Raw genomic sequence first — 57,034 nt, 5'->3', positions numbered from 1 at the left:
CGCCCAGCCAGCCGTGCCCTGGGCGGCCTGCGCGGCGAGCGCCAGGAGCAGCGGCATGTCCCCGCCGACACTGGCCGCCGTCCCCGGCCGCAGACGGCCCTGCGGCAGCACGGTGCTCAGCGGCGATCTCGAGGTCTCACCGGTGCCGTGCTCACGTCTGTCGTCCATCACCGATGCGCCCATACCCACGATAATCGAACTTGCGTGCGACTATTACAAGCCGATCATCTCGGATGCCATCCGGTTGTGGCTGGGCGGCTGTCCTGGTCATCGGAGTTTGGCCTTGTGCCACCTGACTTTGGGCCGGGTCCCAGCCTGCAAGTGAGCAGCGTCAACGCATTCGCCGAGGTCGCTCGAGCGCCGCTTCGGTCAGCGCGGCAACCTCGTCCATGAGCCGTCGAGAGGACGTCTGCCGCACCACCGCGTCGACTGACGGCGACAACCAGTTCGCGCCCGGCAGATGAGGAGGCGGCGGGAGGCGCACGACGTCGTCGTGCGGAACAAGCAGGGCCGACAACGAAAGCCCCCTCTGCGCGAGCAGCATGCGCGCCTCCACATCGGCCAGGAAGCAGAAGAACTGCAGTGACGCCGCGATGTGGGTCGGCCCCACCTTGGTGACCTGCACCATTGCTGCTCTCATGTCGGAGGCGGACCGGTTCCAGTCTTCGCGAACCCCTTCGCCGGGCCAGGTGCCGTCCGCCGTGCGGATGGAGTTGATCAGTTCCACCGTGTTCAGCATGGCCAGAATGGCTTGCTGGTAGGCCGTGTGCGCTCGTTCGTACTTCCGATCCCTGTCGCGCGCTCGTCGGGCAAGGACGGCGGTGAGGACTACGCCTGGAATGCCTCCGATGAGGCCACCACCGAGGGCGGTCCACAGGCTCATCACTTCAGGGCTCATAGCTGGACAGCCTGGAGCAGCCGAGACCGTCTGAAGGGAGGAATCCCAGGATCCACCGGCTGGAGGGGCCGAGACGTTCGCCGCCGCGCCCGCGGTGCCCTCGCAGCGCAGGACCTGCAAGGACGCCAGGACGTCGTGCCACCGGACGGACCTGTGCTCTCCCCCTACCGGGCGGGTCTGCCAGCGGCGTACCGTCACGAGGTATGACCAGCGGCAACCGGCAACGACGCGACGGCTCCCCCAAGAGGGTCCAGCTGACCAGCGGTGATCATGGCGGCCCCAAGGACAAGAAGCGCAAGCGGCCGCGCGTCACGCAGCCGGACCGCGGGCAGAGGAAAGCCGCCGCCAGCCGGGCGTGGAAGGACCTGTTCGACCGACTCGGCGAAGTGAAGCAGCGGGAGCAGGCCCGCCAGCGGGCCAGCCGCGGCGCACTCGGGACGCACGGCGACATCAACCCCGAAGCGAGATGAACGGCGGCGGGCAGGCGCGGCAGGCTGATGTTCGTCGTGGCCGAGGTCCTGCCCCGAAAATTCGCAGCGCCATCGTCGCGGGGGTGGACACACTGACCGGATGACCGACGACTGGCAGCGGGGCTATCCGATCGACCTGCGGACCCCGCAGCAACGGGAGAAAGCGTTCAAGGACCATGTCTCGCCCGACTTCGAGCAGGTGGTGGGCCGAGTCCTGGCGCGTTTCACCGGCGCTCGCGTGTACCTCCAGGACGACAACAAGAAGCAGAAGATGCCCGACGTCCGGATCGACTACGGCGACGGCCGCACCGGGTACGCCGAGATCTGGATGGCCCTGGATCGCCACCATGCCGAAGTCGCCGGGGTCCTCAGCCGACACCCGGACCTGGCCGCGCCGCACCTCGCCCGGAATTGGACCGTCAATGTCACCGGCGGCTTCCGCTTGAAACAGGAAGGCACGAGGTACACCGAGTGGCTCCCTGATCTCCTGGCCCGCTTCGAGACGGCCGGCCACCTCTACGAGTACGTCCCGCGCCCCGACAACCTCTCGGTTCACCCCGGCGATCTCGCCGACGAGGCGCGGGCCATGGGCATCCGCGGCCTCTCGTCCCGCCCGGCCGACGACGGCGACGGCGGGAGGGTCCAGTTCATCCTGTGGGAGATCGGAGGCCCGGCCGACGTGACGTGGGCGCCGTTCCACGACTGGCTCGACGACCACCTCAACGCCGATTCCGCACACATGCGAGGCAACAAGGACAAACTCGCCCGTGCCGGCGGCAACGAGCGCCACGCCGTTGTCGGAGTGACGATGACCAGCCCCTGGGCGGCCTTCCACGCCCTCCATTTCGATGCCGACACCTTGCCGCCGCTCCCGCCGAAACTCCCCGAAGAGTTCACGCACCTCTGGCTGATCGGCGCCCAGGCATCCGACCGCTGCCTCGCCTGGTACCCGGATCGAGGATGGTTCGAGCCGCACCGGGAGTGGGCGACAGACTGACGCCCGTCACGTGATGCGCTCGGCGCACCACCACGGTTCGTCAGCAGGCCAAGGCCGTCCCGTCACCGGGCACTGCCCGCCTCGTTGGGACCTGTGTGACAACCACGGCAATGACCGACGCACTCGAACGCGACGCCTACGCGCTCCTGTCGGCCTTCGACGACGGCAACTGGCGCCCGACCGAAGCCGAGTTCGAGCTCTCCGGGACCCTGGCCCGGACGCACTGGAGCGGCTCCGCGTTCAGGACCGCGCTGCGAGACATCCCCGCACCGGTCCGGGCCGGCCGACTCATCGAGGTCCTCGATCCGGCGACACCGGTCCTCGAGTTGACCGACACCTCGGCCGCGCAGCCGGCCCTGCTCGCGCTGCGTCGGCTGATCGACGCCCTCGCCACCGCCTAGATGATCTAGTCCAAGGGGACGAGGCTAAGGCCGGTGAACGCGAGACCCTCCTCGGCCTCCTGGCAGCCGAATGCGAGCTTCTGCGAGAGCGCCCCGACAGACTCTCATCGGCGATAAGAACTACTTCGGCCATGGTTTCGAACGCGAACTGTCCGAGCATGGAGTCCAGTTGCATAGAGTGCTTTCGCGAGAGCGCCCGCGCGGGTCATCACGAAACGATCTTGGACACCCTCGTTCCGTCTCCGGGGGCGCCCTTTGGACCACGCCACCAGGAGGAACCCGTGTCGTACCCGCAGCTGCTCACCCCCGCGGAGAAGCTCGCCGACGCGAAGAGGCTATTGAGCCTCCCGCGTATCGTCGTGATCTGCGGATCCACCCGTTTCATGACCGAGATGAACGAGGCCGATCTGCGGGAGACCAAGGCCGGAAGGATTGTCGTCAAACCGGGCTTTGACATGAAGTCGCCGCACGAACTTTGGTCCGATCCTGTCGAGGCCGAGGCGCTGAAGGTTCGACTCGGCGATCTGCACCGGGCGATGATCCGGCTCGCTGATGAGGTGCTCGTGGTCGGCGACTACATCGGGGACAGCACCCGGGCCGAAATCGCCTACGCCCGGTCGCTGGGCAAGCCCGTGCGGTTCACGCACCCCGAAGTCGACCCTGACGCCTGACAGCCCGCTGCCGCCTCGACAACCAGGGCCAGCAGCCCGCCGCCTGACCGTCTCGCGGTGGCTTCGGCCGCCGTCCGCTCCACACCCTCTGCAGACATCTCTTGGAATTGATCTTCTAGGCGCCCATCCGCAGGTCCTCGCCAACCAGGGCCAGCGGGTGGCTGATTGACCGGCTGCCGACAACGGGGAGGGACATGCTGGCCGCCACGGCGTAAGCACTTGGGTAGCGGGCACCCCAGTGTGCTTGACCATGGTGCTGGTCAGCGGGTTCGGCATAGGCCGTTGCGTCCCGGTCTACGGCACGCTACTTCGAGACCTGGGCCGGAGTCTGCCCAACGCCTACTGGAAAAGCAGGCCGCACCGCGCCTCAGGCGATGGGATCCTGCGGGGATGGGGCATCACTCCTTCCTGGTCGTCGGCGAAGGCCAATTCCTCTACACCCGCGATCACTACAACGAGGAACTGGCAGCGCTCTTCACCGAGAGCGACCGTGAGCTGGTAGTCGCCGACGCTGACGACGACTCGCGAGATGACGACTGGGACGGGAAGGAGATCACGTTCGGTTACTACAGCACCGCGAGGGCTCTGCGGCAGCGCCTGAGCATGCAGGGCTTCACCTCGCATCGCGCTCTCACCGAGCTGGCGGAGGGCGTCGAGCGATGGCGGAAGACCTACGACGATCAGAGCGGGCTCCGCGAACAGGAAGCCCGGGGCGAGCAGGTGTACCAGGCCCTCGCCCGGCCCCCACGCGGGCCCGCCGAACTGCTCGCGGCCATCAGCGAGACGATCGGACCGCACCGGCCACAGACGTCGTTCGCTACCGGGCGGGAGTACGTCTCGTACCTGATGGAATTGAGCGAGACCGCCGCAGATGTTGAAGAGCTGCGCTGGTTCGTCGAGGACCGCAGCCTCGTACGACTGCTCGTCGACCAGGCCCCGGATCACATGCGGGTCGGGCTGGACGTGAGTGGGCTGACCGGATGCTGCGTCGGCCTGGACACGGACCAGCCCATCGCCGGCCCGACTCGTGAGCGGCAGCTCGCGGCCCTGCCCGACAACGCCCCGCTGATCGTGCTCACGGAGGGAAGCACCGACTCCAGGGTTCTCACCGAGGCGATGCACGTCACCCACCCGCACCTCGTCGACTTCGTCCGCATCATCGACTACACAGGCACGGAATCAAAGCCCCAGGGCAGCGTCGGCGCGCTCGCGAACATGGTGAACGCGTTCATCGCGGCAGGGGTAGCCCACCGTTTCGTGGCCATCGCCGACAACGACGCCGGCGGGCACGCGGCGTTCGCCAAGCTGAAGAAACAGAAGCTGCCGGCAGGATGTCGGGTGCTGCATTACCCGGACCTTCCCCTGCTGGCCCGCTACCCCACCTTCGAAGTGGCATCCTCCGCCGTAACGCTGACCGACGTGAACGGTGCCGCCGGCTCCCTGGAGATGTACCTCGGCAGGGACGTCCTGACGATCGACGGCGTGCTGGCGCCGGTCCACATGGGTGACTTCATCGGCGCCGTGCAGCGCCGCCAGGGGGCGCTGTCGCCTTCGCACAAGGTCCTGGTGCTGAAGGCGTTCGAGAAAAAGGTGAAGGCTGCTCGGTCGGGGCAGCGTGACACGGGCGACTGGAGTGGTGTGCACGCCATCTTCGAGAAGATCGTCCACGCCTTTGACTGAGGGGATGCAGGAGCGGCTCGTCAGGAGGCCGCCTTCGCGACGGACCGGATGAGCTGTTCCCGGTTCATCTTGGACCGGCCCGCGATGTCCAGGCTGGTGGCCTGCTGATACAGCTCGCCCTTGGTCAGCTGCTCGAGCCGCGCTGCTGCCGCGCCTGGCGTCTTCTTCCGTCTGTCGTTTTTCGGCTTGCCGGGCGCGGGCCGCCGGGTGCGGGCTGGGGCGGCGGAGGTGCGCTTGTGGCCCTTGGACTGTTCGACGCTGCGCTGGAGGGCCTCCATAAGGTCGATGACCTCAGTGGCCTCGGGCGCGGCCTGTTCGGTGACGATCTCCTTGCCCTTGGCCTTCGCGTCGACCAGTTCCTTCACTCGTTCCTCGTGCGTGTCGTGGTAGTCCTTGGGGTTCCAGTCGGTGGTGAGGGCGCCGATCAGCTGTCGGGCGGTCTCCAGTTCCTTGCCCTGGGCACTCCCGTGCCGGGGCAGTGCCTCCAGCTCCTGGCCGGGGTCTCGGACCTCGTCGGCCCAGTGCAGCGTGTGCAGGACGAGCACCCGGTCCTGCGCCCGCAGGGCCAGGAGGTACTGCTTGCCGCGCATCACGAAGGTGGCGATGCCGGTCTTGTTCTCCTTCTCCAGTGCGGTGCGCAGCAGCTCGTAGATCTTGGTGTACTCCTTGCCCTTGGGGGCGAGGTAGTAGGTGCGGTCGAAGTAGACGGGCTGGACGTCGTCGAGGTCGACGAAGCCGGTGATCTCGACGACCTGGGACCTGCCCGGGGCGATCTCGTCCAGTTCGTCCGGTTCGACGATCACATAGTCGCCGCCGCCCAGGTCGTAGCCCTTGACGATGTCGTCGTAGTCGACTTCCTTGCCCGTCCGCTCGTTCACCCGCTGGTAGCGGACACGGTCGGAGGTGCCGCGCTGCAGCTGGTGGAAGCGGACCGTGTGGTCTTGCGTCGCGGTGAACAGCTGTACGGGAAGGGTGACCAGGCCGAAGGTCAGCACCCCGCTCCAGATCGGTCGCGCCATCGCTCATCCCTGGCCTTTCTCCATGTCACACCGGGTGGTGCACCCGGTCGGCGAGCTTGCGGGCGTGGGCGGCCGCGTCCTCGGCCCGGCGGCGGGCCTCGCGCACGGCCCGGTCGGCGGCCTGTGTCTTGTCGCCGGCCTTCCGGGCGGTCTGCCGGGCTTGCTCCTGTGCGCGTTGGGCGTCCTCCAGCTGCCGGGACAGATCGGTGACCTGCTGCTCGGCCTGCTGCTGTTCTCCTTCCGCCCGGCGCTGCGATTCCTGAGCCGCGGCCAGTTCGCCTTCCCGTTCGTGCAGCTGCCCCTCGGCATCCGCGGCCTGCTGCCGGGCCCGCTCCAGGCGCTCCTGCTGTTCACGGCGCCGCTCGCGAACGGAATCCAGGTCGGCCACCTCACCCGGGGACCGGGCGGCGCGCCGGGCAGCGGGGGCCGAATCAGGCTGTTGGGAGGTGGCGGGGAAACCGACCGGGGCGCTCAGCGGCTTGGTCAGGCGTCCCCTGGCCCATTGTTCGGCCGCCGCGGGGTCGGCGAGCACCGCGTGCAGGGTGTTCTGGACTTCCTGCCGGACGTCGTCGCTGATGCGCTGCCCGGCCTGGGCCGCCAGCTCGCCGGCCTGACGGGCCAGGGCGAAGGTGAGCCGGTGCTGCTGGGCCGACAGCTCCCGCAGCTGTTCGCCGTCCATGTCCCGGTGCGCCGTGCGGAGCGCCTCGCCGAGCTGCAGCAGCCGCTCGGCTTCTTCCGGCCGTTCCCGTGCCAGCAGGTTGCCGGCCCACGCCGCCAGGGCAGGACGGCGCAGCCGGCGGATCTGTTCGGCCAGCTCACGGTTCCCGGCGGCGCGGGCGTCCTTCGCACGCTGATCGCGGGCCGCCGTGAAGTCACCCGGCGGCAGTGCGTACAGCTCATCGGCGACAGCGTCCAGATCCACCCTTCCCACCTGCCCACAATGGAAATTGTGTCACTATATGAGACGTTTTGCGCCTGTTCCTCACGCTCCACCACCCGAGCTCGCAGGGGAACCCTGCTGGGCGGTAGCCGCCCGCTTCCGGCGGTGCCCATCCGTGCCCGGGGCGCGCGACAGCCACGTATTCGGTCTTCTGGTCGAGGGCCATGCCCGTCCGCCGGCCGTGCCTTCGGCGGCGTGACCGCCGTACACCCTCGGTCGCTCGCCCTTCCGTGCCCAGGGTGACGCCGGACGCCGAGGTCGCGGCGGGCCCTCATGGCGGTGTCCGGGATCGGACCCTGTGACCGGGCAGGTGCCCTATCGTGCCCCGATGAGTAGGACATTACGGCTGGCCGTCGCGCAGAGCACGGTCCCGGAAGACCCCACCGACTCGCAGAACCTGCGGGCGAGCGGGAATGAGATCCGCCGGCTGATGCGCCAGGCGAGTACCGCCGGCGCGCGGCTGGTTCAGTTCCCGGAAGGCGCGATCACCTATCCCAGCAAGCACGTTCTCTCGTCCGGTCCGCACGGAACACTCGCCGCCTCGGACTGGAACCGGGTCGTCTGGGACGTCGTACGCGCCGAAGCACAGTCCATCGCCGATCTGGCGGGTGACCTCGGCCTGTGGGTGGCGTTCGGCGCACCGCATCCCCTGACGCCCCCGCACCGCCCGCACAACAGCCTGTACATCGTTTCGGACGAAGGGCGGCTCGTCGACCGCTACGACAAGCGGTACCTGTCGAACACCGAGGTCTCGTACATGTACACCCCCGGCACCACGCCTCTCGTCTTCGAGGTCGACGGCATCCGTTTCGGCGCCGCGCTGTGCATCGAGGTCAACTTCCCGGAGGTCTTCCAGGAGTACGAGCAGCTGGATGTGGACTGCCTGCTGGTCTCCGTGATGGTCGACGACGCCGCGCGGGCGGTCGTCGCGCAGGCGTACGCGACCCTCTACAGCTACTGGGTGGGCTATTCCGTGCCCGCTCAGTTCGGGGCGAGCGCCCCCGCCACGATCATCGCGCCCGGGGGACGACGGCTTGAGAGCTGTCCCGCTGACAGTCGGCCCGGCCTCGCGATCGCCGACATCGACCTGGACACGCAGGACTCCGACATCGATGTGGCCCGTCGCCTGGCCCGGCCGTGGCGTCGCCTGGCGCGCGGGGGCCTGTACGACGGCCACGTGGTCGTGGGGGACGGCAGAAGCGACACACGCACCGAATTCTGACGCGACGCGACCGGAAGCCCCGCAACCCCACCGTGGGCCGCTACGTCCGGCCGGCGCCCTGCCGCACCGGCGGGCGGGCGGTGCCCGGGGCAGGGCCTGGACATCGGGCTGGGAGAGCGAGAAGCGACGGGATCGCGTAGGAGTGAGAGGGTGCGCCTGTCCCCGCCCCTGGAGCCGATGCTGGCCCGCTCCGTCACCGCGCTGCCCCCGGCGGGCGGGCGGACGGCGCTGTTCGAGCCCAAGGTGGACGGGTACCGGACCATCGTCTTCGCCCGGCCGACGCCCCACCTCCAGTCCCGGCGCGGCGCCGACCTGACCGGAGCGTTCCCGGAGCTCGCCCGCGCCGCGGCCGCGCTCGGCACCGAAGCGGTCTTCGACGCCGAACTGGTGGTGGAGAACGCCGGCCGGCTCGACTTCGCGGCGCTTCAGCAACGGGCCCGCCGCCGGGGGGCCGCCGCAGAACACGCCGCCCGGGCGCAGCCGGCCCAACTGGTCGTGTTCGACCTCCTGGAGGTGGCCGACGCCCTCCTGATACAGGAACCCCTGCGCCGGCGCAGGGCCGCGCTCGAGGAACTCTTCGCGGCCCGCCGGCTGCCGGTGTCGTGGACACTGTGCCCGCAGACCGCCGACCCGGACGCCGCCCGTGCCTGGCTGGCCCCGGCCTGGGGGACTGTCGGGGTGGAAGGAGTGATGATCAAGGATCCGGGCGCGGCGTATGAACCGGGCCAGCGCGGGTGGTCGAAGCTGAAAGCCCGGACGACGACAGAGGCGATCATCGGTGCGGTCACCGGCACCCCGCGCTCGCCCACCAGCCTCCTTCTCGGCCGCCTCGATGCCGCGGGATGTCTCGCCATGATCGCCCGCTCCACGCTGCTGCCGCGCGCCGCGGCGGCCGAGCTGGGCGCCGTCCTGCGCCCGGCGGGGCCGGAGCACCCCTGGCAGGGACGCCGGTTCTCCGCCGGATGGGGCACTTCCGAGCCGCTGGTGTTCCAGACCGTCGTGCCCGAGCTCGTCGCCGAAGTCGTGGCCGACACCGCGGTGGACCGGGGACGCTACCGGCATCCGGTCCGCTACCTGCGCCTTCGCGGCGACATGGCCCCCGGCGACGTCCGCGGGTGAACAACACCCGGCGCCGCGAGCGGGAACGCCGATCCGTCGCTGATCGCCTCGCCGGACGCCGAGTAGGGTCGAAGCCGACGGACCACGCGAGGTGAGTCCGGGCCGCATCCAAGGAGTCCGCCCACGTGTCCGCCCTCAGCGTCGCCTTGGCCGGGGTCCTCGGCGCGCTCGCAGGCGCCGCGGCCCGACCGCTGGTGTTCGCCCGGTCGGTCCCCGCGCCCGCCTCCTTCCGTACGTCGTGCCCGCACTGCGAAACCGTCTTCCTCGGCCGTCCCTCCTCCCGGCGGCTGTCCCTGCTGCCGGCGTCGGGGCGCTGTCCGGCGTGCCGGGAGCATGTCGGGCCTCCCGTGCTCTCGGTGGAAGCGGCGACGGCCGTCGCGTTCGCCGCAGTGGCCGCGGGCGGTGCAGCTGGCTGGTACGCCGCCGCACAGTTCTGGCTCGCAGCGTGCGGCGTCGCCCTCGCCTTGATCGACCTGGCCGTCCAGCGTCTTCCCGACGTCCTCACCCTGCCCGCCTGCGCCGGAACTCTGCTGCTGCTCACGGCGGCCGCCCTCGCCGGCGAACCGGGAAGTCTCGGCCGCGCGGCAGCCTGTGCCGCAACCGTCACCGCCGTATTCCTCCTCCTGGCGCTGTTCGCCGGAATGGGCCTGGGCGACGTGAAGCTCGCACCGGCGACCGGCGCGCTGCTGGGCTGGCACAGCTGGACGAGCCTGTGGTGGGGCACCGTCGCGGGCTTCCTCCTCGGCGCCGTCTGCGCGGCCGCGCTGCTGGCCGCCGGCCGCGACCGCCGCGCGCAGCTCGCCTTCGGCCCGTTCCTCGTCATCGGCGCCCTCGCTGTCTCCGTCGCGGCCGGCTGAACACACCCCAGATACCGGAGAGCGCATTTCCGGCAATGACGCCTCCTGAGATTCCGCTTTCTGAAAGAAGAATTCAGGAAGGGCACCTCACGGAAGAAACTGGACCTGGCACCTCTGATCTTCCGGGCAGAAGATCGACTCTGAACAGAAGCAGACCACTGAAAGTCCTGCCTCGTGTTCCTCGCCCCAACACCGTCGCCAATTCACGGCGCTGCGGACCGGCCTGTGACAGGGCGGGGTGAGTGAAGTCGGCAGACGACACCAGGAAGAGATACATGAGCACCCTCACCCGCCGCGTCACCACCGTGGCCTCCGCCGGCGCACTGCTCCTCGGCGGCGCCGTCGCCACGGCGTCCACTGCCAGCGCGACGACGACCTCCAAGGCCTGCACGCATGCGGCGAAGCTGAACACCTACGTCGACGCGACGGTCAAGTTCCGCACCGGTCCCGGCGGCACGGCCAAGGGCCAGCTGGCGAAGAACACCCGCATCTACTACGCCTGCTACAAGGGCAACTGGGGCTACGTAAAAGCCCTTTCCGGCGTCCACAAGAACGAGACCGGCTGGGTGTCGCGCGACTACATCCCCATCCCCATGCAGCTCGACTGAGCCCTCCACCCGCCAGCCCAGACCGAAGGCCGGGCTCGCGCAACAGCGCACGGCCGCCTTCCCCCAGCTCCCGGCCGTCACCCCGTACGGCACGGGACGACGCCACGGCGGCCCGGCCCTTCTGACACCGGGCCGCCGTGAGCGGCGTCACCCACAGCGCCGGTTCACGCCGCTCGCGCCGCCCTTCCCCGGGCGCCTCCTCGGCTGACCCGCGCCGGCAGTCGGCCCATGCCAGGCCGGCTCTCCTCACCGGCCTCTTTGATGAAGGACTGCCATGTCCTCTTCCGCGCTCCGCCCGTCCCGGCTGTCCGAGGCCCTTGCCGCCGCACGCGCTCAGTCCCGCGCGACCCTCGCCGCCTACCTGCCGGCCGGATAGCCCACCCTCGACCAGAGCGTGGATGCCCTCCGCCTCCTTTCCGCCTCCGCGGACGTGATCGAGGTGGGCCTGCTGTTCTCGGATCACGCAGCACAGAGCGTCTGTCCGGGTGAGTCCGCGCAGCGCAGGAAGCCGTTCGCGAAGAGTGGGACATGTGCTGTTTCGTGAGAAGCTGCACGGGCGACTTCGGCATCATCACGGGACGCGCGGGAATGGCCTCCTGCAGCCTCGCGCCGCGAGAGAGAGTGAGCCGACCGAGCAGGGGCCCCGGTTCAGCGCGTCGCGGCGAGGCGACTTCGTTGATCGTGCCCACGCGGGCCCTGGTGCGCCGTACGGTCGTTTCTACGGATGGCGACCGGGTGGTGACACCGGGTCAGGCAGGGGAGGGGATCTGGGGGATGGTCAACGCCCGTACGTACCCGCTGTGGCGGGACCTCGCGATGAGCGAGGACCTCCCCAAGGAAGCCCTCAAGACGGTGATCGGCGCCCTGTGCGCCCCGGCGACGAATCGGGACGGCTTCGACGCCCAGGCGGACCGGTGGCGGGAGACTGCCCTCAAAGCCGCGCTGCCCGCGCTGCTGGCCCGGACCTCTGCCAAGCGGATGCGCGGCCAGCTCCTGGTGCACGCCGACGAGAAGACGCTGGCCGCCCTGGCCGCCGACGGCACCGTGACCACCGCCGACCTGCCCGCCATCCTGCGCCACCGCCGCGTCTGGCCCGGACTGATCTCCGCTCTCGCACGGCACCCCGACCAGGTCGAAGCAGCGATCGCCCTCCTGCCCCGCCTCCCAGACCACGAAGTGGAGCAGGTCGTCCGGGACTGGGATCCCGACCGCTACACCCGCACCAAAGAGACCCCGCCGGCCCCACCTGTTCCGCAGGAACTGTTCGACGCCGTCCTGGAAGCCTGCCTCACCCCGCTCGCCGCGTACCTGCTCCACCCGGAGCCCGAGGAGGGCTGGGAGGCCGTGTCCGCATTCTCGAAGGACTGGTCGCTGGAGCTGGGCGGCCGAGCTGGCTGGGCGATGCTGGCCCGGTGTCCCCAGCGGTGGGCGCAGCTCGCCGCGCACCCCGCGCTCGGGTCGGCTGTCCAACACCTCCTGCTGGACCAGGCCGAGACGCAGGCCCTCGAGGACGCCCGGCTCGACGCCGCCGACCCGGACAGCGAAGAACTCTCCGCTGACCCGGCTCCCGCTCTCAGCGAGGACCTGCTGCTCGCCTGCCTTCCGGCCTTGTGCCTGCCCGAACTGGCTGACCTGCCCAACCCGCGGGTGACCGCCCGCCGGACCCTGCACCACCTCGCGAACCGCGTCCGCAGCAACCCGCGCCTGGCCGACCTCGCCGCCGGCCAGTTGCACGCGGCCGCCGACGCTCTCGTCACCCGCGGCCAGCTGCTCACCTGGTCCGACAAGCAGAAGGGCGACCACGAGTTCGACGGCCGCGTCCTGCGCCTCGCCGATGACCTGGCCCTCCTCAGCGCCAACCCCGACCACCTCGCCGGGGCCTGCGCCCACCTCGGCCGGCTGGATCAGCCGGCCGTCGTCTCCCCCAAGCCGAGCCGGACCCTGATCCGCGTCCTCGACAACGCCGATCCAGACCACGACCGCCCGGCGCGGCTCCTGGAACGCCACTCAGAGCACCGCCGGGTCCAGGCCCTGGCCACCCTCGCCGCGAACCCGCACATCCCGCGCGCCGCCGTCGCGGACGTCCTGAACGGGCTGCACCCCGCCGAGCTGGCCTGGATCGCCGAGAAGGCCGGCGGCCCCGACTGGTTCCTGGCCACGGCGGCCGCCGTCCCGGTGCCCGAAGACGAGGACGACGGTGTGGTGCGGCTGGTGGACGACGACGAACTCGGCAAGCACCCCGACCCCGCGGCCGTCCTGCAGTCCTGGCTCGACTCCCCCGCCACTGGCGAGTTCCTCTCCCGCTCCGAGGTCTACCGCGCCGTCGTGAAATCCCGCTACCGCACCTTGGAGCACCTGCGCCAGATCCCCGCCGACGAGGTCCTCGCCCGCCACGAACCCGAAGTCGCCCTGAAGATCCTGCTGTACCACTGCGGGCGAAGCACGGGACGGTGGGAGGCCCTCGCCGCCGCCATGACCTTCGACTACGACGACGAGAAGATCACCTTCGGCCAGCTCCTCGACTCCCTGGACCCCACGCCCGCAGGGGCGCAGACATCCTGACCTGCCTGCTGCGCGATCCACGCGGTCTGCTCCAACTGCGGGAGGATCCTCGCGGCGGTGCTGCGCGCAGACCTGTTAGATCGGGGCCAACGCATCATCCGGGACGACGTCGGGCGTGGCGGGAAGGTCCCGGTCGGCGTCAGCATCGGCGGATCCACCCAGCGCAAGCAACGATGATCGGCTCCTTCGCCGACGCCGTCATCGTCGGCTCCGCCTCCATCCGCGCCCTCGACGCACACCCTGGGCCAGCAGGGATCGCCCAGGCCGGGCTCCTCGCCCCGCACCTTGCCGCCGCCCTCAAGCACCCACTGCCCTCCGCAGCATGACCGGCGGAGACCCCAGTCTCCGCCCAGCACATCCCTCCGCCCGACGGCGGCGCGCATCAGCGAACCTCCGCGCAGACCGGACCAGCTGACGGTCCGGCAGTACCTCACTCGCCGTCAGCGCTTTCTTCGCCGCATACCGACACACACCGGCCCGGGACGCCCGCGACTTCGATAACAGCACGTCAAAATTTTCGTTCGCCGCGCTGTAAAGCCTCTAAGGTCCCGCCCGGCACACCCACTCATCCGACCGCCAACGGACGAGCACCCACAGGAGCAGATCGCATGCTCACGATGCGACCAGCCACGCCCGAGGACCGCGGCGCCCTCGCGGCGATGATCCAGGCGCGCGCGGACTGGATGAAGGCGCGGAAGCTGCCGAATTGGCGCTGCTGGGGAGAGCACGTACACGAACTGGCCGCAACATGCTCCGGCCGCTACGGCGACATGTGGGTCCTCACCGAGAACAACGACCGCATACTTGGATGCACGACGATCCTGACCGTCGGCGCGCCCTGGGGCTGGACCGGAAGCGAGGCCGAGGATCCCGCCTACTACCTCACCGCCACCGTGACCGACCCAGCCGAACGCCACCGCAAGCTCGGCGCCCTCATCTCCGACTGGGCCGTTGACCACGCCGCACACCAGAACATCGCCTACGTCCGCCAGGACTGCACCTCTCCCGCCCTAGCCGCGTACTACCAAACGCAGCAGTTCACCCTCATCCGAAGAATCGATTCACCTGGCATCAGCACCATGTACGCGATGGAACGCAAGTCACAGAAAATCCCGGGACTGGCCGAGCGGCTCAGGGGCGAAGAATCCGGAGAAGTCATCGCGCGGAAAGTACCCACGCACCCGAAGACACAGAACACCGCGATGGAATGCGCGCGTTCCTGAAATCGCCACCCCGGCTTCAGTCGCGTGCCCAGCCAGCCCCGACCGTCTGCTCGCCCTACGTCAGCTGCGGCAGAGGAAAGCCCGGCACGTACTCTGTGGCCTGGCCGGCCGCGTCATTCGGCTCCAGAATCAGCGCGCCGCTCGCTCGGAACCAGTCCCTGCTTCCCGAGCTCCCAAACCCGGTGCGCTACGAAGCGCTTCCGATCACGGTCCAGCACCGCCCGCCCCCCGCCCGCGTGTTGACCATGTCCATCGGCAGCGCTCTACGGCTTCTGCGCGACGCCGACGTAGAGGGGAACCTGTTCGTCGGCGAACTCCTGATCGGGCTCTGGATGCCAGTTGGTGACGATCTGGACGCCAGGGTCGATCAGGTCGAGTCCCGCGAAGAATCGGGCGAATTCGTCTCGCGAACGTACTTGGGCGGGCACGCCGCTCTTGCGGTAGATCTCGACGGCCTTGTCCCAGCCAGCAGCATCGAAGTCTCCCGTCACGTGCGAGAGCATGAGGAAGCTACCGGAGGGGAGCGGGGCCAAGAGCTCGTTGACAAGATCGTAGGGCCCGTACTCGTCGGAGACGAAGTGCAGGAGTGCCACGAGTGAGAGGGCGACAGGCTCCTCGAAGTTGAGGATCTCCTTGGCCCCTTCGATGATCTTCTCGGGCTCGCGGACGTCCGCCTCGATGTACTTCGTCGCTCCCTCGGGCGTGCTCCGCAGGAGAGCCTCTGCGTGGCGGAGAACGATGGGGTCATTATCGGCATAGACCACGCGTGATTGCGGGTTGACTGCTTGGACGACCTGGTGGAGGTTAGGCTCAGTCGGGATACCGGTTCCGATGTCGAGGAACTGATTCACGCCGCGATCGGCCAGGAGCCGGGCGGCCCGGTTCATGAAGCTCCTGTTGGTGCGAGCGGCGATCCTGATAGCCGGCAGGAACGATATGACCCGCTCGGCGGCTTCCTCATCGACCGGGTAACTGTCCTTGCCGCCGAGGTAGTAGTCGTACATGCGGGCCGGGTGGGGCCGACTGGTGTCAATGGGCTTTAACGTCATCGTTATTCTGCGCGCCTTTCGCGTGTCGGATTGCAGCGTCGGGATTGCGGGCGATGCAGGCCTCAGGAGAGGAGGAAGTCGGCTTCTCCGGCCTTGGCCCCGATGATGAAGGCCGCGATCTCGCCCTGCTTGTAGATCAGTGCGGGCCCATCAGGGTCGGTCGACTGGCGTAGCGCCACACGCCCATCGCCGAGAGGCTTCGCCTCAACGCAGTTGCCAGCGTTGCTACCGCTCCAAGGCTTCACCCACTGTTCGGCTCCAAGCTCCGTGGCGGCGCGGAGAACGTGACTCATAGGTACAACTCCTTGCGAATATCACCAAGAAATGACTTGGTTTCATGCTTTGAGAATGCGTAAACGCTCATCTGGGACAGCGCTTCGCGGAATAGAGCGACTTCTTCCTTCTCCTCGCTGTATCCGGCGCGGCTCAGACTGTCGGTGCAGATGATATCGGGGAGCTCTGGAATCTCGAATCGAAAGATAGTGAAAGGCCCGAAGGCGCCCGGGTGGAGCCCAGCCTCGAAGGGACACACCTGCAGTGACACGTTCGGGAGGTCAGCCACGTCCAAGAGATGCTCGATCTGCTCGCGCATGACGACCGCGCTACCAGCAGGGCGCCGCAAGCTCGTCTCGTCCGTGATGACCCAGAGTTGGGGAGGCACCGGGTCCTTGCGAGTGAGGATTTCCTGGCGCTTGATGCGCAGGTCAACACTTCGTTCAAGAGCATCGGGCGACATACGAGGGAGTCCTCGCTCCATGACGGCACGTGCGTAGTCGGGCGTCTGGAGCAAGCCAGGGATGACTCCAGGCTCGTAGCCGCGGAGCTCGGTCGCAGCTGTCTCCAGCGATACGTGCACGCCAAACCAGCCCGGGAGGACGTCGCGGAAGGTCTGCCACCAGCCAGGCGTAGTCGCTTGGTCAAGGAGGGCGAGGAATTCTTGGATTTCGTCTTGGGGGACTCCGTAGACTTCGAGGAGCGTCTTGACGGTGGCGTACTTCAGAGAGGTCTCGGCCTTCTCCATCCTGGTGACCGTCGTCTGCGCGATCCGCAACTGCTTGGCAGCCTGCACGGCGGTGAAGCCGGCCGCCTCGCGCAGTGCGGCCAGACGCCGGCCTAGGACGATGGCCAGCACGGTTGGGGCCGACCTCGGTTCGCTCACGCCGGTTCCCTCTCCTCTTCGGCCAGCAGCGGTCGTTCGCTGAAGTGTGCCACGGCACCCGTGAGGCGAACAGACTGCAGCCCGAACTATGCAGGTTGCAGAGTGAGGCTTGCCAACACCACAGAGTAACGAGCATAGTTACGTGGTGACCCAGCTCACTTGCCGGATGCACGCTCCCCTGCCTTCACCCCCCAGGAAGGTCTGAGATGCTCGCCCGTCCCACGTTGCTCCGCGTTCTGCTGGAAGAACGCCGATGGGACAACTGGGTCGTGTTCTGCGAGCACTTTGAACAGGCAGCGCGTGAGCTGGCCCTGAAGAGCAACTCACCAAGAACCGCTGAGGTCACGGTAGGTCGCCGTACTTTCGACCGGTGGTTCGCCGGGGACTGGTGCAGGCGGCCACAGCACGATGCGGCCCGTGTACTGGAGCACCTCTTCGAGTTCTCCTGCGCGGACCTCTTCAGTCCGGCACCCGACATGTCCGCAGCAGCGGGCTCAGCCCCCTCAGCGCGCAACTTCCACTCCTGGCCGACCTGCGGTGCGGCTCCGACCGAACAGCCATCGAGCACGCCTTCGCCCCGTACTGCTGACTACGCATCCAGAGGATTCTTCATGCGTTCCACGAAGATCACCCGAGGACGCGAGTTCGTCCTCGCCATCGATCACGGTGAGGACTTCTTCGACTCCTTGGAGAAGTTCTGCGCCGAGAACGAGGTTCGCTCTGGCTACATCCCGACCTTCATCGGCGGATTCCGCCACGCCCGGTTGGTGGGAATGTGCGGGGCTATGGACAACCCGGAGGCTCCTCTCTGGGACGCGGTCGAGGTCCAGACCCTTGAGGCGCTCGGTGGCGGCACTCTCGCCTGGGACACCGAGCGCGACCGGCTGGCCCCCCACATCCACGTGTCGGCCGGCCTGAAGGAATCCTCGGCCGATGGGCGTACGAGTCATCTCCTCGCGGCCGAGGTGCAGTTCATCGCGGAGTTGCTTGTTGTCGAGATCGCCGCTCCAACTCTCACACGACCGCGGCTGGCAAGCCTCTACGACGTTCCGCTGCTGACGTTCGACCAGCAAGGCTGACTGCGGCTCGACAGAAAGGCGCGTGCGATGCAGGTCAAGACGATGACGCTCTTCCGTCAGCTCGTTCAGGAAAAGGGCTGGACCACCGTCCAGACCTTCGGCGCGCACTTCACCACAGCCGCACGGGAGCTGGCCGCCGAGACCGGCGAGCGACGACTCGCCGACGTCACCGTCTCCCGGCGCACCTTCGACCGATGGATGTCCGGCGACATCAAGAGCATGCCCCAGAAAGACACCCGCCGGATCCTCGAACACCTCTTCCAACAGCCCGTCGTCCGGCTGTTCGCCCCACCCCCGAACACCACGATCAACCCGGCTGCTGGAGCCGCATCGGCGCCGCCCCCGGTAATGAATCCGGACGGGATCGGGAATCTGTTGGCTATCACCGGCAGAACGGCCTCGGCCCTGCGGGGGCGACCTGTTCAGCCGCGCATCCTGGAGGAGCCGTGTCCCTCCGAAGACAGGACTGAGCCCGTGAACCGTCGCCAGTTCCTCGCCATCAGTAGTGTCGCCGCCCTATCCACGACTGCTCTCGTGGATCTGGCCTCGCCTGTGGAGCTCGGTGACCTTCCCAAGGCCATTGCCCCCAAGCACATCGACCAACTCGCAGATGCCGCTACCCGGCTATCGGCGTGGGACCACCGCGATGGCGGCGGCGGGTTCGTCCGGCGTGTCGCCGCCGCCGAGCTGGAGTGGGCAGCGGCCAGCCTGCAGTGTCCCTGCCCGGAGTTGTTGAGGGCGCCCCTGTTCTCCACGGTCGCATGGCTCGCCGTTGTGGTCGGCACAAGCGGATTTGACGCCTACCATCACACTGATGCCCGCCGCGCATTCGCTTTAGCGACTGCGTGCGCAGAAGAAGCGGGCGACTGGCATCTTCGTGCCAAGACCTACTCAATGAGGGCTCGCCAAGAGATCTGGACTGGTGACCCCGACCTCGGCCTGACGTACGCGGAGGTCGGGCTCGCGCGCTCGGACCGCCTCACAGCCACCGAGCAAGCCATGCTGCATGCCGCCCGCGCCCGCGCGTTCGCGAAGATGGGTGACGTGCAACAGACACTCCGCGCCATCGGCCTCGCCGACGAGTGCTTCGAACATGCCAGCCCTCAGAACGATCCTCTGTGGATGCGTTACTACGACGAGGCCCAGCACCAGGGCGACACCGGTCACGCCCTGTACGACCTTGCGCGGTCCGGTTTCGTACCGGAGCGCGCCGCGCGCCGGCTGCAGTACGCAGTTGATCACCACACTGAGGCATACGTGCGCTCCCGAGCGATCTCCCGGACCAAGCTCGCCTCCCTGACCATGCTGACCGGGGACCCAGAGGAGGCGACCCTGATCGGCCACGCCGCCCTCGACGAAGTCGGGCACCTTACCTCCCGGCGAGCGGCCGCGGACATGCACGAGCTCGTCCAGACGGCAGTACCCCATCTCAGGAGCTCCGATACCGAATCCTTGTGCGAACGAATCCTCGCTACGGTGCCGGCATGACCGTACTCGCACGGGCATCGGCAGCCGCAGGACTTCCCACCGCCCCGGCCGACCCCATCCGGATAGCTGAGAACGAGACGTGGAGACTGCCCGGCGGAGTGATCGCGCGGATCACGAAGCCTGGGCAGTTCGCTGCGGCGGCGCGCGAAGTGGCGATGGCGCGCTGGCTCGCCGAGAACGGCCTTCATGCCGTCCGGCCTCTGGAAGGAGTCGATCAGCCCGTCAGCGTGGACGGTCGCGCCGTCACCTTCTGGCACGAACTTCCGGCGCACCGCTTCGGCACGGTGCTTGACGTTGTCCGGCTACTCAAGAAGCTCCACAGCCTGCCTCTCCCCGACTTCCCTGTCGGCCACCTCGACCCGTTCGTGCGACTGACTGAGCGCATCGACGCAGCCGAGCTTCCCTCGGAGGGGGAGCGAGGCTGGCTGCACGAGCGTGTCCGAGAACTACGCTCCGCATGGAGTCTCCTGCCGGCGGGCCTGCCGCGCTGCGTCGTCCATGGAGACGCCTGGATCGGCAACACCGCGGTCTCGGAGGATGGCACCGCCTATCTCCTTGACCTCGAGCGCTGCTCTGTCGGCCCTCCCGAATGGGACCTGGTGTCGACTGCGGTGAAGATCAGCTCGGTCGGAGGAGTCAGCCGTCAGGAGTACCAGCAGTACACCGCGGCGTACGGGTTCGACGTCATGGAATGGCCCGGATTTCCGACCATGCGTGACATACGAGAGTTGCGTATGACGACGTACGCGCTCCAGCATGCCAACGACCACCCTCGGTTCGGACCGGAGGCTCGGCACCGCCTGGACTGCCTTCTCGGACGCAATGGCCCCCGCCCCTGGGTTTGGACCGCCGTGACCTGACCGATCCCGCCGCGACGATAAGCCCGTACTCAGAGCCTCTACGGCTGCGTACGGCCCGGGCCCGAGACGGACCGGAGAAACCAGTGAGGACACCTATGCGCGCCACGCACTTACGCCGAGACCGGGAGTCTGTCTTAGCCGTCGACCCCACCTCCGCCGATGGGTGTACGAGTCATCTCGTCAGGGCCACGGAGTTGCTTGTTGTCGAGATCGCCGCTCCATCTCTCACACGACCGCGGCTGGCAAGCCTCTACGACGTTCCGCTGCTGACGTTCGACCAGCAAGGCTGACTGCGGCTCGACAGAAAGGCGCGTGCGATGCAGGTCAAGACGATGACGCTCTTCCGTCAGCTCGTTCAGGAAAAGGGCTGGACCACCGTCCAGACCTTCGGCGCGCACTTCACCACAGCCGCACGGGAGCTGGCCGCCGAGACCGGCGAGCGACGACTCGCCGACGTCACCGTCTCCCGGCGCACCTTCGACCGATGGATGTCCGGCGACATCAAGAGCATGCCCCAGAAAGACACCCGCCGGATCCTCGAACACCTCTTCCAACAGCCCGTCGTCCGGCTGTTCGCCCCACCCCCAAAGGCCGACACCAGCCTCGCCACCGACCCTCAGCAGGAGACTTCTCGGTCACCCCTGTTGCCAGGCATCCCCGAAGACATCAACCAGGCCGTCGGCTCCCCCGACGCACTCGGCGCGCCGCCGGAAGCCGTGCGACTCCATTTGGAGGGCGCCACAGGCACGTCTCATGACGACCACGATCTGCGCGCTTTGTCCGTCCAGGCGGCCGTCGCATCGCTGGAGTTCGCCGAGTCCGTCATCCCCAGCAACGTTACCGACGACACCCTCGAACACCTCTCGTTCGAGATCTCGCGCATCGCCACAGACTACGTACATGCACCGCTCCTACCGCTTTTCGGCGACCTCCTCCATGTTCGCGACCAGGTCTTCACCCTCCTCACAGGGCGGCAGCGCCCCCAGCAGACTAGGGAACTGTTCCTTCTGGCGGGCACGACCTGCCTATTGCTGTCCCACGCCTCCCAGAACCTCGGAGACACCCGCTCCGCCATGGCTCAGGTACGCACCGCATGGACCTGCGCCGAGCAAGCCGATCACACCGGTCTCCGTGCCTGGACGCGGGGAACCAGCGCACTGATCAACGAGTGGTCCCCGCAGAGCCGCATGGCGCTCAAGCTCACCGAACACGCCGCCGCCCTCGCCCCCGCCGGCGAATCCCGCATCCGCATCGCTGCCATCGAAGCCCGCACCGCCGCCCGCCTCGGCGACCGCGCCCGCGCGCTCGCGGCCGTCGAGCGACTGCATCGCGCGCGCGAGGAGACACCCGAGAAGGACGAGGTCGAACAGTTCGGCGGCCTGCTCAGCTTCCCGGTCGCCAAGCAGGAGTACTACCTCGGCGGCACCTTTGCCCTCCTCGGCGAGCACGCCGATGCCGAGCGACACGCCACTGCAGCCGTCGAGCGGTACGTCACCGGCCTGCCCGAGGAACGCTCGTACGGCGACGAGGCCCTGGCCGTCATCGACATCGCCACCGCCAAGCTCGCCCAGGGAGACCTTGCCGGCGCGGCCGAGCGTCTGCGGCAGATCCTCGTCCTCCCACCGGAGCTGCGCATCCAGCAACTCGGCAAGGCCATGGACCGCGTCGCCGCGCTCCTGCAGCAGCCCGCCTTCGCCGGAAATCGCGACGTCCGCGAGCTTGCCGACCTCGCCAGGAGCTACCGCGTCATCGACGCCGGAAGCCGGATACCTTCGTTGTGATGACCACGACCTACGCAGCCCAAGAAGACGCCATCCGAGACGCGTGCCGCACCCTCGGGCTGTCCGCCCGCGGCCTAACTCCGCTGCGGCGCCACGCCACCTCTGTCTACCTTCTCCCCCAAGACGGCATCGTCGCCCGTGTCAGCCCCCGGGACCAGCGCGAGGCCGTGGCCAGATCCGTAGCTCTGACGCGCTGGCTCGCCGGCCAGGGCCTCGCCGTGCCCGAGACGATCAACGTCCCGCAACCGATCGAATGCCCGCCCTACACGATCACCCTCTGGACTCACTACCCCCAGCCAGACGGACCGCCCCCGTCGCCCGAGCATCTCGGCGCGCTCCTCCGCCAACTTCATGCCCTGCCGCAGCCCCCCGTCAAACTGCCTCCCTACCAGCCCCTTGCCACGCTTCAAAGGACCGTGCAACAGAGCACCGCGCTCTCCAGCAGCGACCGGAGCTGGCTTCAGGACGCCGTAGCCATGGCCCTCAACGCGTACAGCCACCTGGAATTCCCACTGGGCGAGGGGCTCGTGCACGGCGACGCCTACCCCGGCAACACGCTATGGAATGGGACCAGCGCACTGCTCGGTGACTGGGACGAGGCCGCCTTCGGCCCACGCGAGGTCGACCTCGCGAACACCTTCCAGGGCGTCCGCTTTGGACGCACCCAGCAGGAGCTCACGGCGTTCGCCCACGCTTACGGGTACGACCCAGCGCAGTGGTCGGGACTCTCCGTCCTCACCCGGATACGGGACCTGCACACCCTAGGCTCATTCATACGACGCACCGACAAAGGCGACGGAGTAGCCGTGGAGCAGCTCACCTTCCGCTTGAACACTCTCCGCAGCGGCGATCACATGGCGACATGGAGCGCTCATTGAGTGGGGGCGCCATGGTCCCGCCCCGGGCGTGGACCGTCGTAACCTGCCCGATCCCCACGAACTGTGCGGAGGGGCCCCGTACGCAGCGTCTCTACGGCCCGCGGTATGGGGCCGGGCTGCGGCACAGTGCGCCAGTGAGGAGACAGGCCCGTGACGCCGCAGCTGTTGGCCGACCCCCAGGCGTTTCCACCCGCGCCTCCGGCTGACCTCGACAATTCCCGGACGATCACCGAACACGACTGGAAGGCGTTCACCTCCATAGACTGGCTTGACGATCACTGGTCCCGGCCTGGATGGCCAATTGGTCGCCGCGCGTACTACTGGATGCTTACGTTCCCTGATGCCCCGGCCCTGCTCAACCAGACCCGGCACTGTCAGATGGAACTCGCGCATCTGGGCATGGACCCCGTGCCTGGCGACGGGCTCCACGTGACCATGCCCCGGATCGGAGACACCGCGAACGTCACGAAGGACCAAGTGCAACACCTCGCCGAGCTGTCCGAGCACCTGCCGTTGGAACAGTTCCGGCTTCTCGCACACCCCCTCGCCGGATCACGGGGCGCGGTGCGCTTCAGCCTCTCCCCCTGGACTCCGCTTGTCCGGCTGCATGCTGCCCTGCACGCCCTCGGCCGCCGAGCCGGCGTACCCGGCGGCGGAGCCACGACCGCCTTCCGACCTCACCTCGGCATTCAGTACAACAACCGTCGTCGCCCCGCCAGTCCTGTGATCGACAGCGTGGCGCGTCTGCGCGCGCTTGCGCCCGTGGATCTCGAGATCACCAGCGTGGACCTCGTCGAGCTTCGCCAGACCACCGGAACACCACGGGCCTACTGCTGGACTGTCGTGCGAACGGTTCCGCTCCGCCCCAGTAGCCGTCGGGAGCAGCGCACGCGATGAGGATGAAGGTGACGCTCTTCCGCCAGCTGGTTCAGGAGAGAGGCTGGACCACCGTCCAGACATTCGGCGCGCACTTCACCACAGCCGCACGGGAGCTGGCCGCCGAGACCGGCGAGCGACGGCTCGCCGACGTCACCGTCTCCCGGCGCACCTTCGACCGATGGATGTCCGGCGACATGAAGGGTATGCCCCAGAAGGACACCCGGCGGATCCTCGAACACGTCTTCCAACAGCCCATCGCATGGCTGTTCGCCCCACCTCCGGAAGCCGACACCGGCCCCGCTTCCGACGCTCAAGAGGAGATTTCTCGTTGGCCGCTGTGGCCAGAGCCGGATCGAGGAGGCTTCCGCGCAGAACAGCTCCTTCTCGCCAAGGAAGGCGCAGCGGTGGGCCGTCGCCGATTCCTCCTCGCAGGAGGAGCTGCCGCTCTCCCCCATCGTCCTGGCGGTGGCGAACCCGCCTCGATCCATGACCGCCACCATACGGGGGCACAAGTAGACGCCGTGCTGATCCATCTGCGGGAGATGTGGCACATGCTCGTACAGAGCGACAACCTGCTCGGCCCTCGCCACGCCCTTCACGGTGTTCATCAGAACCTGGCCGTACTCCAAGAACTACTCGACTCCACGGTCGCGCCCATGCGCGACGAGGTCCTACGCCTGGCCGCCTGCTATGCAGAATCCGCGGCCTGGCTTCACGAGGACTGCGCCGCCGACCAAGACGACGTTGCCCGAGCCCTGCACTGGACTCAGCAGGCTATGGAATGGTCCGTAGAGGTCGGAGACGACACCTTGACCGCCTGGACCCTCTTTCGGCGCGCACAGCAAGCTACCGCCGCTGGCAAGGCTGCCCAGAGCATCAGTCTCTCGCGCGCGGTTCAGCGCTACGACCGAGTCCTGACGCCGCAGATGCGTGCGGCAGCGCTTCAGCAGGAGGCGCACGGCTACGCCCTGCTCGGCGACGAGATCACGTGCCACCGACTCATCGATCAGGCCCACTCTTTCGCGGCGAGTCCCGAGAGCGCCGGTGACGGACGCAGTGGGCACGGCGACTTCGCGACCCCCGCCTATCTCGAAGGTCAGCGCGCCAACTGCTGGTTGTTGCTGAGCCGCCCCGACCGGGCGGTGCCGCTTCTGGCAGCCTCGCTTTCCGAACTACCGGAGATCTACCGGCGCGACCGCGGCCTCATCCATGCACGCCTCGCCGCCTCGTACGCGCGAACCGGGGAGATCGAGCACGCCGTCGAGCAGGCCCACCTGGCACTCGCTGTTGCCCGGGGAGCAGGGTCGGCTCGTACTCTGCGTGAGACGATCACCGCAGTCGACGCGATGGGGCCGGCGAACGGGAATGCTCGGGTCGCCGAGTTGGCCGAGGCCGTTGTCCACAGCGGGTGAAGGAGGGGTAATGCCGACATCGGCGGAGCTGAAAGCCATGCGCCGTGCCATCGCCATCTCTGCGAGCGGCCTCGGTGCCACCAGCCCGAACCCGCCCGTTGGATGCGTGATTCTTGACGCCGACGGTCGGACCGTCAGCGAGGGATACCACCTCTACAAGGGCTCGCCGCACGCCGAGGTCAACGCCCTCGCAGCCGCCGGAGGCCGGGCAGCAGGGGGTACGGCGGTGGTGACGCTCGAGCCGTGCAACCACGTCGGACTCACCCCCGCCTGCCACCAGGCCCTCCTAGACGCCCACGTCACCCGCGTCATGATCGCTGTGCTCGACCCCACGTCCCGAGGCGAGGGAGGTGCCGAGCGCCTGCGCCGCGGCGGCGTTGAAGTCGAGACCCACGTCCTGGAGGAGGAAGCACTCACCGTCCTCGGGCCATGGCTCGCTTCCCTGACATCTCATAGGCCGCTGCTGCACGTACTGCGCCAAACCGACGCCGCCGGCTTCCCTGACGCACCTTCGATAGAAGCCGTCGCGGAGATCGCGCGACAGCGTCAGGTCCATGATCTGCTGATCTCCGACGGTGCACCGGCCGAGGAAGGACGCCCGGGCAGCCACGGGGAGAGCGTCTTCCGCCTGCCGCCCGGTCCGCTGCCTGACGACCCCGACATCGCCATGGTCACGCTCGCCGCGACCGGGGCGCGCACAGTCCTCCTCGACGGCTACTCGAAACTCAGTGAGCGCCTCCTCGCTGCGGGTCTTGTGGACCGAGTCACCGTCTTCCAACCCGTACCCGAACCCTCGTGCGCGGTCGGACCCGATGCCGCTTCCCCGTTCCCCGACGGGTACTTCCTCTCCGGGGTCACCCGTACCGGCGGACAGCTTGTGATCACGGCTGAACGTCAGCGTTGACGTGCCGGCTCGGCGGTGTCCAGCCGCCTCCTGCCCAGCGGCGGAGATCGACGATGTGGAGCGCCTCCGCTGGACACACGGGCACGGAGAAGCGTGGAGTGCCTTTCACGCGAGCGCTTCCTCGACGACACGCTGCACGGAGTCTCCCTGAAGCCCGGCGCGGAGGTGAGCGTAGATCTCGTCGACGACGCCAAGCTCTTGCTCCGTCAGTGCGGGGCCCAGACACCTGTAGTTCTCCTCGACTTGGTCTTGGTTGCTGAAGCCCACGACAACGACGCAGTTGTCGCCGCGCTGCAAGCAGGAGCGAAGAGCCAAGCGCGTCAGTGTGCCCGGCGTGTCACCGAAGTTGTCCCGCAGGGTCTGAAGCCCGTCGGAGATCCGCTTCGTGAGCGGTGGTGTCAACCGTGGCAGGGCATGCGAGGCGGATAGGTGGGACGGAGAAATTCCTGCGCTGCTTCCCGTGAGGACTCCGTGTGCCAGCGGCGCGGCCAGTACCAGGCCGACACCGTGGCGAGCGGTGAAGGAGAACAGGTCTTCACCATCTAGCAGGACAGCCGGGGTGAACGCGTTGAATCGGGTCCAGACGACATCCGGCTTGATGAGGCGGAACAGGTACAGGAACCGCTCCGCCTGCCTTTCCCACTCCTCGGGGGAGGAGGTGTAATCCGCGTGCGGTCCTCGCATGCCGATCGCTCTGATGGACTCCAGTTCCCGGAGAGTACGCATCGCGTCGATGGCGTTGCCGAGATAGCAGTCGGCGGGACCGAAGTCGAAGGTCTCCAGGGTGTACAGATCCAGTTGTTCGGCGTACAGGTTCTCCAGCGATTGCTCGAACTGGTGATGAATGTGCCGGCCGGCGAACGGGTGCGGCGCGGAGCCGCGCACGCGGCCCACCTTGCTACTCAGATAGAGCGGCAGGTCCTGGTGTTCATGCACAAACCGGCCGATCATGCGCTCTGCATGGCCGTGGCCGTACGAATCGGCCGTGTCCAAGAAGATTGTCCCGTGCTTGACGTGTTGGACCGCACGCCGCAACCCGTCGAGGAAGCCGCTGGCGTTCGTCGAGGCCATGGATGTGTCGCGCCCCGCAGGCACCTCACAGTGCAGGCCGAGCGGATACGCGAAAATGCCGCGGCACAGGTGCCGGGCGGCGAGGTCATGAGCGATCACGCGATGCTCCCGGCCAGATCGAAGGCGGCGGTCACGACCTTGCCGAAGGTCGTCCGCTCCACGCCCCAGGCGGTCGCGAACTGGGCGACGAGGAACAGTCCCTGTCCGTCCTCCGGCAACGAGTCGAAGCTGATCGCGCCGAGACCCACATCATCCAGGTCGGCGAGAAAGCAGACGGGGGCTGCCGGGATGACGGTGGTATCTGTCCCGCGGTCGACGACGCCCACAGTTACGCCCTTCTCATAGAAGTCGAGGTTGAGTGACACCGGCCCGCCGGCATGCCGGATCGCGTTGGCTACGAGTTCGTCGGTGACCAGGACAGCGTCATCGACTCGGCTTTCGTCGGTCTGGTCCGTCAGCGCTTCGCGTACCTTCCTGCGGGCCAGTTCCAGCGGTTCAGCCACACCGATGAGACTGAAGGTACGGCGGTCGACCAGATATCCGAAATTCTGATCCTTGATCAGTTCAGCTGTTGTCGGCGGCACCTTCGTCTCCTCAGCGTTCGAGACGCCCTGTGGCGCGGGCCGGGAGATCGACCCGGGCACCACTCTGGCCGACTCCGGGTGGCAGGGGTACGCCAAACCGTGGCCACCTTGTGGCCATCTCTGATGGCGCGGCGATTCTGTTCGACCCGCGAGAGCCGGGGATCGGCCGCCCAGTGTCCCGGCCCTCGCGTGGCTGTGGCTCCGACATGACCACAAGATGGCCGCAGTTCGGCGTATCGGTGCCACCTGAAATCGATCAACCTAGGCAGAGCCGACGGCGTCGGCCGCTCAGCTCCTTCCGCGGGATGGCGGCCGGTGCAATGGAAGACCGCCTGGCAGTCCGCAAGGTCTTAGTGAGCGTCCGAGCCGTACTCCGCGCTGACCGATGCCGCTGACTGCACCGCCTTGGGCCGCGCTGCTGGGCGCCTACGACACCAACCTGTCGCCGACAGGGTTCTCCGGAACGGGAAGACCTTTATGACCAACCATCGCATCGAGGACTACGCGTTGATCGGCGACATGCGGACCGCCGCGCTGGTCTGCCGCGACGGCACCATCGACTGGCTGTGCCTGCCGAGATTCGACTCCCCGGCCGTCTTCGCCGCCCTGCTCGGCAACGATGAACACGGCGGCTGGCGGCTGGGTCCCGCGAGCCCGTCTGGCCCGCGTCCTGCCGACGCGACCCGCAGAAGCTACCGCGGCGATTCGCTCATCCTCGAATCGGAGTGGGACACGGCTCACGGCACGGTGCGGGTCACCGACTTCATGCCGCCTCAAGCGGGAACTCCGCAGCTCATTCGCATCGTCGAAGGAGTAACCGGCGCGGTCCTCATGCGCTCCGACCTGCGTATGCGGTTCGGTTACGGTCAGATCGTTCCCTGGATCCGGGTCGACGGCGGGCGGACCGTCGCCGTGGCCGGCCCCGACTCCCTGTGGCTGGACTCCACGCTCACGACGCAGAACGCAGCTGCACGCACAAGCACGGACTTCACGGTCAAGGCGGGAGAGAAGGTCGCCTTCAGCCTGGCCTGGCACTCCTCACATCACGGTCCTCCCGAGATGAGCGTTCCCGACGACGCCCTGGAGGTGACGGAGGACTTCTGGCGGAACTGGGTCAGTCGGTGCACGTACTGCGGTCCCTACCGTGACGCCGTCGTCCGTTCGCTCATCACGCTGAAGGCGCTGACGTACGCCCCGACCGGCGGGATCGTGGCGGCGCCGACGACCTCGTTGCCCGAGGGCATCGGCGGTGTGCGCAACTGGGACTACCGCTATACCTGGCTGCGAGATGCAGCGATCACACTGTCGGCCCTCCTGCGCACCGGGTACCGGGACGAGGCCCGAGCCTGGCGCGAATGGCTGCTGCGCGCCGTCGCGGGCGACCCGGACAACCTCCAGATCATGTACGGCATTGGAGGGGAGCGTTCCCTCCCGGAGATGCAGCTGCCGTGGCTCCCGGGCTATGAGGGGTCCGCGCCCGTCCGGATCGGCAACGCCGCTGCCGGGCAACTCCAGTTGGACGTTTACGGCGAAGTCGTCGAAGCCCTGCACCTGGCCCACCAGTCCGGCCTGGACCGCCACGACAGCGCCCACCGCCTCCAGCTGCGGCTGATCGAAACCCTGGAGCGGCGTTGGCGCGAGCCCGACGAGGGCATCTGGGAAGTGCGCGGCCCACGCCGGCACTTCGTGCATTCGAAGGTCATGGCCTGGACCGCCATCGACCGCACGATCCAACTGCTGGAGAGCGGAGAGATCGACGGACCGCTGACCCGGTGGCGCCAGCTTCGCGCGACCATTCACCGGGAGGTCTGCGAGCGCGGATTCGACCCGGAACGCCACACCTTCACACAGTCGTACGGCTCGAAGGAACTGGACGCCTCCGTGCTCCTGATCCCACAGGTCGGCTTCCTCCCGCCCGACGACAAGCGCGTCATCGGCACGATCGAGGCCGTCCAGCGCGACCTGTGCACGCCCGACGGGTTCCTCCTGCGCTACCCGACGGACGGCGCCCGCAAGGGCGTCGACGGGCTACCCGGCGACGAAGGCGCCTTCCTCGCCTGCTCGTTTTGGCTCGCGGACGACCTGGCCATGATCGGCCGCATGGACGAGGCGAGAGGGCTGTTCGAGAAGCTGCTGGCACTGCGCAACGACGTCGGGCTCCTGGCCGAGGAGTGGGATCCCCGGTTGAAGCGGCAGGTCGGAAACTATCCGCAGGCATTCAGCCACCTCACGCTGGTCGGGACCGCCCTCCGCCTCGGAGACCTTTCAGCGCTCCCACGCCCCCGCGGAGCCAGCGTCACCGAACAGGTCGTTGCCTCATGACCGGGGCCGCACCGACGCCCGATCGGCGGCTGGAGGCCAAGGGCGCGTTCGCAGCGCCGGCGCGGCCCGCAGAGCACTGCGAACCGGACCAGGTCCCGTCCGTCGATGCACCGCCCACCGAAGTGGTCGAGGCCGTCCTGCTGAGGCACCCCCACGTCCGAGATGCGGCGGCTGTTGTGCTCCCGCACAACGCCCTGGGCGCCACCATCGGCGTCCTCCTCGTCCTCGATGACGACGGCTCGGTGGAGGATGTCACCGATCACGCGCGGCAAGCACTGCCGGAGGGCCTTCATCCTCATCCGGTCGCCCGTGTACGGGAGTTGCCCCGCACGTTCGACGGCCGGTTCAACACAGCCCGTGCGCAAGCACTGCTGCGCGACGTCGCCCATCTGACACCCAGCGCTCCCGTAGTACACCACCGCCGAGTCGGAACCCGGAACGTGTGGGATCACCTTGCACGTCTCGCCGAAGACGAACAGAACCTCCTGGCGGAGGTATTCAGAGCACTCCACAACGATCCGGGCCTTGAACAGCGAGTCAACGAAGCCTTGGGCTATCCGAACTGGCCCATGCCGCTGACGTGCCTTCCGGATCTCGCCCCTGAACTTGCGGCGTCCGACCCGGATCTCGACTCGTACTTCCAGCTGTCGCAGATGGCCACAGAAGACCTGCTGCGTATCGTGGACCGCTACGGTTGGCCCCGCGCCAGGCGCGACGGAGCGCATGTCGCCGACGCGGCCTGGCTCCTGCTCCAGCACGCGGACCGGGAAAACCAGGCCCGCGAGGACGCCCTGGCCGCCGTCGCGCAAGCGGTGGCGCTCGGACACACCGACCCTCGGCACCTGGCACTCCTCCATGACCGTACGCGTTCGGTCATGGAGGAGGAGCAGATCTTCGGCACGTTCATGCTGGCCGTCGACGGTCAGCCCCGCTTCCTCTACCCGACGCAGCCGCTGGAGCAGATCGAGCGGCAGCGAGCGGCCATCTCGATGCCGTCCCTCTCGAAGGACATCCCCGCCGCCAGCACGCCGCTGCTGCCGTACGGCCGCAGCCGCCGCTCGTCCACCAACCCCTCCCGGCCCCCGCGCGAAGCCCCCGCCGTTCCAGACTCCGGGGCCAGCGCGTCCTTTCCCTGTCCAGTCCCCCACGGCGCAGCGCCGGTCTACTTGGCTGGCTCCGTGCAGCACCGCGATGTTCTCCGGGACCTGCGGACGAGGATGACCCCGCCGCTGCACAGCACCGCTCGCTGGCTCGACTTGGATGCCGGCCACAGGGTGGTCAGCCAGTTCGACGCCGGTGTCGCCGCGGATCGCGTCAACGCTGAACTCCGGGTCGAGGACATCCGCCGCTCCCGGCTCCTCATCGCAGTCCAGGATGACGCCAGGTCCCCGCTGGTGTGCGGGGAAGCCGGCGTTGCTCTCGGCGTCCAAATCCCCGTCCTGCTTGTTGGTGCCTCCACCTCCGAGATTGCGGCTCACTCGGGCATCGCGCTCGCGAGAGATGCCGACGCGGCTCTGGAGGCTGCGATGGTCTGGGCAACCGGATAGGCGCAGCCTCTAATCGTCGCAAGTGGGATGAATCTCTTCAGTCACTTCCTGACTCTTAGGGAGCTTGTCAAGGGCTTTTTGAAAGATGGCCACGAAGTGGCCACACCGCGCGAAGGGCGCCCCACACCGCGCAGACCCCCGCGTGGCCACCGGATTCATCCCATTCGTGACCTCCTTTGCGCCGGTCACGCCTTCGCGCATCGCTGCGTCGCCCAAGAGATGGCCACGAAGTGGCCACGGTTTGGCGTACCGGTGCCACATGAAACGGACCACGATTGATCACGAACGCACTCCCCCGTCCCCCGCCCATCCATCTCCTCAAGGCTTCTGGTGCATCTCCGCAGCCCTGATGTCCTGAGCCAAGGACCCGACCCTCACCCAAGGACCTCAGCCCGTGACTTCGATATTCGAAGCAGCCACTGCGGTGCTCGGCGCCACGACAGCCGTTGGCGCCGTCGCCACGGTGCGTCTGGCCCGCTCCCGCGCGGCCCTGTCCCGAGAACACGCCACGCTCAAGGACCAGCACGAGACGCAGGGGCACCTCCTGGCATCGGCCGGAGCTCGCGAGACGATGCTGCACGACGAGTTGCGGCACTTGTTGAACACCCGCCTCCCCGCACGGGCGCTGAACCTGGTCAGTGACCACTACCCCGTTCCCGGGCTGCTGCACGAAAGCCTCCTCGGCACCGGCTACGCGAAGCTGCTCGATGCCGTCCAGGACCTTTTCGTAACCACGGTTCTCGAAGAGCGGAGCCGCATCGACTCGGCTGCCCGTGCGGCCTTGCGCGGCGCCTGCGTGGAGATGCAAGCGAAGGCGTACCAGCTGCAGGAATTGCTCGTTGCACTCCAGGGCGAGTACCAGGATGAGAAGACCCTCAAGGACTTCTTCCGCATCGACCACCACAACGAGCAGTTCACCCGCCTGGTTCAGAAGGCCGCGATCGTGAGCGGTGGGTGGCCTGGCCTCGTCCGGCCGGACACCCACCTCCCGGATGTCGTCACCGGCGCCAAGTCGCGTCTGCACGGCTACGAGCGGATCAAGATCCACTCACGGTTGTTTGCCGACAACGTTGGCTTGGCCGGCCACGTCGCCGAGCCGATCGCCGTCGCCTGTGCCGAACTGATGGCGAACGCTCTGGAGTCGTCGCGCGGCGACCTCTCAGTGGAAGTCACACTCCTGCAGACCGACAACGGCACCGTCTGCATCCAGATCGATGACGCGGGCAAGGGGATGACCGCCGAGGCCGCAAAGCGGGGGGCTCGACTCGTCTCCGGGGAAAGTCCGCAGAGCGTGCTCCTCACAGAACTGGGCGACCCTCCTGCCCTCGGCTTCGCGGCCTGCGGCCGGCTCGTCGCCGACTACGGATTCCAGGTCTTCGTCGACCGCGTCTCCGACTACGGCGGTGTCCGTGCGGTGATCTCCGTTCCCCCGGCGCTGCTGACCGTCATTGACGAGGAAGCCGAGCCGCTGTCGGCCATGGCCCCTCGTCCCGCCCCCGCCCCACTCACTCCCCGCCCTCCTTCCCCTCCTGCGGAGTCCGCTCCGACCGCGGGCCCCCGGGACGCCTCGTCGCTGCCGCAGCGGCGCCGCAGGAACCGCCCGGCACCCGTCACCCACGAGCAACTTCCGCGTGAGGCACAGCCGCCGGATCCGGAGTCCGCCCTCGCGGACTGGGCCGCCTACGAGCAAGGCCTCGCCGCCGGACGCGCCGACACCCCCACCCACACGGAACCAGACACCGAGGACCAGACATGAGCGCAACGCTCCGCGAACGCATCGGCGACCCTTCCTGGGTCCTGGACCCGATCACCGAGATCAAAGGCGTCCGGAACGCCGTGATCCTGTCCGCCGACGGCATGCCCATCGGCTCTGCCGGAAGCGCGGACAGGGACACCGCCGACAAGATCGCGGCGATGGCCTCTTCCCTGCAGAGCGCAGCACGTGCCGCGGCCATCGAAGCCCTGGACGCACCCGAGGATTCCCCGGCCTCGACCATCACCGTCGAGCTGGAGGCCCCTCCGAAGAAGGACTCGGAGGAGCGGACCGTCCTGGGCAGGCTCACCATGATGCCCGCCGGCAAGAAGACCAACGCCTTCATCGTCGTCGCCTACGCCCCGGACACGCCGATGGGCATCATCGCTCACGCGATGGCCACGCAGGCGAAGAAGCTGGGCGAGTCGCTCATGTCCGTCTCCGCGCGCACCGAGAACTCGACGTCATGACCCGGGGCCAGGTACGGAGGATCGTCCCGAGCTACCTGGCAACCGGAGGCAGCGGTACCCCCACCCGCAACACGCTCCAATCCCTTACCGCGCTCACCGCCACCGGCCTGCCGTCCGCCTCTCACCACACCCCCGCGCAACAGCGCTTCCTCGACCTGGTCGGAAAGGGCTCATTGACGATCATGGAGTCCGCCGCCTACCTCCGCCTGCCTAGCGGGGTGTGCAAGATGCTCGCCTCCCAGCTCATCGACGAGGGCCACCTGCGAGCCAGTGCGCCTCAGGTCAACCGGCCCGCCCGGTCTGTTCTTGAAAGGGTTCTCCATGGACTCGAAGCCCTCTAGCAGCAGCCCGTCGGCACTACCGGCTCCGGTCTACCTCCCTGCAGAGGACTACGACCGGGAGAAGATCCTGATCGCAGGGCCCTTCGGTATCGGCAAGACGACCGCGATCGAGACGGTGTCGGAGATCAAGAGCCTCCACACCGAGGAGGTCATGACACACGCTGCCGCCGACGTGGACGACCTCCATGTCGAGGACAAGACCACCACCACGGTCGCCATCGACTTCGGACGGATCACCCTCGTCCAGGCCGGCATCGTGCTCTACCTGTTCGGCACCCCCGGACAAGAGCGGTTCCGCCCCATGTGGAAGGACCACGCCCTGGGCGCCCTGGGCGTTTTGATCCTGGTCGACACCCGCAGGCTGGACGACTCCTTCGACGTCATGGATCTCGTCGAGGAGTCCGGCCTGGACTACGCGATCGCGGTCAACCAGTTCCCGGACGCACCCGAGTACGACCTCGACATCGTGCGCGCCAAGCTCGACCTTGAGGACCACACGCCCATCGTCACCGTCGACGCACGGGACCGGGGCTCCACTCTGAACGCCCTGAAAGTTCTCACCGCCTACCTCATCAGCCGTGCCGGAGACGCCACCTCGTGACCACCATGCCGAACGCCGCCGTGCCGCTCTACGCGCCGGAGCACGCAGCCGACCCCCAGCGCAGCTTCGCCATGCTGCGCGAGCAGGGGCCCGTGGGCCTCGCAGAAATCGACCCCGGCGTCTTCGTCTGGGTGGTCACCGACTACCGGGCCGCCCTCGACCTGTTCCACGACACCACCCGCACGTGGACCAAGGACACCCGGGGGTGGATGGAACACCTGCCGCCCGACAGCCCGATCATGCCGCTCGTCCAGTGGCGTCCCAGCCTCTTCTTCACCGACGACGAGCAGCACGCCCACCTGCGCAACGTCGTCACCGACAGCTTCGCCCTCCTCGACCCTCAGCACGTACGGGACGTGACCCGCCGGCACGCCGACACCCTCCTGCGCGAGTTCGCCCACGCGGGTAGCGCCGACCTCGTCAGCCAGTACGCCCGACGGCTCCCGCTGATGGTCCTGAACTCTCTGTTCGGCATGGGTGACGAGCACGCCTCCCAGCTCTTCACGGCGATCGAGTCGATGATGAGCACCGACCTTCACACCAAGGCCGCGGGCGAGCAGTCCCTCCAGGCCTACCTGTTCGCCCTCTACCAGATGAAGGCCGCCCAGCGTGGCCGCGATCTGACCTCCTGGTTCATAGACCACCCCAGCGGCCTCACCCCGGAGGAGGTGATCAACCAGGTCCTGATCACCCAGGGCGCCGCTTACGACACGCTGGCGGGCCTGATCGCCAACACCTTCCTCCGGATGCTCTCCGACGAGCGCTACCGCGGCACCCTGACCACCGGCAGCCTGCCCATCGAGCACGCCGTCGACGACGTTCTGTGGCGCGACCCGCCGCTGGCCATGTACAGCCTCCACCGGCCGCGCCACGACATCACCTTCCACGGCCGGCACATCAGGGCCGGCGATCCCGTCATGGTGTCCTACGCCGCGGTCAACACCTGCCCCTACTCGGACCCGACCGAGGGCGGTCACCGCTCGGACCACCGGGCTCACCTGGCTTTCGCCGCGGGCCCTCATGAGTGCCCCGCCCGCTCCATCGCCCTGGTCGTCACGATCTCCGCGATCGAGCGGCTCACCTCCTACCTCCACGACATCGAACTCGCGGTTCCCCGCGAGGAGTTGACGTACCGGCCCCATCCCATCTACCGCATCCTCACCTCACTGCCCTGCCGCTTCACCCCGCGTTCCGCCGAAGGCCAGCAGTCCATGCCCTGGACCCAGCGCACCACGCCCCGGAACCACGCGACCGCGCGGGCCGCGATGTCGTCTTGATCGTCTAGATGCGCGCACGCTCACGTGCCGCGACGCCATACCAGGGTCGAGAGAGCACTCTCGATCAACCCACCAGCCGCTCGGTTCGCCGGAGGGGCTCCTACCCCTGCCCGCCTTCGAAGAAAAGGGATCCGCCCATGACGGTTCTTGAACGCAAAGGGGTACACCCACCGATGACCCACACAACCTCCGCAGTCGGCACACCGGACCTCTCCGCCATACGAGTCGGCGTCGACGCGATACTGGACAAGTTCCTCGCCCGAAAGGAAAAGGCGGCCCCGGGCCCCGAGATGGCGCCGCTGTTCACCACCCTGCGCCACCTCCTGAACAGCGGCAAACAACTGCGCGCACAACTGTGCGTCGTCGGCTGGCACGCCGGAGGCGGGCACAAGAGCGCAAGCACGGCCACGACCGCCGCTGCCGCCCTGGAGCTGTTCCAGACGTTCGCCCTGATCCACGACGACGTCATGGACGCCAGTGACACCCGCCGCGGGCGTGCCTCCGCCCACCGCGCCCTGTCCGCCGCGTACACAGCAGGCGGCGGCCGACGCAGCAGAAGCGACTCTCACGGTCTCAACGCCGCCGTCCTGCTCGGAGACCTTGCCCTGGTGTGGTCCGATGAGCTCCTCCACGAAGGGATCGAACCCAGCACCCTGTCCCGGGCCTTGCCGCTCCTGGCTGCCATGCGCAGCGAGCTGGTCTACGGGCAGTACCTCGATCTGCTGTCGACCGACCGACTGTCGGGAGACGTTGAGACCGCGCTGCAGGTCGTGCGGTACAAGACCGCGAAGTACACCGTGGAACGGCCACTGCACATCGGAGCGGCGCTCGCCGGCGCCGGCCCCGACATCCTCGAGGCGTGCAGCGCCTTCGCTCTCCCGCTGGGAGAAGCGTTTCAGCTGCGTGACGATCTTCTGGGGGTGTTCGGCGACCCCGCCGAAACCGGCAAACCGGTCGGCGATGACCTCCGCGAGGGCAAGGCCACGGTGCTCCTGGCGCTCGCGATACAGCAGGCCTCCGGCGAACAGCTGCGCGTGCTGCGCATGCTGGTCGGCCGTCCCGACCTGGCCGACGAAGACATCCTCCGCGTCCGATCCGTCCTGGAGGCGACCGGTGCGCGAGAACGGGTGGAGGAGATGATCAGCGCCCAACGCTCGGCGGCCGTCGCCGCACTCGAGCGGGCGCCCCTCCACGCGGCCGCAGCCGGTGCGCTGCGCGAGATAGCCCGGATAGCCACGGAGCGGCGAGCATGACCAGCACCCGCACGGACTCGACGTACCTGCCGCAGGCCTACGACTCCCGGGCCGCACTCCTCATCGCAGAAGTCGACCGCGACCCATGGGGCAGCGTCCGCCCGTCACTGTATGAGACGGCCCGGGTCCTCTCCTTCGCGCCGCGGCTGTCCGGGCATGAGCGACGGCTCGCCTGGCTGCTGCAACAGCAGCATCGCGACGGGAGTTGGGGGGAGGGTCCCGCGCCGTACCGGCTGCTGCCGACGCTCAGCGCGGTGGAGGCCCTCTTGTCCACCCTGCGCTTCGACACCGCCCCCGGAACGGGCCGCGAGCGGCTCGCAGCGGCGGCGGCAGCCGGACTTGCCAGGCTGCGCAGGCTGCCGCCGACCGGACCGTGGCCGGACACGGCTGCCATCGAGATCCTCGTCCCCAGCCTGGTCGCCCAGATCAACGAGCACCTGGACCAGCAGGAAATCGGCGCTCTGCCCCCGCTCGGCCCGTGGTCTCACGGATCGCGCCTCACACTGCCGAATGGGTTCCGGCACACGCTGCCCGACCAGATCGCCCAGCGGTGCCGTTCTGCCGGCAGCATCCCTGAAAAGCTCCACCACACCTACGAAGGCATCGCCCGCCACCTCTCGCACGCCGACGTCGCCCTCCCCGAGGGGCTGTTCGGCAGTTCCCCCGCCGCAACGGCGGCATGGGTCGCCGCAGCGCCGGACTCCGTCGCAGGTCGGGATCAAGCGGTCGCGGAGCTGACGGCCGTGGGCCGGCGCTACGACGGCTTCTTCCCAGAAGCCGCCCCGATCTCGGTATTCGAGCGCCTCTGGGTCGCAGCCGCGCTGGCCGGCCCTGGGCTTCCTCACACCTGCCGGGCCACCGTGCGCGCCTGGGCCAGGCAGATCTACGATCCCGCAGGCGTCCGCGGCGCACCTGGTCTCATGCCGGACGCCGACGACACCGCCATGGCCGTGCTCGTGGCCGCGCTCGCCGGGGAACCCCGCGACCCGGCCCCGCTGTCGGTCTTCGAGACCGGGACCCACTACGACTGCTATGTCGGCGAGGACACCGGATCTGCCACCGCGAACGCCCACGCCCTCCAGGCTCTCGGTGCCTATCTGCGGTTCCAGCCCGCGGCTGCCGGCGTCCACCAGCCGAACATGAACCTGGTGCGGGACTGGCTGCTGGCTCAGCAGCAGCCCGAGGGCGCATGGTCGGACAAGTGGCACGCCTCTCCCTATTACGCCACCTCTCGGTGCGTGGCTGCCCTCGCCCGCGGTGATGATGACCACCCCCATACCCGCGACGCCGTACGGTCGGCCGCCGACTGGGTCCTGGAAACCCAGCGCGACGACGGACTCTGGGGTATATGGGACGGCACCGTGGAGGAGACAGCGTACGCGGTCAACATCCTCCTTCGCGCCGCCCCCTTCATCCGGCAGCCGCACAGCACCGACGCCCTGGACCGCGCCGAGGCCGCTCTCCTTCCGGCCGGCCGTACCTCAGGCCACCGGCACCCGGCGCTCTGGCACGACAAGACCCTGTACGCGCCGGAGGCGATGGTCCAGGCCGAGGTGACGGCCGCCCTCGAAATGCTGCGCACCCGTCACCGCTGAACTGATCAGCGACGCACCACACACACGGACCAGAAGCGGAGGGAACCAACCCTGTGACTGCCGACATATACGTTCCACCGATCGCTCCCGGGCGGCTACCGCTCATCGGACACGCCCTGCCGCTGCTCAGGGACCGGCTGGCATTCCTTCAACTCCTGCGCACCTACGGGCCGATCGTGCGCATCACTGTCGGGCCGAAAACCGTGACCGTGGTCAACTCCCCCGGCCTGATCCAGGAGATGCTCACGAGCAAGTCGCACCACTTCAACAAGGGCCTCCTCTTCGAAAAGCTGAAGCTCTTCGGCAAGGACGCCCTGCCGGTCGCGGAGGGAAAACGGCACCTGAACCGGCGTCGGCTGATGCAGCCGGCCTTTCACCGGGAGCAGATCGACGGCTACGTCAAGACGATGCGGGACACGGTGGAGCCGACGATCGCGGCGTGGCCGAACGGGGCCCAACTCGATCTCAAGACCGAGATGCAGCTGATGACCCAGGGCGTCGTGATGTCGGTGCTGTTCTCCTCCAATCCTGAGCGCGAGCCCGCGCGCGCGATCCTCGACAGCGTGGACACCGTCTTCACGGCCGCCATCCGGCGCGCCCTGCTGCCCGTGTCCGTGCTGGAGCGGCTGCCCACCCGCCGTAACCGGCAGGTCGACAACGCTAGCTCGGTTCTGCGTACAGCGGTCGGGGACATCATCGCCGAACACCGGGCGAATTCCGGCGCATTCGACGACGTCGTATCGCTGCTCCTGACCGCGCAGGACGAGACGGGCGCCGTGCTGCCCGACGACGAGATCCTTTCCGAGGTCACCGGTATGCTCGCCGCCGGCTCCGAGACCACCGCAGTCGTACTGGCCTGGCTGTTCCACGAGCTCGGCCGCCGCCCCGCTCTGGAGCGGCGGCTGCACGAGGAGGTCGACGCCGTGCTCGCGGGAGGCCAACTCACTGCAGAGTGCCTGCCCCAACTCGCCTTCACCCGCAGGCTCGTCAGTGAGACGTTGCGCCTGTACAGCCCCGCCTGGCTGGTGACCCGGCAGGCAGTCACCCCGGTGCTGCTGGGGAAGGTCAGGCTGCCGGCCGGGGAAGACGTCGTATGGAGTCCGTACACACTGCACCGCGACCCCGAGCTGTACCTCGCGCCGCTGAGCTTCGACCCCGACCGCTGGCTGCCGGAACGCCCCCAGCCTCCGAAGGGCGCCTTCATCCCCTTCGGCGCTGGCAAGCGGAAGTGCTTGGGCGACACGTTCGCCTGGACCGAGGCGATCATCATCACGGCGCTCATCGCCTCCCGCTGGCGGCTGCGGCCCGCACCCGGCGCTGCCATACGGCCGATCGGGGAGATCACCGTCCACCCCTCCACCCTCCGCATGATCGCCCAGGCCAGGCGCCGCGCCACCGCGGTGGATGCTGCATGAGCAGGGCCGACCGCATGGGTCTCAGCGACCTGCTCATGCCCGATCTCGCCAGCTCCTTCCCCGGCCCGTTCCCCACCAGTCCTCACGCGGACCACGTCGAACAACAAGCTCTTCGATGGCTCGGCGAGTTCCCGCTCCTCGCCCCGTCCGACGCGCTCCGTACCCTCTGCAACATCACGGGCCAGGGCGTGGCGCGCACCTTCCCGACCGTCGGCCAAGACAGTCTCGTGCTCTGCGCCCATCTCTTCCTGTGGCTCACCGCGTTCGACGATGTCCATGGCGAGGCCGCCGCGGCCCGCGACCCAGCTCTTCTGGTCGACCACGTCGGTGAGCTGACCCTTGTCCTGGCAGACGGTGATGTGCCAGCTGCGGCGGGCCCCTTCGCGACCGGGCTGCAAGATCTCCTCGCACGGTTTCGGGCCGTCTCCACGCCCGCCCAGTACTTGCGGCTCGCAGGTCACCTGCGCGACAACCTCTTCGGAATCGTGTGGGAAGCACATCATCTGGTCGCACCTGAGCAAGTCACCGTGCGCGAGTACTGCGCGATGCGCCCATACACCGTCTTCGTCCGAACCATCATGGCCACCGCGGAGATCGTGCTGGGCTACGAACTGTCGGACGAACATCGGTCGTCCGCAAAGGTCCGGCAGCTTGAGGCAGCCGTGGCCAACCTTGCCGGCTGGATCAACGACCTCGTTTCCTACCGACGGGAAGCCGCCCGCATGGGCGTGAATCCTCTGAGCCTGCCAACGCTGCTGATGGCCGAGCACGGCCTCGACCTCCGGAAAGCTGTCCAAGTGGCGTCACGGATGTGTGAAGAGCAGGCCGCTATCGCACGGCTACGGATCAACGAGCTCACATCCGGCCCCACGAGCGCCCTCGCCGTCCACGCACGGGCAATGGAGAACATCGCCCACTCATACGTATGGCACACGGGACACGCACGCTATCGCTAAGAAACGGGCCCCGCTGCCGGGCTTCGCGTCATCCGACGCGCGCTCGTCGCGTACAGCGCTACCGACGTCCACAGCTCCGAAGCGAACGAGTTCGAGCAGAATCCCATGGCTGTGTGTGGAGCTCGCTGGAAATTGTCAAGAGCTTCCCGGAACGTGGCCGCGAAGTGGCCACGTTCCGCGCGACCTGTCCTGCTCCCCTCGCAGCCACTCGCGGTCACTCGATTTGTCCCATTCGTAGCTTCCATCGTCTCCGGCCGCCGCGTTCATGACCACAGAGATGGCCACGAAGTGGCCATGGTTTGGCGTACCGGTGCCCCACGAGAGCCGCCACGCTTAAGGCGATCCAGAGAACAACGCCGAGACATCACTTGGTGCCTGACGTCGAGTGATGTTGCCGATACTCCCTCTCCGGCTGGGCCTCCTGTGGAGGACACCATCCCCCGGGTGTCTGCAGCTGGCCGGAGAGGGCCCATCCCCCGAGTTGTGTATGCCGATGCCTCCTGTCACCGCTTCCATCAGCCGCCGTTCGTCCCTGCCGCCGTCGACGTCCAGCGCGGACCGCAACGCCAAGTCCGCGCCCCTGCCTGACGGACACCTGCGGCGCGCTGAGCCCGCGGCCGAATCACGAGACGACCGAAGCGCCATGCACGTCGATGCCGCGTTTACTCCAAGAGGTGGCGTGCCGGAACTACCTGCTCCGGCTGACCTTCCCGCCGAGGGCCTGCGCATCCTGCGGCTGCTTGCCGGCGGTCGGATCAACGCCGAGATCGCCAAAGCGGTGTTCGTTTCTGTCGCGCCGGTGATGACCCGGGGCAAGATGCTTTGCCCGTTGCCTCCAGCCGGGTGCGTTTCCGCGGAGTGTGGCCGGTGACCTTGATCAGCCTCACGCCGAGGGACGACGTGCTGCCCACGTGTGTGGAACGGATCGAAGCCAGTGCTGCCGTGGGGTCGTGTCTCCCCACGCCGGTGGTGTTCGATGAGCCGGGCCGGGAGGGCTTCGGGCTCCTGGGGGAGGCGTGGCGTAGTTCCCGGCCGTCCTTGGTGGAAACAGGACGTCTCTTCGATGTCGTCCAGGCACCCGAGTACCTTGCCGCTCCGGTCCTGCGCCGACTCGAACGACTCGGTGCTCGCCGGGGCGCCGTGTTCGCAGACGGCGACCAGTGGCACTTCGTTGTCCCCTTGGGATCTGGCCTTGTCCCTCCCGAACTCGGCGAGCCGGGCTGGCCTTCCCCGGTCCGCTACTTGAGCGGAGAGTGGATCACGGTCCCACCGCGCGGGGCCCGCTCCGCGGGTGAGCGGCTTCGCTGGGTCACCCGTGAACCGAGCGGCCAGCTCTACACCGCTCCCGTGGTTCTCTTCGCCGGGTTCACGGCGCTGAGGCAGCGGCCTGGGCCGCGGAGCACAAAGGAATCCGGCCGATGAGCCGCCGCCCCGGGACTGGAGCGTCCACCTTCGGCAGCAGGGCTGTGAGCACATCAACTCCGCCAAACCCCAGCGCTGTTCGGAGGTGCGCCGATGCTGAATGACCGGCTTACCGAGCCCTGGAGCTGGACCGATGAGGGTGATCTTCCCTTCTGGGTGCCCCGCGTTTGGACGGTCCGGATCCCCTGCGGCCAGCACTTCGAGGCGATCCGGGTGCCAGCAGGCGAGGCCACGCGCGCTCATGCGATCCTCGGCCCGGACAGTGGCCCGGTCCTCGCGAGCGCCTATGCGCAGGCCTGGCACTTCCTGCTGGGCCTGGGTGCCGTCGCCCCCGGTTCCTGGGACGTGCCCGGAACACGTCTCCTGCGCCCCGGCACGATCTTGGGCATCCCTCCAGCGCACATCACCTTCAGCCGCGATGTGCGCTGGGTCGTTCTTCCAGGCCGAGGAGCGACCGATCCAGCAGCGCTCCAGGAGGCCGTTGCCGGACGCGCCCCCGTGCCCCCGTGCCCCCGGCCGGACGCCGACGCGACCGCCGCTCCGCTTCTTCTCACCGCTAAGGACATCACGATGTGCCAGCACCAACCGCTGTGCCCGACAGCCGACGACACCGATCGCGATGCCGCCCGAGCCGTCTCCTCCAAGCCGGAACTGGGCTGGAGCCTGCTGTGCAACGACGTACTCACGTTCGAGGACACCGGGGAGCTACTGCCCGACGGCCGGGTTCTCGGGCCCAGCCGGCCCCTCCTTGCGTCCGCGGCGTGACAAGGACCGTGTCAGCGCCGATGCCCTCTCCACGCTCCTCATCGCCCTCGGCCGAGGAATCAGCGGACCGACTGCGCAGCTTTTTCGCACCAGCGATCCCGTTCCGGATGAGCGTGCGGCAGTGCACAGCCGCACTCGGCCGACTCGCCGAGGCCATCGCGGCCAACGGCCCGGTCTCCGCCGTGATCGCGGTTCCCGGAGCCCGAGGCGTGATCACGCCAGCCGAGACCCTGGCCGCCTACCTGGGATCGCCGCTTCACGAGACAGAACCGTCCACGGTACCTCCAACCGGTCTTGCGCCGGCGGCCTGTTCCTCGCCGGAGCTGCCTCAGCTTGTGCAGGGACGGGTGCTGGTGTTCGCCGAGCGGCCTAGCTGTGTCGCGCTGACCCAGACCGCGGGCCATCTGCGCCATCGGCTGGCTCCTGATGCCGTCCTGGAGACGGCTGCGCTCGTGCTACGCAGCCGGTTCGGGCCGTTGCCGAACTGGTGGGCCTGGAGCATTGCTGATGCGCACGTGATCTTCCCGTGGGAGTGCGTCGAGCCGGGCGCCAGCGCCCCCGCGTTGCCGGACTTTCAGGAGGTGCGTTCCTCGTGAGGGCCCAGACGGATACTCCGACCCATAGCGTCGCTGGCACGGCTACGGCACTCCAGCGTGTACGCAGTGAGGCCGTCTACACGATCAGCGGGCCCTACACCTGCGTCCAGGTGCCCCTTCGCATGGGCATCGCGGCACTGGACAAGATCCGCCAGCACGGCGGGTTAGTCGGGCCAGTCCTGATCTGTCACCCGCATCACGTCGTCCACGTCCTCACGCCGCCCGGCACTGAGGCCGTATGGGACGGCGTGCCGACCGTGGTCGCTGCGACCGGCGGGACAAGCGACTGTGGTCGGCATTGGGGCCTGCGGTACTGGATCGTCCCGCCTGGGGCGGACGAATTCCGCGTCGACGCCGAGGCTCTTCGGGCCGCACTCACAGATCCGCGGCTCAGAGGGGAGGGCAGTCGACAGCAAATGACTGACGGCGGGGGACCACCTTGTCGACTTCACCCGGCCGTCCCTGGCACCGAGGCCGAGTTCGCCCAGACGACGGCGCAGTAGTCCTACCAAGGCAGCCACGTCGGGCTCGCGTTGCAAGTCCGACCCCATCCTTCTATCTGGAGACGACATGGGCACAACCGGATTCGACGAGCCGACCGATCGCATCATCATCTGGAACCTCGAGCACGATGGCGGTCCGGACATCAACGGACAGCCGCCCCGGCGGTGGCACGAGGCGCACGAGCTGATCAACTCCAGGTGCCCGGACCTTCTCCTGCGGCAGGAGATGACCTACAGCCGCCACCGCCGCCTCCACGCGGCCGAACGCGCCCTGGGCATGCGGGGGTTCCTCGGGACGGCCGGCCTCGGACGCAACCCGACGGGCCTGTTCGTGCGTGAGGAGACCTTCGAGGTGCACCAGCACGTCGTCCACCAGGTCCACCCGTGGCGCACCCCGCCCACCCACACCGTGCTGCGTCTGCGGGACGTCCCTGACGTGGACATCATCGCGGTCAGCTGGCACCTGGCCTTCAACAGCCCCCGTGGCAGGGAGCGGGAGGCGGACGAGATCCTCGCCTTCGCCGACAAGATCAACCAGGGAGCGGCATTCATCGGGGGCGGCGACTGCAACGAGGCCCCCAACCCGAAGGGAGAGAGCGAACCGCCGATCGACTGGGAGAAGGTCACCGACCGGCTGCACATGGCCCACCGCACCAACCTCGACCCAGCCACCGGACGGCGTGTCGCCTGCACCTACCTGGACGACAGCCTCACGGCCGCCGGCCTGTGTGACCCGGCCCGGCATGCCGCCCGCACCCTGAGCCAGCCGGGCGCGCTCGGCGCCACCGCCGGCCACGCGAAGCCGAGACAGGGCGGTCCCTGTCGCATCGACCGGATCTACCTGGACCCGTGGCTCGTCGAGGCCGTCGTGGACGTCACCGTCATCGACACCACCGGCATCAGCGACCACCACGCGGTCGAGGTCGTGCTCTCCCGCCCCCGCATGGCCGAGGCCCTCCGCGTGATCGCCGAACGGAAAGCGTCCCGTCCGGTGCCCACCTCCGAGGCAGCCCTGTGAAGACCCTGCTCGCACCAACCGTCCTGCGCCCGCAAGCGCGCCTCGTCACCCGGGCCACAGGCAGCCGGCCGCCCGCGCTCGCGGGCGAGGCCCCTGTGCAGCCCAAGGTCCGGGGCGGTGCGGCCGAACTGCGCGCGAGGCGGGAGGCCGACCTCCAGCGTGCGCTCGCCCGGCTCGCCGACACCGGCACGGCCGTGCGGGTCGGCCGGTACAGCCTGGTCGTACCGCGCCAAGACCCCGCTGACCGCCTCGCCGAGACCCAGGCCGTCGTCCATCGCCGCCGGTGGACGGACGCCATCACCACCTTCGACGACACCGGGGCGGGTGACCCGGCGCTCCGTCCACAGATGGCCCGGCTCTTCGCGGCGCTGGACGCCGGCGAGATCCACGGCATCGTCGCGGTCTCCCAGATCGACATCAGCCCCTTCCCCGACATTTACGCCGACACCCTCGCCGTTCTCCGGGCCCGCGGCGGCTTCCTCGCCCTGGCCCGCAGCGAAACCAGCATCTGACACCACTCCGGGGGGAGTTGCACATGAGCACCGCCACCACCGCGGCCCCATCGCCCGACCCATCGAGCACCGGCCTCGGCCTGCGCCGGATCCCGAAGGGCCGGCGGCTGAAGGGGGAGAAGTCCATACGGTTCGCCACGGACGTCATCAAGGCCTACGAGACCAAGTCCATCCGTCGTATCTGCGAGGAGACGGGCCGCTCCTACGGGGCAATCCACCGCCTGCTCACGAACGGCGGCGTCACGATGCGCCCCAGGGGCTACCAGCACAAGGCATCAGCCAGTCCGGCGGACGCCTCATGACCGGCCAGACCGCGGCCCCCGCCCGCACGGACATCGCCCAGGACCTCATCGGCCGGGTGGAGGCCGCTCGCCGGACATGGCGAGCACCCGCGCACGTCCGCCAGGCAGCCACGGCGGACGATGCCCAGGCAGCACACCATGCCGTACTCGCGGACACCCAGGCCCTGCGGTACCTCGTCACCAAGCACGGCTGGCCCGGCCGCTCCCTGGTGGGCGACGAGGGATCCGCAGCGGCCCTCGCCATCGCGCTGCAGGCCGATCACGACCCGGCCTTCCAGAAGACCTTGCTGGCGATGCTCGCCGAGGCCGTCCGCCGCGGGGACGCCACGACCGCTCAGTGGGCTCACCTGCACGACCGCTGCCTGGTCCCAAGCCGCCCACAGGAATACGGCACGCAGTACTGGCTGCGTGACGGACGGATCGAACTGCACCCCGTCGCCGCCCCCGAGGGCCTCGACAAACGGCGGGCCGACGTCGGACTGCCGCCCCTGCGCGAGCAGGCCGCCCTGCTGGAGCGGCACCACCTCACCGACCCCCACCGGGCGGCGGCCGCGTCCATCGGACCGGCACCGGTCACGAGCGAAAGGCCTGCGGCATGACCAACACGATCACCGCCGTGAACTGGAACCTGGAGAAGGGCATCAACCTGGAAGCGGGCGCCCGCTGGGTCCGCGAGCAGTGCCCGGACCTCTTCTTCCAGCAGGAAGTACAGCCCGACCAACTCGCCCGGCTGTCGGAACTGCTGGAGATGGACGGCCACATCGCCGTGCCGCGGCCCGGCAGCTCCAACGACAACGCCATCTTCGTCCGCCCCGGCGGACCGCTGGTGTGCATGGAGGAGTACCCGCAGGCCTGGGCGCCCTGGCACGCGCCGGCGAACATCGCCGTCCGCCTCCGCGACGCCGACGGTGCCCTCAGCCCGCGGCAGATCAGCGCCGTCAGCGCGCACACCTGCTACTGGTCGCCCGAGCACCGCCTGACCGAGGCCCGCTGGTGCACCACGCTCGCCAAGCCCGGATGGCTGGCCGTGATCTTCGGCGACTGGAACAGCTACCGCGTCGGCACGGACATCTGCTGGAACGACTACACCGACCACGCCTTCGTCGCCAACCGCACCTACGAGCACGACGGCCGCCGGCACACCGACGTCGCTCCCGACCGTGAACTGCTGGCGGCCGGCTACGTCGAAATGGCCCGCCACGCCGCCGAGCACCTCGGCCAGCCCGAGGCCCTGGCCCCCAGCTCCGGCTACCGCGACCACCCCGGCCGGCCCTCCGGACCCCGGCACACCATCGACCGCGGCTACCTCAGCGCCGAACTCGCCCCCGCCCTGACCGGCTACGAGGTCTGCGACACCCCGCAGCTGCGCCGCCTGTCCGACCACCTCCCCCTCCGCGCCATCTTCGACCTCGCCCGCCTGCGTGAAGTCCTTCACGCCACCCCCGCGATGTACCACCCCACCGACGACCGCACCGGCCACGAAGGAGCAACCCGCGCATGAGTACTCCCCTTACCTTGGTCTGCTGGAATTTCGAGAACAATGGAAAGAGCGACCCGCACCGTCGGCACGCGGGCGACGAACTGCTGCGGTCGCTGAACCCGGACATCGTGTTCCGCCAGGAACTCTGGGATGCCGGTGCCAACGGCAGCACGATCTTCAACGAGCAGGTCCGCACCCTCGGACTGAACGGAGTCCTCGGCGAGGGATCATGCACGGCCCTCCTCTACAACCCGGCGAAGTTCTCCATCGTCCGGGACTGGACGCAGAGCCGGGCGCCCCACTACGTCATGCCGCCCACCGCCCTCACGCTCCGCTACGAGCAGGCGGGCCCCGAAGCCCTGCCCTTCATCGCGGTCTCGTACCACCTCAACTACGCCAGCCCCACCCAACGGCTTCTGGAAGCCGAATGGCTGACGACCTGGGCCGACAAGGGATGGGAGATGCCCGAAGGTACCCGCGTCATCGTGGATGCCGTTTGCGCCGGCGACAACAACTCCTACCCGACCCCGGGAACTCCCTCGGATCCGGCGTTGCCCACGCTGGACGCCATCAAGAACGCCCCGCACCGTCTCCACCGCTCCTACCCCGCTTCTGATGGCACCCGGCTCCCCGACACGCGTCCCGACGCCGCGCTGCGCACCGCGGGCCTCGAGGACGTGGCCCGGTACTGGGCGACCGCCCCGCACGGTGACCCCACGGCGGTCTCCCGGACCGTGAATGCCTGTGACACCCATGGGCCTGACAGCCGGATCGATCGCGCCTACGCCACTCCAAACGTGCTGCACGCCGTGGAAGGGGCCGACGTGATCGAGGTCGACGAAGACCTGTCTGACCACCACATCCTGCGCATCAGGCTGAACGCCGATCGCTTCGCGGAGATCCTCAACCGCACCGTCACATAAGGACTCGCGGTCGCGCAGTCAGCACGCGAGCAGCCCCCACGGGCTGGCTGCGCGACCGAGGTGCGCTGCATATCACCAGCGCGGCCACCTGCCCGCAGATTCATTGCCCGTCTTGCCGCTGTCCCAGCTCACTACATTTCGTCGGAGTCGTCATGGCCGGTCCCTCAATCGATCAGCCGCCAACCCTCTCCTCATCCCGAACCGGGGCCACCCGCGTACGCGGTGGTAAGCCCAAGTCAGGTGCACGCCACCGAAGCAAGCTGCCCAACCGCTTGCTGGAGGACGCCGTGCGGCGCTCGGGCATGTCATATAACGAGGTGGCGGCAGCGGTCCGAGAGATGGCGGCAGCCGAAGGCCAAAGGCACATTGCAACCGACCGGACCCGTGTGGGCCACTGGATCAACGACGGAGACCAGCCCCAGGACCCTGTTCCGCGGTATCTGGCGGTGATCCTTACCAGGGCCCTGGAACTCACCAGGCGGCTTACGCCCGCAGACCTCGGGTTCGAGGAGACGGCGGACGAGGCGGGAACGGACTCCGCGGCCCCCACAGAGCCTGCTTCGACGCTCACCGACTTGGGCGCCGCGCCCGAGGACGCGTGGGCGTACGCGAAGGCGGCCACCGCCACGGATCTGAGGCCCGGAGACATCGAAGACCTCGAGCTCTCCGTCCACCAGCTCGCGGCGAGCTACTCGACCAAGGCCTTGGGAGAACTGTGGGTGGAGGTCGACCGATACCGGAAGCGGGCGCACAGCCTCCTCACACACCACCGGCACACACTGCGGGAGGGCCGGGAGCTGACCCGGCAGGCCGGGATGCTGTCCATCGTCCTCGCCTGGATCGCCCACGACCTGGGCGAGAACGACCTGACGCAGGCCTACTGCGACGACGCATGGACCCAGGGGATGGAAGCCGAGGCACACGACGTATGTGCCTGGTCAGAGGACGTGCGGTGCACCCACCTGCTGTACGCCGAGCGCCCCTACGATGCGTTCGCAGCCGCGACGCGTGGGTTGTCCGTGGCGCCGGCGGGGCATCGTGTCGCGCTCCGCCTCACCGCCCAGCTGGCGCGCATCAGTGCCCGTCTCAGGGATCGCTCGGCCTTCACGGACGTCATGGCCCGCGTCCGCCCGCACAGCGAACGGCTGCCGCTTCATCGCAGCGGCCTGTTCGGGCTCGACGCGGCCGTTCTCGCTTCCTACGAGGCCTCCTCTCGCATCTGGCTCGGGGATCACCAGGAGGCCGTCGCTGCGGCTGAGACGGCCATCGAGCACTACAAGGCGATGCCGGGGCCACAGTCCGCCCCGACACGACTCGCCATCGCCCACCTCGACCTGGCGCTGGCCCGGGTCTCCCTCGGTGCCCCGGAGCAGGCTGTGTTCGCCGCCCGCCAGGCTCTCTCCGGCAGTCGCATCGTCGACTCGGTGCGGCGGCGGAGCGAGCATCTGGAGTACCGGCTGCGGCTGCGCTACCCCGAACTACGCGTCGTCCGCGACTTCGGTGAAGAGCTTCGTGCCCGGTCGTCTCGTGAGGGACAGGCGCCTTCTCACTCGGCGTGAGTGGCGCAGCCCGTGGCGCGGGTGTCGCGACACCGTACGCGCTGGTGGCGCTACACCCTGCCGGGGTCAACTGCTCCCAGGCCGGCACCCAGGAGCCCGGCGCTGCACGCGCTCCAACGCGCCTCGCGCGAGAGCCGTCCAGGATCGGGGACCGAGGGGGAACGATGACGGGAAACAACACCCGTGCCCTGAACGGTAGTTGGCTCGCCGACATCGTCCAGCGGGCATGGGCACACACGCTGCACGGTGGGTCGTTCGCGGACGGCGACGACTTCTTTGCCTGCGGCGGGGATTCGCTCGCCGCCCTCGCGGCGGTGAGCGAGGTCGCCACGGCGACCGGCCTCGATGTGCCGACGCAGTGGCTCTACGAACATCCCCTTTTCGCTGACGCCGTTCGGGCGCTGACGGCCGGTGTTGACGACGGCTTGGCGCAGATCCTCCCGCAGGACCGAACGGTCGCCCATCCGCTGTCCTTCCAGCAGGAGGGGCTGCTGCGCGTGATGGACCACGTCCGCGGCGGCCACCGGTACCAGGTCGCCTACGCCGTGGAGCTCCCGGCCAAGGCCGATGAAGGTCGCCTCGCCGCGGCGGTCTCCCGTCTCGGGAGTCGGCACCCGGCTCTGACCACCCGCGTGGTCACTGATGGCGGTCGAGCCCGGCAGCAGACCGCAAGCAGCTCGCCGATTCTGCTGGAGAGGATCCGTTGCACGGCACCCGATGACGCAGTGCCAGCGGTGGGTCAGTGGGCGGCGGCCACGATCGGGCTGGACGAGCCGCTGTCCCGAGTTGCTCTGATCGAGGCCGGCCGTCGACGCGTCCTGGCGCTCTCCGCTCATCAGATGGTGATGGACCCCTGGTCGTGGGGGCTCGTTGTGCGTGATCTGGCCGTCCTGTACGACGATCCGGACGCTGAAGGTGCCTCTCCCCTGGCCTACTCCGATTACGCGTGCTGGCAGCGCCAGCACCTGTCGGGTGCCGTGCACGAGCATCACCTGAAGCACTGGAGCCGAGTAGCCGAGGACTACGCGCTCGCCGGTGTGCCGCTGCCCCGGCTGCAGGGCGATCTCTCTCCCGCTGGGCCGGCCGCGCGGATGCCTCTCGTCGTCCCCGCCGAGCACGCCCAGGCTCTTCGCACTGCGGCGAAGGTGATGGACGCCTCCTTCTTCGAGGTGCTCCTGTCCTTGTTCCACCTCGCCGTCGGCCGCTGGTCCGGCACGTCCGACATTCTGGTGGCCAGCGCCACAGCCAGCCGGACACGACCCGGCACCGAGAACATCGTGGGCTTCTTCGTCAACGGCCGGTTCACACGGACATCCCTTGATGGCCTGCGGACCTTCGGAGACCTGATCGGGCACGTCCGAGACCGGTGGCGGGCCGGGGACGCGCACTGCGAACTGCATCTGGAGAAGGTTCTGTTCGACCTCGGCGCTCCGGACCTGGCGAACATCAAGTTCTCCGTCAATGCCATCCCGACGCTGTCGGACCTGACGCTGGCCAGCCGGCCGCTGAACCACATTCCCGTGGCCGGGGCTCTCTCCGCCCGCAGACACATCAGCGTCGGCCTCACACCCGAGGCGAGCGGGAGCCTGTCTGGAGCACTGACCTACCGCACGGATCTCCTGGCAGCGCCCCATGTCCAGCTCCTGGCACAGGAGTTCCTCACGCTGTGCGCCTCCGCCACCCATGCGCCGTCGAGCGCGCGGATCCCCCGCTAGGCCCCGCAGCCGCGCTGCCGACCGCCCACTCGCACAGGAGGACATCAGGATGAAGGCGCTCGTACTAGCGGCCGGGCAGGGCAGCCGGCTCAGTCGCTGGACACCCGCTCTTCCGAAGCCATTCGCGCCGGTGGCCAACTGGCCCGTCCTCTCGTGGGTCCTGCATCACCTGGACACCGCGGGCATCGACGACATCGGCGTCATCGTGCCCGGCGACTCCCTGGACCTGTACGCGAAGGGATTCGGCACACGCACGCCGGAAGGCACACCGGTGACCTGGCTCGCCGAGCGCACCCCGCTGGGCACTGGCGGATGTCTGCGTGCTCAGGCGGACTTCTTCGCCGGGGCACCTGCCGTGGTAGTGCCCTCGGACATCGTCTCCGGAGTCGGTCTGAAGGCCCTCATCGCGCATCACGCCCAGGTCGGTGCTCCGGTGACGGTGGCAGCCGTTCCGCGGGACGGAATGGCGTGGCAGGGGGATGTCCTGGTTCCCGACCCGGATCTGCCCGGCCGTGCCGCCGCGTACGCGTTCAAGCCCCGCGCCAGCGCCGGAATGCGGATGGGCTCCACAGGGGCGTGGGTTGTCGATCCATCCGTGTTCGCCCACATACCCGTGGACCGTTTCTGCGACTTCTCCAGCGAGGTACTGCCCCGTTTGACGGGCCTGGGTGTGCCGCTCGGTCTGTTCGATGCCGGCGAGGACGTCTACCTGCGGGACATCGGCACCCCCGCCAAGCTCCTGGTCGGCAACCAGGAAGCCGTGCGCGGTCTCACGCCGTCCGCACCGCGCCAACTGCCCGGCTCCGCGCCGCTCATCGCCAGCGGAGCCGACATCGGCGCCGAGGTGGTGGTCGGGCCGGGGGCCCGGATCGGGGCGGGGGCGCGCATCGTCGGACCGTCTGTCATCGGGTCCTACGCCGAGGTCGGCCGCGGCGCGGTCGTGACGGCCGCCGTCCTGCTGCCCGGTGCCCGCGTGGAAGAGGGGACGCACGTCGAATCAGACATCATCGGGACGGGAGGCGAGGCGCGCGAGGCGCTGCTGGCCTGCGGCCCCTTCGGGCGCATGCCATGAGCGCGCGAGCGCTGACCGGCCGACCGTGGGCGGGCGTCGCCGAGCAGATCGCCCGCTGGTGCGCCGACACCCCCACGGCCAGGGCCGTCGTCCAGGGATCCCGCGCCTGGACCTACCGGGAACTCGAGGCCGCGGCCGCCGGCATCGCCGCCGCCTTGGACGACATGCTTCCCCGCCCGGGACGAGTGGTCGCGGTGACCGGGCCCAAGGGATTTTTGACCGCCGCGGCGTGGGTGGCCGTACTCGCTCGCCGCGACGTTCTCCTCCCCCTCGACCCCGCCCTGCCCCAGCAACAGGCCGCGACGATGGTGGCCCGCGCGGGCGCCGAACTCGTCCTCGCCCTCGACGGAGCGCCGCCCCCAGCGGGAAAGGACGTACGAGTCCTGCACTTGGACACCGCCCGCCTCCCCAGCGAGGGACAACTCGCCCAAAAGCAACCGCCGTTGCCCGAGGAGCCGGGCTACGTCTACTTCACCTCCGGCAGCACCGGCCGGCCCAAGGCCATCCTGGGCCGCCACCGAAGCCTCGCCCACTTCTTGTCCTGGCTGCGCACCGCTCTCCACGTACAACCCGGCGACCGCATCGGGCACTTGGCAGGTGTCGGCTTCGATGTCACCCTCCGCGAAGTCCTTCTGCCGCTGACCGCGGGCGCCACCCTGTGTCTGCCCCCACCCACGCCACTGCCCCCCGGCTCGGTGCTGCCGTGGCTGGCCGACAACGAGATCACCCTGCTGCACGCCGTCCCCACCGTCGCCCGCGCCTGGCTGCGCGCCGTCGCCTCCGGCGCCGTCCGGCTGCCGGCGCTGCGGGCCGTGCTGTTCAGCGGCGAACCGCTGACCGACACGCTGGTTGCCCGCTGGCGTTCGCAACTGGACTACCGGGGCGAGATCATCAACCAGTACGGCCCCACCGAGACCACCCTCGTCCGGTGCTGGCACCGCATCGAGGAACCGGTCCCCGGCATCCAGCCACTCGGGCGGCCGATCCCCGGCAGCGAAGCCTGGGTCGAGGACCCGCCAGGCACACGAGTGCCTCCCGGCACCCCCGGCGAGATCGTGCTGCACACCGTGTACGGAACCAGCGGCTACCTCGGCGCCAGCCCCCGCGAGGACGCCCGGTTCACCTTCGGGCCCGACGGCGATGTCGTCTACCGCACCGGCGACCTCGGACACATCGACCAGGACGGCCTGCTGCACTTCCACGGCCGACTGGACGACCAGGTCAAGATCTACGGCGTCCGTGTCCACCTGCACGCCATCGAAGCCATCCTCGAAGCGCAGCCTGGGATCCACCAGGCGGCCGTGACCGCGCAGAAGGACAGCGACGGCGGCGCACCGCGGCTGACCGCCCACCTGGTCCTCGCTCCCAGTTGCGCCACCATGCCCGCCGGCCTGCGTGCCGCGCTTCTCCAGCACCTGCCGACGGCCGCCATTCCGGCCCGGTTCCTGGCGGTCGACACGCTGCCGCGACAGAGCGGCAGCGGCAAACTCGACCGCTCCCAAATCGCCGTCCCCGCAGGCCAGACGCTGGCCGGGGCCCTGTATGAAGAAGAGGTTGGACCTTCCATGAACTCTCCCGCCAGCTCGCCGACCACCGCGGAGTTGAAGACCCTCGCGATGGGCCTGCGGGCCTTCTCGTTCGCCGCGAACAAGCACCCCGGTGGCGCCTCGTCCTCCGTGGAGGCCATCGCCTCGCTGTTCTTCTCCGGTGCCACGACCCTCGCCGACGCCGGCCCGGACAAGGACCGCCTGATCTACTCCAAGGGGCACGCGGCCGCGCCTTGGTACGGGGCGTTGTGGGCGCTCGGCGCGATGCCCGGCACGTCCTGGGAGCAGGCGGCCGGCTTCGGGCAGGTCGGACACGCGATCCCGCGGATGCCGGTACGCGGCGCGGTGCCGGGGATGGAGATGAGTACCGGAGCCCTGGGCCAGGGCCTGTCCTACGGTGTGGGCCTAGCGTTGGCCGACCGCCGTGCGGGCCGCGCCACACGGACCTTCGTGATTCTGGGCGACGGGGAGTGCACCGAGGGCCAGGTGTGGGAGGCTGCGATGACCGCCGACCGCCTGGGCCTGCGCAACCTCGTGGCCCTGGTCGACGCCAACGGCTCCGGGAGCGTCATCAAGCTGCCGCGCGAGAAGTGGGCGCAGCGCTGGGAGGGTTTCGGCTGGCGGACGGTCTGCGTCGACGGCCACGACACCGATGCCATCACCGCCGCGCTGCGCGAGGACAGCAGCCGGCCGACCGCGATCATCCTGAACACCATCAAGGGCTACGGCCTGGCGGCCGCCGTCGAGGGATCGAACACCCTCAGCGCCGACGTGGCGCCCGAGCATCTGCCCGACTGGGACACCGGCGAGCTGATCGGGGCCGCCCTGCGGGTCATCGACCGGCACTTCCCCCACGCACCGGTGCGGCGCCGCGGTCAGAGTGTCCCCACGTCCGAGCCGTCCGGCCGGCCCGGCCGCGCGGACCTGCTGTCGAGGATGGCCGGACACGACGTCGGCGCCGCGGTGGTGGCGAAGAAGGCGCTCGGCGGCGAGCTGGCCGTCGAACTCGCCGGTTGGCCGATGCTGTGGATGGCGCCCGACGCCATCCGCAACTCCGGTCTCCTCGCGCGGATGGAGGAGGTCGGCTCCTGGGACTGGAACACTCCGGACGCGGACGTCCTGCAGTGCGCGATCGCCGAGCAGGACGCCGCCTCCCTCGCCGCCGGCGCCGCGAGCGCGGGCCTGTGGCCGGTGCTGTTTTCCATGGAAGGCTTCTACTGGCGGATGCTCGACCAGATCCGTGAATCGATCGCCTTCCCCGAGGTACCGGTTCTGCTGGTCGGCACCTCCGGCGGCCTCGGAGACCCGCTCGGCCCGATGGTTCAGTCCGACGGCTGCCTCGCCGCCCTGACGGCCATCGGCAAACTGGAGATCCTCGAAGCAGCCGACATCAACACCGCCAAGATCCTCGCCGCCGAGGCGCTGTCCACGGGCCGTCCCGCCTACCTGCGGCTGCCCCACGAAGCGGTGCCGGTGCGGCACACGCTGACCGAGCTCGCCAGCCTTCCGCTGCACGAGGGCGTGCTCGTCCTGGCCGACGACCCCGACCCCGACCTCGTCATCCTCACCGCCGGCGCGCTGCGCGAGAGCGCCGTCAAGGCGGCGCAGGTCCTGTCCGGCCAGGACGAGCGGCGCGTCCGCGTCCTGGAAATCATCAGCCCGACCCGGTTCGCCGCGCTCAGCCCCGACCGGATCCGGGAGCTGCTTCCCGCACACGCCTCCACGGTGAGCATCCACAACGCCCCGTCCTGCGTGCTCGGCGTCCTGCCGTCCAACGCGCGGGCCGGTCTGACCGAGGTACGCATCGGGGTCGACACCTACGGCATCGCCGGCTGGCCCCAGAACGCCCTGTACGAGGCCGCCGGCCTGACCACCGACGCCATCGTCGGCCGCATCCGCAAGGAGTGCGCGTGAGCACGTCGCCGCCCGCATCGCGCCTGGCCGTCGACGTAGAGGGGGATGGCACCTTCGCCGTCCGCGCCCAGCGCGTCGACACCTACCGCATTCACCTGGCCGAAGGGCTCACCGAGGGTGGGCTGAGCAGCCAACTCGCGGCACTGGCAGCCCAGCTGGGGGCACCGGAGATCGTCACCGTAATCGACACGGGCGCCGCCGAACACCACCTGGGCGCCATCACCGCCGCAGTGGTGGGCACCGGGCTGCCGTGCCGCACCGTGTCCGTCCCTGCCGGCGAGAGCAGCAAGAGCCCCAGAGGCCTGAAGAACCTGATCACTGCGCTGCGGACGCACGGCGTGACCCGCCGCACGCTGCTGCTGGGA

54 protein-coding genes (1 of these 54 cut by a window edge) are annotated in these 57,034 nt (G+C 68.7%); 45 read left to right on the top strand and 9 right to left on the bottom strand.

Annotation, left to right across the window (positions count from 1 at the left end; all coding sequences use genetic code 11):
* Both ABZ896_RS11510 and ABZ896_RS11505 read right to left on the bottom strand, forming a co-directional pair.
* Window positions 1–183 carry the 5' portion of a hypothetical protein gene (locus ABZ896_RS11510; protein WP_360925650.1) on the bottom strand. Its footprint begins 501 nt before the window's first position, so only the first 183 of its 684 coding nucleotides appear in the window; its start codon is at window positions 181–183; the stop codon falls past the left edge of the window.
* A 148-nt stretch (window positions 184–331) separates the two neighbouring features.
* A complete protein-coding gene (locus ABZ896_RS11505; RefSeq protein WP_360925647.1) occupies window positions 332–898 on the bottom strand; it encodes a hypothetical protein in 567 nt (188 codons plus the stop codon).
* A 203-nt stretch (window positions 899–1,101) separates the two neighbouring features.
* Between ABZ896_RS11505 and ABZ896_RS11500 the strand changes: the two genes are divergently transcribed.
* The 5 genes from ABZ896_RS11500 to ABZ896_RS11480 all read left to right on the top strand — a co-directional run bounded on the left by ABZ896_RS11500 (window position 1,102) and on the right by ABZ896_RS11480 (window position 5,117).
* Window positions 1,102–1,368, top strand: a complete 267-nt coding sequence (locus tag ABZ896_RS11500; protein ID WP_360925645.1) for a hypothetical protein — start codon at window positions 1,102–1,104, stop codon at window positions 1,366–1,368.
* Window positions 1,369–1,468: 100 nt separating this feature from the next.
* Complete coding sequence (locus ABZ896_RS11495; RefSeq protein WP_360925642.1) at window positions 1,469–2,365, top strand: hypothetical protein; 897 nt, start codon at window positions 1,469–1,471, stop codon at window positions 2,363–2,365.
* Window positions 2,366–2,475: 110 nt separating this feature from the next.
* Window positions 2,476–2,766: a hypothetical protein gene (locus tag ABZ896_RS11490; RefSeq protein WP_360925639.1), complete on the top strand. Its 291-nt coding sequence runs from the start codon at window positions 2,476–2,478 to the stop codon at window positions 2,764–2,766.
* A gap of 281 nt (window positions 2,767–3,047) precedes the next feature.
* Window positions 3,048–3,437 carry a hypothetical protein gene (locus ABZ896_RS11485; RefSeq protein ID WP_360925637.1) on the top strand — a complete coding sequence of 130 codons (390 nt, stop codon included), beginning with the start codon at window positions 3,048–3,050 and terminating at the stop codon, window positions 3,435–3,437.
* 390 nt (window positions 3,438–3,827) lie between these two features.
* A complete protein-coding gene (locus ABZ896_RS11480) occupies window positions 3,828–5,117 on the top strand; it encodes a HEPN/Toprim-associated domain-containing protein (RefSeq protein ID WP_360925634.1) in 1,290 nt (429 codons plus the stop codon).
* Window positions 5,118–5,137: 20 nt separating this feature from the next.
* Here the strand turns inward: ABZ896_RS11480 and ABZ896_RS11475 are convergent, their stop codons facing one another.
* Window positions 5,138–6,136, bottom strand: a complete 999-nt coding sequence (locus ABZ896_RS11475; protein ID WP_360925631.1) for a Ku protein — start codon at window positions 6,134–6,136, stop codon at window positions 5,138–5,140.
* A gap of 25 nt (window positions 6,137–6,161) precedes the next feature.
* The gene (locus ABZ896_RS11470) at window positions 6,162–7,058 is read right to left on the bottom strand and encodes a hypothetical protein (RefSeq protein WP_360925629.1); all 897 of its coding nucleotides are present in this window, start codon (window positions 7,056–7,058) and stop codon (window positions 6,162–6,164) included.
* A gap of 346 nt (window positions 7,059–7,404) precedes the next feature.
* Between ABZ896_RS11470 and ABZ896_RS11465 the strand changes: the two genes are divergently transcribed.
* From ABZ896_RS11465 to ABZ896_RS11435, 7 genes are all read left to right on the top strand, one after another.
* The gene (locus ABZ896_RS11465) at window positions 7,405–8,298 is read left to right on the top strand and encodes a carbon-nitrogen hydrolase family protein (RefSeq protein WP_360925626.1); all 894 of its coding nucleotides are present in this window, start codon (window positions 7,405–7,407) and stop codon (window positions 8,296–8,298) included.
* A gap of 150 nt (window positions 8,299–8,448) precedes the next feature.
* Entirely contained in the window at window positions 8,449–9,417 is a 969-nt protein-coding gene (locus ABZ896_RS11460) for an ATP-dependent DNA ligase (RefSeq protein WP_360925623.1), read from the top strand.
* Between the two features lie 125 nt (window positions 9,418–9,542).
* The gene (locus tag ABZ896_RS11455) at window positions 9,543–10,274 is read left to right on the top strand and encodes an A24 family peptidase (protein WP_360925620.1); all 732 of its coding nucleotides are present in this window, start codon (window positions 9,543–9,545) and stop codon (window positions 10,272–10,274) included.
* A 275-nt stretch (window positions 10,275–10,549) separates the two neighbouring features.
* On the top strand, window positions 10,550–10,882 hold the full coding sequence (locus ABZ896_RS11450) for an SH3 domain-containing protein (protein ID WP_360925617.1): 333 nt from the start codon (window positions 10,550–10,552) through the stop codon (window positions 10,880–10,882).
* A 681-nt stretch (window positions 10,883–11,563) separates the two neighbouring features.
* Window positions 11,564–13,444: a hypothetical protein gene (locus ABZ896_RS11445; protein ID WP_360925779.1), complete on the top strand. Its 1,881-nt coding sequence runs from the start codon at window positions 11,564–11,566 to the stop codon at window positions 13,442–13,444.
* 173 nt (window positions 13,445–13,617) lie between these two features.
* On the top strand, window positions 13,618–13,770 hold the full coding sequence (locus tag ABZ896_RS11440; RefSeq protein WP_360925614.1) for a hypothetical protein: 153 nt from the start codon (window positions 13,618–13,620) through the stop codon (window positions 13,768–13,770).
* A gap of 282 nt (window positions 13,771–14,052) precedes the next feature.
* Window positions 14,053–14,667, top strand: coding sequence for a GNAT family N-acetyltransferase (locus ABZ896_RS11435; RefSeq protein WP_360925611.1), 615 nt, complete (start codon window positions 14,053–14,055; stop codon window positions 14,665–14,667).
* A 263-nt stretch (window positions 14,668–14,930) separates the two neighbouring features.
* Here ABZ896_RS11435 and ABZ896_RS11430 read toward each other — a convergent pair whose 3' ends face one another.
* The 3 genes from ABZ896_RS11430 to ABZ896_RS11420 all read right to left on the bottom strand — a co-directional run bounded on the left by ABZ896_RS11430 (window position 14,931) and on the right by ABZ896_RS11420 (window position 16,875).
* A complete protein-coding gene (locus ABZ896_RS11430; RefSeq protein ID WP_360925608.1) occupies window positions 14,931–15,716 on the bottom strand; it encodes an SAM-dependent methyltransferase in 786 nt (261 codons plus the stop codon).
* 62 nt (window positions 15,717–15,778) lie between these two features.
* Window positions 15,779–16,009, bottom strand: coding sequence for a DUF397 domain-containing protein (locus ABZ896_RS11425; protein ID WP_360925606.1), 231 nt, complete (start codon window positions 16,007–16,009; stop codon window positions 15,779–15,781).
* Window positions 16,006–16,875 carry a helix-turn-helix transcriptional regulator gene (locus ABZ896_RS11420; protein ID WP_360925603.1) on the bottom strand — a complete coding sequence of 290 codons (870 nt, stop codon included), beginning with the start codon at window positions 16,873–16,875 and terminating at the stop codon, window positions 16,006–16,008. Before ABZ896_RS11420 ends, ABZ896_RS11425 begins: the two co-directional genes overlap by 4 nt.
* Window positions 16,876–17,081: 206 nt before the next feature.
* On the opposite strand from ABZ896_RS11420, the gene ABZ896_RS11415 reads away from it, so the two are divergent.
* From ABZ896_RS11415 to ABZ896_RS11380, 8 genes are all read left to right on the top strand, one after another.
* Window positions 17,082–17,954 (top strand): PPC domain-containing DNA-binding protein, encoded by an 873-nt coding sequence (locus tag ABZ896_RS11415; protein WP_360925601.1) that lies wholly within the window; start codon window positions 17,082–17,084, stop codon window positions 17,952–17,954.
* Window positions 17,955–17,981: 27 nt separating this feature from the next.
* Window positions 17,982–19,442: an XRE family transcriptional regulator gene (locus ABZ896_RS11410; protein ID WP_360925598.1), complete on the top strand. Its 1,461-nt coding sequence runs from the start codon at window positions 17,982–17,984 to the stop codon at window positions 19,440–19,442.
* Window positions 19,439–20,302, top strand: coding sequence for an aminoglycoside phosphotransferase family protein (locus tag ABZ896_RS11405; protein WP_360925595.1), 864 nt, complete (start codon window positions 19,439–19,441; stop codon window positions 20,300–20,302). Before ABZ896_RS11410 ends, ABZ896_RS11405 begins: the two co-directional genes overlap by 4 nt.
* A gap of 317 nt (window positions 20,303–20,619) precedes the next feature.
* Window positions 20,620–22,083 (top strand): XRE family transcriptional regulator, encoded by a 1,464-nt coding sequence (locus ABZ896_RS11400; RefSeq protein WP_360925592.1) that lies wholly within the window; start codon window positions 20,620–20,622, stop codon window positions 22,081–22,083.
* Window positions 22,083–22,961 carry an aminoglycoside phosphotransferase family protein gene (locus ABZ896_RS11395; protein ID WP_360925590.1) on the top strand — a complete coding sequence of 293 codons (879 nt, stop codon included), beginning with the start codon at window positions 22,083–22,085 and terminating at the stop codon, window positions 22,959–22,961. The genes ABZ896_RS11400 and ABZ896_RS11395 overlap by 1 nt, the downstream gene beginning before the upstream one ends.
* Before the next feature lie 150 nt (window positions 22,962–23,111).
* Entirely contained in the window at window positions 23,112–23,858 is a 747-nt protein-coding gene (locus ABZ896_RS11390) for a 2'-5' RNA ligase family protein (RefSeq protein ID WP_360925587.1), read from the top strand.
* A gap of 2 nt (window positions 23,859–23,860) precedes the next feature.
* Complete coding sequence (locus ABZ896_RS11385; RefSeq protein ID WP_360925584.1) at window positions 23,861–25,252, top strand: hypothetical protein; 1,392 nt, start codon at window positions 23,861–23,863, stop codon at window positions 25,250–25,252.
* A gap of 10 nt (window positions 25,253–25,262) precedes the next feature.
* Window positions 25,263–26,156, top strand: coding sequence for a bifunctional diaminohydroxyphosphoribosylaminopyrimidine deaminase/5-amino-6-(5-phosphoribosylamino)uracil reductase RibD (locus ABZ896_RS11380; RefSeq protein ID WP_360925581.1), 894 nt, complete (start codon window positions 25,263–25,265; stop codon window positions 26,154–26,156).
* Window positions 26,157–26,261: 105 nt separating this feature from the next.
* Here the strand turns inward: ABZ896_RS11380 and ABZ896_RS11375 are convergent, their stop codons facing one another.
* Together ABZ896_RS11375 and ABZ896_RS11370 are read right to left on the bottom strand one after the other, a co-directional pair.
* On the bottom strand, window positions 26,262–27,326 hold the full coding sequence (locus tag ABZ896_RS11375; protein ID WP_360925579.1) for an aldo/keto reductase: 1,065 nt from the start codon (window positions 27,324–27,326) through the stop codon (window positions 26,262–26,264).
* A complete protein-coding gene (locus ABZ896_RS11370) occupies window positions 27,323–27,811 on the bottom strand; it encodes an ATP-binding protein (RefSeq protein ID WP_360925576.1) in 489 nt (162 codons plus the stop codon). The genes ABZ896_RS11375 and ABZ896_RS11370 overlap by 4 nt, the downstream gene beginning before the upstream one ends.
* Before the next feature lie 477 nt (window positions 27,812–28,288).
* On the opposite strand from ABZ896_RS11370, the gene ABZ896_RS11365 reads away from it, so the two are divergent.
* From ABZ896_RS11365 to ABZ896_RS11245, 25 genes are all read left to right on the top strand, one after another.
* Window positions 28,289–30,133, top strand: coding sequence for a glycoside hydrolase family 15 protein (locus ABZ896_RS11365; protein ID WP_360925573.1), 1,845 nt, complete (start codon window positions 28,289–28,291; stop codon window positions 30,131–30,133).
* Window positions 30,130–31,680, top strand: coding sequence for a hypothetical protein (locus ABZ896_RS11360; RefSeq protein ID WP_360925571.1), 1,551 nt, complete (start codon window positions 30,130–30,132; stop codon window positions 31,678–31,680). The genes ABZ896_RS11365 and ABZ896_RS11360 overlap by 4 nt, the downstream gene beginning before the upstream one ends.
* Before the next feature lie 394 nt (window positions 31,681–32,074).
* Complete coding sequence (locus ABZ896_RS11355) at window positions 32,075–33,436, top strand: ATP-binding protein (protein ID WP_360925568.1); 1,362 nt, start codon at window positions 32,075–32,077, stop codon at window positions 33,434–33,436.
* Complete coding sequence (locus ABZ896_RS11350; RefSeq protein WP_360925565.1) at window positions 33,433–33,903, top strand: roadblock/LC7 domain-containing protein; 471 nt, start codon at window positions 33,433–33,435, stop codon at window positions 33,901–33,903. Before ABZ896_RS11355 ends, ABZ896_RS11350 begins: the two co-directional genes overlap by 4 nt.
* Entirely contained in the window at window positions 33,900–34,244 is a 345-nt protein-coding gene (locus tag ABZ896_RS11345) for a DUF742 domain-containing protein (protein WP_360925562.1), read from the top strand. The genes ABZ896_RS11350 and ABZ896_RS11345 overlap by 4 nt, the downstream gene beginning before the upstream one ends.
* Entirely contained in the window at window positions 34,225–34,845 is a 621-nt protein-coding gene (locus ABZ896_RS11340; RefSeq protein ID WP_360925559.1) for an ATP/GTP-binding protein, read from the top strand. Before ABZ896_RS11345 ends, ABZ896_RS11340 begins: the two co-directional genes overlap by 20 nt.
* Complete coding sequence (locus ABZ896_RS11335; protein WP_360925557.1) at window positions 34,842–36,122, top strand: cytochrome P450; 1,281 nt, start codon at window positions 34,842–34,844, stop codon at window positions 36,120–36,122. Before ABZ896_RS11340 ends, ABZ896_RS11335 begins: the two co-directional genes overlap by 4 nt.
* A 173-nt stretch (window positions 36,123–36,295) precedes the next feature.
* Window positions 36,296–37,375 (top strand): polyprenyl synthetase family protein, encoded by a 1,080-nt coding sequence (locus ABZ896_RS11330; RefSeq protein ID WP_360925554.1) that lies wholly within the window; start codon window positions 36,296–36,298, stop codon window positions 37,373–37,375.
* Window positions 37,372–38,970 (top strand): prenyltransferase/squalene oxidase repeat-containing protein, encoded by a 1,599-nt coding sequence (locus tag ABZ896_RS11325; protein WP_360925551.1) that lies wholly within the window; start codon window positions 37,372–37,374, stop codon window positions 38,968–38,970. The genes ABZ896_RS11330 and ABZ896_RS11325 overlap by 4 nt, the downstream gene beginning before the upstream one ends.
* A 53-nt stretch (window positions 38,971–39,023) precedes the next feature.
* The gene (locus ABZ896_RS11320) at window positions 39,024–40,385 is read left to right on the top strand and encodes a cytochrome P450 (RefSeq protein WP_360925549.1); all 1,362 of its coding nucleotides are present in this window, start codon (window positions 39,024–39,026) and stop codon (window positions 40,383–40,385) included.
* The gene (locus ABZ896_RS11315) at window positions 40,382–41,341 is read left to right on the top strand and encodes a hypothetical protein (RefSeq protein ID WP_360925546.1); all 960 of its coding nucleotides are present in this window, start codon (window positions 40,382–40,384) and stop codon (window positions 41,339–41,341) included. The genes ABZ896_RS11320 and ABZ896_RS11315 overlap by 4 nt, the downstream gene beginning before the upstream one ends.
* A gap of 643 nt (window positions 41,342–41,984) precedes the next feature.
* Window positions 41,985–42,212: a hypothetical protein gene (locus tag ABZ896_RS11310; RefSeq protein ID WP_360925544.1), complete on the top strand. Its 228-nt coding sequence runs from the start codon at window positions 41,985–41,987 to the stop codon at window positions 42,210–42,212.
* A gap of 1,121 nt (window positions 42,213–43,333) precedes the next feature.
* Window positions 43,334–43,528, top strand: coding sequence for a DUF5999 family protein (locus ABZ896_RS11305; protein ID WP_360925776.1), 195 nt, complete (start codon window positions 43,334–43,336; stop codon window positions 43,526–43,528).
* 107 nt (window positions 43,529–43,635) lie between these two features.
* Window positions 43,636–44,124, top strand: a complete 489-nt coding sequence (locus ABZ896_RS11300; protein WP_360925541.1) for a hypothetical protein — start codon at window positions 43,636–43,638, stop codon at window positions 44,122–44,124.
* Between the two features lie 570 nt (window positions 44,125–44,694).
* On the top strand, window positions 44,695–45,645 hold the full coding sequence (locus tag ABZ896_RS11295; protein WP_360925538.1) for an endonuclease/exonuclease/phosphatase family protein: 951 nt from the start codon (window positions 44,695–44,697) through the stop codon (window positions 45,643–45,645).
* Window positions 45,642–46,157 carry a hypothetical protein gene (locus ABZ896_RS11290; RefSeq protein ID WP_360925535.1) on the top strand — a complete coding sequence of 172 codons (516 nt, stop codon included), beginning with the start codon at window positions 45,642–45,644 and terminating at the stop codon, window positions 46,155–46,157. The genes ABZ896_RS11295 and ABZ896_RS11290 overlap by 4 nt, the downstream gene beginning before the upstream one ends.
* Before the next feature lie 23 nt (window positions 46,158–46,180).
* Window positions 46,181–46,459, top strand: a complete 279-nt coding sequence (locus tag ABZ896_RS11285) for a helix-turn-helix domain-containing protein (RefSeq protein ID WP_360925533.1) — start codon at window positions 46,181–46,183, stop codon at window positions 46,457–46,459.
* A complete protein-coding gene (locus ABZ896_RS11280; protein ID WP_360925530.1) occupies window positions 46,456–47,058 on the top strand; it encodes a DUF6624 domain-containing protein in 603 nt (200 codons plus the stop codon). Before ABZ896_RS11285 ends, ABZ896_RS11280 begins: the two co-directional genes overlap by 4 nt.
* On the top strand, window positions 47,055–47,960 hold the full coding sequence (locus ABZ896_RS11275; RefSeq protein ID WP_360925528.1) for a hypothetical protein: 906 nt from the start codon (window positions 47,055–47,057) through the stop codon (window positions 47,958–47,960). The genes ABZ896_RS11280 and ABZ896_RS11275 overlap by 4 nt, the downstream gene beginning before the upstream one ends.
* Window positions 47,957–48,862: an endonuclease/exonuclease/phosphatase family protein gene (locus tag ABZ896_RS11270; RefSeq protein WP_360925525.1), complete on the top strand. Its 906-nt coding sequence runs from the start codon at window positions 47,957–47,959 to the stop codon at window positions 48,860–48,862. The genes ABZ896_RS11275 and ABZ896_RS11270 overlap by 4 nt, the downstream gene beginning before the upstream one ends.
* A gap of 446 nt (window positions 48,863–49,308) precedes the next feature.
* Complete coding sequence (locus tag ABZ896_RS11265) at window positions 49,309–50,421, top strand: hypothetical protein (RefSeq protein WP_360925522.1); 1,113 nt, start codon at window positions 49,309–49,311, stop codon at window positions 50,419–50,421.
* Window positions 50,418–52,136: a condensation domain-containing protein gene (locus ABZ896_RS11260; RefSeq protein WP_360925519.1), complete on the top strand. Its 1,719-nt coding sequence runs from the start codon at window positions 50,418–50,420 to the stop codon at window positions 52,134–52,136. Before ABZ896_RS11265 ends, ABZ896_RS11260 begins: the two co-directional genes overlap by 4 nt.
* Before the next feature lie 49 nt (window positions 52,137–52,185).
* Window positions 52,186–53,208 (top strand): NDP-sugar synthase, encoded by a 1,023-nt coding sequence (locus ABZ896_RS11255; RefSeq protein WP_360925516.1) that lies wholly within the window; start codon window positions 52,186–52,188, stop codon window positions 53,206–53,208.
* Window positions 53,205–56,669 (top strand): AMP-binding protein, encoded by a 3,465-nt coding sequence (locus tag ABZ896_RS11250; protein WP_360925513.1) that lies wholly within the window; start codon window positions 53,205–53,207, stop codon window positions 56,667–56,669. The genes ABZ896_RS11255 and ABZ896_RS11250 overlap by 4 nt, the downstream gene beginning before the upstream one ends.
* Window positions 56,666–57,034: hypothetical protein (locus ABZ896_RS11245; RefSeq protein WP_360925510.1), on the top strand; the 369-nt coding region annotated here is incomplete at its 3' end. The genes ABZ896_RS11250 and ABZ896_RS11245, both read left to right, overlap by 4 nt.

Origin of the sequence: Streptomyces sp. NPDC047072, assembly GCF_040643855.1 — a bacterium.
Lineage (GTDB): Bacteria > Actinomycetota > Actinomycetes > Streptomycetales > Streptomycetaceae > Streptomyces.
Note: the sequence above shows the minus strand (reverse complement) of the source record. Positions and strands in the feature narration are given on the sequence as shown.

What these genes read in the sequence shown, in the direction of transcription:
- ABZ896_RS11255 (WP_360925516.1), top strand. Translation starts at nt 52,186, where the DNA reads ATGAAGGCGCTCGTACTAGCGGCCGGGCAGGGCAGCCGGCTCAGTCGC.
- ABZ896_RS11345 (WP_360925562.1), top strand. Translation starts at nt 33,900, where the DNA reads ATGACCCGGGGCCAGGTACGGAGGATCGTCCCGAGCTACCTGGCAACC.
- ABZ896_RS11405 (WP_360925595.1), top strand. Translation starts at nt 19,439, where the DNA reads ATGACCGTACTCGCACGGGCATCGGCAGCCGCAGGACTTCCCACCGCC.
- ABZ896_RS11430 (WP_360925608.1), bottom strand. Translation starts at nt 15,716, where the DNA reads ATGACGTTAAAGCCCATTGACACCAGTCGGCCCCACCCGGCCCGCATG.
- ABZ896_RS11300 (WP_360925541.1), top strand. Translation starts at nt 43,636, where the DNA reads ATGAGCGTGCGGCAGTGCACAGCCGCACTCGGCCGACTCGCCGAGGCC.
- ABZ896_RS11465 (WP_360925626.1), top strand. Translation starts at nt 7,405, where the DNA reads ATGAGTAGGACATTACGGCTGGCCGTCGCGCAGAGCACGGTCCCGGAA.
- ABZ896_RS11450 (WP_360925617.1), top strand. Translation starts at nt 10,550, where the DNA reads ATGAGCACCCTCACCCGCCGCGTCACCACCGTGGCCTCCGCCGGCGCA.
- ABZ896_RS11480 (WP_360925634.1), top strand. Translation starts at nt 3,828, where the DNA reads ATGGGGCATCACTCCTTCCTGGTCGTCGGCGAAGGCCAATTCCTCTAC.
- ABZ896_RS11340 (WP_360925559.1), top strand. Translation starts at nt 34,225, where the DNA reads ATGGACTCGAAGCCCTCTAGCAGCAGCCCGTCGGCACTACCGGCTCCG.
- ABZ896_RS11395 (WP_360925590.1), top strand. Translation starts at nt 22,083, where the DNA reads ATGACCACGACCTACGCAGCCCAAGAAGACGCCATCCGAGACGCGTGC.
- ABZ896_RS11435 (WP_360925611.1), top strand. Translation starts at nt 14,053, where the DNA reads ATGCTCACGATGCGACCAGCCACGCCCGAGGACCGCGGCGCCCTCGCG.
- ABZ896_RS11415 (WP_360925601.1), top strand. Translation starts at nt 17,082, where the DNA reads ATGCTCGCCCGTCCCACGTTGCTCCGCGTTCTGCTGGAAGAACGCCGA.
- ABZ896_RS11400 (WP_360925592.1), top strand. Translation starts at nt 20,620, where the DNA reads ATGCAGGTCAAGACGATGACGCTCTTCCGTCAGCTCGTTCAGGAAAAG.
- ABZ896_RS11270 (WP_360925525.1), top strand. Translation starts at nt 47,957, where the DNA reads ATGAGTACTCCCCTTACCTTGGTCTGCTGGAATTTCGAGAACAATGGA.
- ABZ896_RS11490 (WP_360925639.1), top strand. Translation starts at nt 2,476, where the DNA reads ATGACCGACGCACTCGAACGCGACGCCTACGCGCTCCTGTCGGCCTTC.
- ABZ896_RS11495 (WP_360925642.1), top strand. Translation starts at nt 1,469, where the DNA reads ATGACCGACGACTGGCAGCGGGGCTATCCGATCGACCTGCGGACCCCG.
- ABZ896_RS11380 (WP_360925581.1), top strand. Translation starts at nt 25,263, where the DNA reads ATGCCGACATCGGCGGAGCTGAAAGCCATGCGCCGTGCCATCGCCATC.
- ABZ896_RS11365 (WP_360925573.1), top strand. Translation starts at nt 28,289, where the DNA reads ATGACCAACCATCGCATCGAGGACTACGCGTTGATCGGCGACATGCGG.
- ABZ896_RS11275 (WP_360925528.1), top strand. Translation starts at nt 47,055, where the DNA reads ATGACCAACACGATCACCGCCGTGAACTGGAACCTGGAGAAGGGCATC.
- ABZ896_RS11285 (WP_360925533.1), top strand. Translation starts at nt 46,181, where the DNA reads ATGAGCACCGCCACCACCGCGGCCCCATCGCCCGACCCATCGAGCACC.
- ABZ896_RS11295 (WP_360925538.1), top strand. Translation starts at nt 44,695, where the DNA reads ATGGGCACAACCGGATTCGACGAGCCGACCGATCGCATCATCATCTGG.
- ABZ896_RS11360 (WP_360925571.1), top strand. Translation starts at nt 30,130, where the DNA reads ATGACCGGGGCCGCACCGACGCCCGATCGGCGGCTGGAGGCCAAGGGC.
- ABZ896_RS11500 (WP_360925645.1), top strand. Translation starts at nt 1,102, where the DNA reads ATGACCAGCGGCAACCGGCAACGACGCGACGGCTCCCCCAAGAGGGTC.
- ABZ896_RS11425 (WP_360925606.1), bottom strand. Translation starts at nt 16,009, where the DNA reads ATGAGTCACGTTCTCCGCGCCGCCACGGAGCTTGGAGCCGAACAGTGG.
- ABZ896_RS11350 (WP_360925565.1), top strand. Translation starts at nt 33,433, where the DNA reads ATGAGCGCAACGCTCCGCGAACGCATCGGCGACCCTTCCTGGGTCCTG.
- ABZ896_RS11315 (WP_360925546.1), top strand. Translation starts at nt 40,382, where the DNA reads ATGAGCAGGGCCGACCGCATGGGTCTCAGCGACCTGCTCATGCCCGAT.
- ABZ896_RS11305 (WP_360925776.1), top strand. Translation starts at nt 43,334, where the DNA reads ATGTGCCAGCACCAACCGCTGTGCCCGACAGCCGACGACACCGATCGC.
- ABZ896_RS11330 (WP_360925554.1), top strand. Translation starts at nt 36,296, where the DNA reads ATGACCCACACAACCTCCGCAGTCGGCACACCGGACCTCTCCGCCATA.
- ABZ896_RS11505 (WP_360925647.1), bottom strand. Translation starts at nt 898, where the DNA reads ATGAGCCCTGAAGTGATGAGCCTGTGGACCGCCCTCGGTGGTGGCCTC.
- ABZ896_RS11250 (WP_360925513.1), top strand. Translation starts at nt 53,205, where the DNA reads ATGAGCGCGCGAGCGCTGACCGGCCGACCGTGGGCGGGCGTCGCCGAG.
- ABZ896_RS11410 (WP_360925598.1), top strand. Translation starts at nt 17,982, where the DNA reads ATGCAGGTCAAGACGATGACGCTCTTCCGTCAGCTCGTTCAGGAAAAG.
- ABZ896_RS11385 (WP_360925584.1), top strand. Translation starts at nt 23,861, where the DNA reads ATGAAGGTGACGCTCTTCCGCCAGCTGGTTCAGGAGAGAGGCTGGACC.
- ABZ896_RS11440 (WP_360925614.1), top strand. Translation starts at nt 13,618, where the DNA reads ATGATCGGCTCCTTCGCCGACGCCGTCATCGTCGGCTCCGCCTCCATC.
- ABZ896_RS11325 (WP_360925551.1), top strand. Translation starts at nt 37,372, where the DNA reads ATGACCAGCACCCGCACGGACTCGACGTACCTGCCGCAGGCCTACGAC.
- ABZ896_RS11280 (WP_360925530.1), top strand. Translation starts at nt 46,456, where the DNA reads ATGACCGGCCAGACCGCGGCCCCCGCCCGCACGGACATCGCCCAGGAC.
- ABZ896_RS11475 (WP_360925631.1), bottom strand. Translation starts at nt 6,136, where the DNA reads ATGGCGCGACCGATCTGGAGCGGGGTGCTGACCTTCGGCCTGGTCACC.
- ABZ896_RS11310 (WP_360925544.1), top strand. Translation starts at nt 41,985, where the DNA reads ATGCACGTCGATGCCGCGTTTACTCCAAGAGGTGGCGTGCCGGAACTA.